A 57,114-nucleotide genomic window follows, 5' to 3' on the forward strand; every position below is an offset into this window, starting at 1 on the left:
GGGACCGCTGGACGTGGCCGCGTTGCGGGCGGGGCTGGTGGACGTCATCGAACGGCACGAAAGCCTGCGCACCACCTTCCCGGAGTCGCCGGAGGGGCCCTACCAGCTGATCCATCCGGCCGACGCGATCCCGCTGGCGCTCGACCCGATCGATGTCACCGCCGCCGACGTGGCGGAACTGGCGACCGAATACGCCGGATACGGCTTCGATCTGCGCAGCCAGGCCCCGATCCGGGTGGCGCTCTACCGCACCGGCCCGCAGCGGCACGTCTTCCTCGTCGTGCTGCATCACATCTGCGGTGACGGCTGGTCCATCACGCCGCTGGCCAAGGACCTGATGACGGCGGTGGCCGCGCGCGCGAACGGCGTGGAGCCGCAGTGGACGCAACTGCCGGTGCAATACGCCGACTTCGCCCTGTGGCAGCGCGAACTGCTCGGCGACGAGTCCGATCCGTCCAGCGCGCTCAGCCGCCAGCTCACCCACTGGCGCGCGGCGCTGGCCGGGCTCCCCGAGCAACTCGATCTGCCGCTGGACCGCCCGCGCCCGCTGCGCAGGTCGACCGTCGGCGGCCGGGTCGAGTTCACCATTCCGGCCGAGATCCGCCGCTCGGCCATCGAACTGGCGGCAAGCCGCGGCGTGAGCATGTTCATGGTGTTGCACGCGGCGCTGGCGACCCTGCTGTCGCGGCTGTGCGCGAGCGGTGACATCGCCATCGGCACCCCGATCGCGGGCCGTTCCGATCCGGCGCTCGACGATCTGGTCGGCATGTTCGTCAACACCCTCGTCCTGCGCACCGCGGTCGACCCGGCGGCCGGGTTCGACCGGATGCTCGATGTGGTGCGCGAGACCGACCTGAACGCCTTCGCCAACGCCGACGTTCCCTTCGAGCGGCTGGTCGAGGTGGTCAACCCGGAGCGTTCTCCGTCGCGGCACCCGCTGTTCCAGGTGATGCTGTCCTACGACCACGCGCCGGATCTGCGGATCGAGCTTCCCGGCGTCCGCGCCGCGGTGCTGCCGATCGCGTCCGACGTCGCCAAGTTCGACCTGCAGTTGGTCGTCCACGACGACTCGGGCGACGGACCGCTGTCGGCCGAATTCGGCTACACCACAGATGTTTTCGATCAGACCACGGTGCAATCGTTCGCCCGCAGGTTCGTCGCGGTGCTCGCGGGCGGCGTGGCCGCGCCCGAACTGCCGGTCGGCGACCTGCCGATCCTGGACCGCAGGGAGACCGAGAAACTGGTGCCCATCGCGGGCGCGCCCGCCGAGCCGTCGACCACCCTGGCCGGCTTGCTGTCCGGCACCGCGCGCAGGCTGCCGGACGCGGTTGCGGTCCGCTACCTCGGCGCCGCCACCACCTACCGTGAACTCGACGAGCGATCGAACGCGCTGGCGCGCGTCCTCATCGAGCACGGCGCCGGTCCCGAGACGGTCGTCGCGATCGCGCTGCCGCGCGGGCTGGACGCGATCACCGCGGTGTGGTCGGTCGCCAAGACCGGCGCGGCCTACGTGCCGATCGATCCGAACTACCCGGCGGAGCGGATCGCGCACATGATCGGGGACTCCGGCGCGATACTCGGCCTCACCGATCCCGAATCCCTCGCCGCCATGCCCGCTGTGCCCGCGACGCGGGGCAAGCACCGCAAGACCCAGGTCGACTGGCTGGTCATCGGCTCGGGCGAACTCACCGCGGAACTGGCAGGCCGGTCGACGGACCCGATCACCGACGACGAGCGGCACCACCCGATGCGGGTGAGCCACCCGGCGTACCTCATCTACACCTCCGGGTCCACCGGCACGCCGAAGGCGGTCGTGGTGACCCATGCCGGCATCGCCTCCCTGGCCAGTGAGCAGAACTACCTGTTCGGTATCTCGGACGCGGCGCGCACGCTGCACTTCTCCTCGCCCAGCTTCGACGCGTCGGTGCTCGAGCTGCTGCTCGGCTTCGCCGCTGGCGCCACGATGGTGATCGCTCCGCCGGGCATGTACGGCGGGGCCGAGCTGGCGGCGCTGCTGCGCGAGGAGCGGGTCACCCACGCCTTCGTGACACCGGCGGCGCTGGCGACCGTACCGAACGAGGGGCTCGACGAGCTGGAGACGGTCATCGTCGGCGGCGACGCCTGCTCGGAGGAACTCGTCGAGACCTGGACCGCCGGGCACCGCATGCACAATATGTACGGCCCGTCCGAGGCCACCGTCGCGGCGACCGCCAGCGGGCCGATGCGGCCGGGCGGTCCGGTGCCGCTCGGCTCGCCGGTGCGCGGCATGCGGCTGTTCGTGCTGGACAACCGCCTGCATCCGGTGCCGCCGGGCACGCCGGGCGAGTTGTATGTCTCCGGTCCCGGCGTCGCCCGCGGCTACCACGGCCGGTTCGGCCTGACCGCGGCACGGTTCGTGCCCAACCCGCACGGCAGGCGCGGCGAGCGGATGTACCGCACCGGCGACTTGGTCGTCATGGAGCGAACCGGACAGCTGCGGTTCCTCGGGCGCGCGGACGATCAGATCAAGATCCGCGGCTTCCGGATCGAACTGCGCGAGATCGACAACGTGCTGCGCTCGCATCCCGGCGTCCGCTTCGCCCTCACCGTGGTGCACACCGACGAACAGGGCCAGGTGCGGCTGGCGTCGTACGTGACGGCGGACCGTCCGGTCGAGGCGCGGGCCGTGCTGGAGACCGCGCGCCAGCGTCTGCCCGGCTACATGGTGCCCGCATCGGTGGCGGTGCTCGACGAGCTGCCGGTGACGCCCGCGGGCAAGCTGGATCGAAAGGCGTTGCCGGAGCCGGTATTCGCAGCCGCGGGGACATCGCGCCCGCCGAGCACCCCGCTGGAACTCGGCGTGGCGGGTGTGTTCGGCGGGGTGCTCGGCCGCCCGGTGACCGGAGCCGAGGACAGCTTCTTCGATCTCGGCGGCAACTCGCTGCTGGCCACCCGCCTCGCCGCCGCGCTGCACGCGGAGTTCGGGGTGGAGCTGCCGGTGCGATCGATCTTCGAGGCGCCGACGGTCGCCGCGGTCGCCGAACAACTGGATCGAACGCCCCGGACGCAGCGGCCTGCGCTGGCGGTGCGGACGCCGCGTCCGGGACGTATTCCATTGTCGCTGCCGCAGCAGCGTTTGTGGTTCATCAACCGATTCGCGCCCGAATCGAGCGCATACAACATCGCTTTCGTGATCCGGGTGGCAGGCGATCTGGACGTCCCGGCGCTGCGCGAGGCGATCACCGACGTGGTGCGGCGGCACGAAGTGCTGCGCACCGTCTTCCCGGAGGACGCCGAAGGCGCACAGCAGGTGGTGCTTCCGGTCGAGCGGGCGGTGCCGGAGGTGGCGGTCACCGACATCGACGACTCCGGCGCGAAGGCCGCGCTGGACGCGTTGGCGCACAGCGGTTTCGATCTGACCAGGCAACCGCCCCTGCGGCTGTCGCTGCTACGCACCGCGCCCGAGCGCTACCTGCTCGGGGTCGTGCTGCACCACATCGCCGCCGACGGCTGGTCGCTCGGTCCGCTGACCAGGGACTTGGCCGCCGCGTATGCGGCGAGGCACGAGGGCGCGGCGCCGTCCTGGACGCCGCTTCCGGTGCAGTACGCCGATTTCGGGCTCTGGCAGCGTGCCTGCCTCGGCTCGGAGAACGATCCCGACAGCGCGGCGGCGACCCAACTGGAGTACTGGCGCACCGCGCTGGCCGACATCCCCGACCAGTTGCCGCTGCCCTACGACCGGCCGCGGCCCGACGAACCGACACAGCAGGCCGGGACGGTGCGTTTCACCGTGCCGGAGCAGGTGCGCCGCGGGCTCGACGCGCTGGCCCGCGAGCGCGGCGTCAGCAAGTTCATGGTGCTGCGTTCGGCGTTCGCGGTGCTGTTGCGCTGCGTCACCGGCGGACGCGACATCGTGATCGGCACCCCGGTGGCCGGGCGTACCGACACCAAGCTCGACGAACTGGTTGGCATGTTCGTGAACACGCTGGTGCTGCGCTCCGACGTCGACCCGGACCGCGGCTTCACCGACCTGCTGCGCGCCGACCGGGACACCGAGCTGGCCGCGCTGGCGCACGCCGACATCCCGTTCGAGCGCATCGTGGACGAACTGGGCGCCGAGGCCCGCTCCACCGGCCGTCATCCGCTGTTCCAGGTGGCGCTGAGCCTGCAGGACGGCCCGGTGCCCGCCCTGGAGCTGCCCGGCCTCGCGTTGCGCGCGGAGCCGTTGGACATCGCGCTGGCGAAGTTCGATCTGGAGTTGCGGGTCGCCGACGACACCGCTGCCCCGGGACCTGACGCCGGCGCGGACAGCGTCTACGAATTCGTCTACGCGGCAGAGCTTTTCGACGCTACGACCATCGAGACGCTGGCGGACCGGTTCCTGCGCGTGCTCTCCGCCGTCACCGCGGACCCGCGCGTGCTCATCCGCGACATCGACGTGCGTACCGACCACGAGCGCCGCACACTCGCCCCGGCGCGCGGGCGGCATGCGGCCGAGCCGCGCACGCTGGCCGCGTACTTCACCGCCACCAGCCGACGGTTCCCGCACAACACGGCGCTGTGCGCGGGGACGACCGCACTGACCTACGCCGAACTCGACCGGCGTTCCAACCGCTTGGCCCGCGCGCTCATCGCGCGCGGACTCGGCCCGGGAACCCGGGTGGCGCTCGGGCTCACCCGCTCGATCGATTCGGTGGTGGCGCTGCTGGCGGCCGCGAAATCCGGCGCGACGTTCGTCCCGGTCGACCCGAAGTACCCGGCCGAGCGCATCCGCCACATGCTCGCCGACTCCGGTTGCGCGACCGGCGTCACGGTCACCGCGCACATCGAGCAGCTGCGCACGGGCGCTCCGGCCGACCGTGACATCGAGTGGCTGCTGCTGGACCGGCCCGAATTCGCCGCCGAACTCGACGGCCACGACGACGCGCCGATCCACGACCGCGAGCGCACGCGCGCCATCCAGGTGGCGGACCTGGCCTACCTGGTCTACACCTCCGGATCGACCGGAACGCCCAAGGGCGTCGCGGTGACCCACAGCGGCCTGTCCAATCTGGCCGACGAGGTCCGCGACCGCATCGGCGTCGACGAGCATTCCCGCACATTGCATTTCGCGACGCCGAGTTTCGACGCGGCGATCCTGGATCTGCTCATCGCGCTGGGCGCGGGCGCGGCGATGGTGATCTGCCCGACCGACATCTACGGCGGCGACGAGCTGGCCGCGCTGCTGGAACGCGAGCGGGTCTCGCACGGCTTCATGACCCCGGCCGCGCTGGCCACGATCGACCACAAACGCTGGCCGCTGCCGCACATGCGCGCGCTCATGGTCGGCGGCGAGGCGGTCGCGCCGGATCTGGTGGCGCGCTGGGCGCCGGGACGGGTGCTGTGCGACGTGTACGGGCCCACCGAGACCACGGTGGTCATCACGATCTCCGGTCCGATGCGCGCCGGTGCGCCGATCACCATCGGCAGCCTGGTGCGCGGGGCCAGGGCGTTGGTGCTCGACGAGCGGTTGCGCCCGGTGCCGGTCGGCGTTCCCGGCGAGCTGTATCTCGCCGGCCACGGCTTGGCGCGCGGGTACTTCGACCGGTTCGGGCTCACCGCGACCCGCTTCGTGGCCGATCCGTGTGGCCCGGCCGGCGCCAGGATGTACCGGACCGGTGACGTGGTGCGCTGGAACGCATCCGGCGAGCTGGTCTACCTCGGGCGCACCGACCACCAGGTGAAGCTGCGCGGTTTCCGGGTCGAGCTCGGCGAGATCACCGGCGTGCTCGGCGAACATCCGTCGGTGCGCTTCGCGCACACCGAGGTGCGCCGCATCGCGGGCGCCGACCGGATCGTCGCGTTCGTGCAGCCCGCCGACCGGACGGCCGGAGTGGACACCGATGCGGTGCGCGCCTTCGTCGCCCGCAGGCTGCCCGCGCACATGGTGCCCTCCGGCATCACCGTGCTGGACACCATCCCGCTGACCCCGGTCGGCAAACTGGACGTCGCCGCGCTGCCCGAACCGCGGCTGCACGCCGAGCAGGGCGGCCGTGCGCCGCGGACCGACGCGGAGCGCTTGGTGGCGTCGGTGATCGGTGAGCTGATCGGGGCCGACGGCGTCCGCGCCGACGACAGTTTCTTCGACATCGGCGGCAACTCGCTGCTGGCAACCCAGCTCGTCGCGCGGCTGGCCGCGGCGACGAACGTGCGCCTCGCCGTGCGCACCGTGTTCGCCACGCCGACCGTCGCCGAGCTGGCCGAGCTGCTGGAGGCGGGCGCGGCCTCCGACGCCGACCGCCCCGCGCTGGTGCGCAGGCAGCGTCCGGAGCGGATCCCGCTGTCGGCCGCCCAGCGGCGGCTGTGGTTCCTCAACCGGTTCAACGCCGGATCCCGCGACGGACAGTCGGCGGGCGCCTACAACGTCCCGCTCGTGCTGCGCATGTCCGGCCGCCTCGACGTCGAAGCGCTCGTCTCCGCCCTGCACGCGGTACAGGCCAGGCACGAGACCCTGCGCACGGTGTTCCCCGAGACCGACGGCGCGCCGGCGCAGGTCGTGCTCGACCCGGCCGAGGCGGCCGTCTCGCTGTCGCGGATGACGGCGCGCCCGCACGAGGTCGAGTCCGCCGTACGACGTTTCGCCGCACCGGGGTTCGATCTGGCCACCACCGTGCCGATCCGCGCGGCGCTGATCTCGGTGCCGGACGCGCAGACCCCGGAGCATGTGCTCGTCGTCGTGGTGCATCACATCGCGATGGACGGCTGGTCGCTCGAGCCGATGGCCGCGGACGTCGCCGTCGCCTATCGCGCGGCCTGCGGCGGCGGCCCGGCGCAGTGGGCGGAGCTCGAGGTCCAATACGCCGACTACACCCTGTGGCAGCAGGAGGTGCTCGGCAGCGAGGACGATCCGGACTCGGCGGTGAGCAGGCAGCTGGAGTACTGGCGGCACACCCTCGACGGCATCCCCGAGTTGCTGACCGTGCCCGCCGACCGGCCGCGTCCGCCGGCTCCGTCCTACCGGGGCGGCACCGTGGAATGCGCGGTGGACCCGGTCACCCACCGCGAGCTGCAGATGATCGCGGGCAGCAACAACGTCAGCCTGTTCATGGTCCTGCACGCCGCGCTGGCGGTGCTGCTGCACCGGATGACCGCCACCGACGACATCACCGTCGGCACCCCGATCGCGGGCCGCGGCCATCCCGCGCTGGACCGTCTGGTCGGCATGTTCGTCAACACGCTCGTGCTGCGCACGCGGATCGACCCCGGCGCCAGGTTCACCGACCTGCTGCACGCGGTGCGCGAAACCGACCTGGACGCCTTCGCCAACGCCGACCTGCCGTTCGAACGCCTGGTGGAGGTGCTCAACCCGGCCAGGTCGCAGTCGCACCATCCGATGTTCCAGGTGATGCTCTCGGTCCGCAACGAACCGGTCGGCGGCCTGGACCTGCCCGGCCTGCACATCGAGGCGGCCGACATCGACGCCGGGATCGCCAAGTTCGATCTCCAGTTCACCCTGACCGAAACGCAGACGCCGCAACGGCATCCGGCCGGCATCACGGTGGCGGTGAACTACGCGATGGACCTGTTCGACGAGCCGACCGCGCAGCGGCTCGGCAAGCGCCTGACCCGCTTGCTCGCCGCGATCGCCGCGAACCCCACCACCGCGGTGGGCGATCTGGAACTGCTCGATCCCGCCGAATGGTCGGGGCTGGCTCCGGTGCGCGGAGGCAAACCGGATCGGCCGATCACCTTCCCGGAAGTGTTCGAGCAGGCGGCGAGCGTCGACCGGGCCGGCGTCGCCCTGGTCGCCGACGGCACCGAGGTCACCTACGATGCCCTCGATCGCTGGACCAACCGGCTGGCGCGCGTGCTCATCGCCCGTGGCGTCGGCCCGGAAACGCTGGTGGCGCTCGGCATCCCGCGATCGATCGAGTCGGTGGCGACGGTACTCGCGGTGGCCAAGGCCGGAGCGGCGTTCGTGCCGGTCGACCCGCTGTACCCGCGGCAGCGCATCGCGCACATGCTGTCGGATTCCGGTGCGGCACTGGGCATCACGCTGGCGGACTACCGCGGCGAGCTGCCCGAGGACACGGAGTGGATCGTGCTGGACGACCCGGAGTTCCGCGGTCTGGTGCTCGACGCGCCGGACGTGCCGATCGCCGACGCGGAGCGTCTCGCTCCGCTGCGGATCGACAACCCCGCGTACGTGATCTACACCTCCGGCTCCACCGGCACGCCGAAGGGCGTGATGGTCACCCACGGCGGATTGTCGAACTTCGCCGCCGAGACCGCCCACCGGTTCGACGTCCAGCCCGGCTGCCGGGTGCTGCATTTCGCCACGCCGAGCTTCGACGCCGCGATGCTCGATCTGCTGCTGTCCCTCGGCGGCGCGGCGACTCTGGTGATCACGCCGAGCGGCGTGGTCGGCGGCGACGAACTGCGGCAGGTCTTCGCCGCGGAGGGAATCACCCACGCGTTCATCACCACCTCCGCGCTCGGCACGGTCGACCCCAAGGGCCTGCCCGAGCTGCAGCACGTGCTGGTCGGCGGTGAGGCGTTGCCGCCTGACCTGGTGACCCGGTGGGCGCCCGGCCGCAATCTGTACAACGTCTACGGTCCGACCGAGACCACCATCGTCACGGTGATCTCGCAGCCGATGTCGCCCGGCGAGCCGATCACCATCGGCGGACCAATCCGCGGCGTCAACGCGGCGATCCTCGACGCGCGGCTGCATCCGGCTCCGCTGGGGGTGACCGGCGAACTGCACCTGTCCGGTGACGCGCTGGCCCGCGGTTACCTGAACCGTCCCGGCCTGACCGCTCAGCGGTTCGTCGCCAACCCGTTCGGCAAACCGGGGGAGCGGATGTACCGCACCGGCGATCTGGTGCGCTGGTGGTCCGGTTCGCGGGAGCAGGGTTCGCCGGTGGACGCCGCGCCGGAGATCCAATACGTCGGCCGCACCGACCATCAGGTCAAGATCCGCGGTTTCCGTATCGAACTCGGTGAGATCGACGCCGCGCTCGCCCGCCACGGCGGGGTGGCGTTCTCCCTCACTATCGGGCATCGCACCCCGGCCGGCGCGACGGCGTTGGTGTCGTATGTGAAGGCGCGGGACGGAGTGTCGCTCACCGCGGCCGAGCTGACCGGGCACGTGGCCGGGCTGGTGCCGAATTACATGGTGCCGCAATCGATCATGCTGCTCGACGAGGTCCCGCTGAGCCCGGTGGGCAAGCTGGACCGGGCGAAGCTGCCGGAACCGGTGTTCACCGCGGGCGAGGGTTATCGGGCTCCGTCCACCCCGACGGAGGAGGCGCTGTGCGCGGCCTTCGCCGAGGTGCTCGGCGTGGAGTCGGTCGGCGTGGACGACGGCTTCTTCGAACTCGGCGGAAACTCGCTGCTGGCCACGAAGGTCGTCGCGCACGTACGGGAGAAAGGCATCGACCTGCCGGTGCAGTTGATGTTCGGCGACGCGACGCCCGCTGCCATCGCGGCGCGCCTGGACGGCTCGGGCGCGACCTCGGGCGCGGCGGTGGCCGCGATGCTGGCGCCGGTGCTGCCGATCCGGCCGGGCGCCGCTGCCGGCCGGGCGCCGCTGTTCTGCGTGCATCCGGCGATCGGTCTGGCGTGGTGCTACTCCGGGTTGCTCGCGCACCTTCCGGCGGATCGTCCGGTGTACGGGTTGCAGGCGCCGCACGTGGCGGGGCAGGAAAGCTACACGTCGATCGACGAGGCCGCGAGCCGCTATGTGGCCGAGATCAAGGAGATTCAGCCGGAAGGTCCCTACCACTTGCTCGGCTGGTCGCTCGGCGGACTCATCGCGCAGGAGATGGCGGTGCAGCTGCAAGAGGCGGGCGATGAGGTCGCCCTACTGTCGATGATGGACAGCTACCGGCTGTCGGACGACCTGCTCGACCAGGCGACACCGAGCGTCGCGGAGATCGTCGGCGAGTTCGGCAGCGCCGAACTCGCCGCGCAGATCGATCCCGGCATGAGCCTGCGGGAGGCGGCCGAACTGCTGCGCGCCCGGTCCGGACCGTTCGCGGCGCTGACCGTCGAGCATCTGGAGCGCCTCTACGCGGGCTACGAGAACGGCACCGTGCTCGCGCACACCTTCCGGCCCCGCCCGTTCGACGGTGACCTGCTGTTCTTCAGCGCGGGCGACGATCCGGTCAACCGGGCCGATCCCGACCGCAGCGCCGACGCGTGGGAGCCGTACGTCACCGGCGCCGTTCACGACCACGAGTTGCGCTGCGCGCACTCCGCGATGACCACCCCGGAGGCGCTGGCGGTGATCGGGCCGGTGCTGCGGAGGTGGCTGGAGACGAAGGAGACGCACAGGTGAGCTTCGCGGTGGAAGTGACCGGCCTGGTCAAGAGCTACGGCCGGGTCCGCGTGCTGGACGATGTCGATCTACGGATTCCCGCCGGCACCGTGATGGGGCTGCTCGGCCCGAACGGCGCGGGCAAGACGACGACCGTGCGGATCGTCACCACGCTGCTGAAGCCGTCCGCCGGGTCGGTGCGGGTGGCGGGCGTCGACGTGCTGCGCGATCCCGCGGCGGCGCGCAAACGGATCGGCCTGTCCGGCCAGTACGCTGCCGTCGACGCGAACCTGTCCGGGTACGAGAACCTGCGCATGGTGGCCCGGTTGTACGGGATGTCCCAGCGCCAGGCGACCGCGCGCGCCACCGAACTGCTCGGCGCCCTCGGGCTCGACCACGCCGCGCATCGCAGAGCGGGAACCTACTCCGGCGGCATGGCCCGGCGGCTGGATCTCGCGGGGGCGCTGGTCGCCCGGCCCGCCGTGGTCGTGCTGGACGAGCCGACCACCGGCTTGGACCCGCGCGGCAGGCTGGACATGTGGCGGGTGATCGGCGACCTCGTCGACGACGGAACCACCGTCCTGCTCACCACGCAGTATCTGGAAGAGGCCGACCTGCTGGCCGACCGCATCACCGTCATCGATCACGGGCGGGTCATCGCGCGCGGCTCGGCCGACGAACTGAAGACCTCGATCGGCGGCGACCGGCTCACCGTCACCCTCGCCGCCGGACAAGCCGCCGCGCCGGCGCTGGCCGTGCTGGCACAGGTGGGCGTCGGCGAGCCCGTCCACGAGGCGGGCACCGACGAGGTGTCGGTGGTGGTCGGCGACGGTTCGCGCACGATGGTGGAGGCGCTGCGCAGGCTCGATGACGCGGGCGTCTGCGTGGTCGACGCGAACGTGCACCGGCCGAGCCTCGACGATGTATTCCTTTCCCTCACCGGCAAGCCGGGCGGCGCGCACGTCACGGAACCGGAGACCGACGACGTACAAGAGGAGATCATGTCGTGAGCACGGCAATCGCCGGGGAGGCCGCCCCGAAGGCGGAGCCGAAGCCGGAAAAGGCCGCGGCGCATCGGGATACCGCTCCACGGCTGCGGTTGTTCCGGGACAGCGCCATCGTCGCGCACCGCAATCTGCTCACCATCCTGCGCGTGCCGACGCTGCTGGTGACGGCCACGATCCAACCGCTGATGTTCGTGTTCCTGTTCGCCTACATCTTCGGCGCGTCGCTGGGCGGCGGCCAGTACCGGGAATTCCTGCTCGCGGGCATCTTCACCCAGACGGTGGCGTTCAACGCCGCGTTCACCACGGTCGGCCTGGCGGGGGATCTGCAGAAGGGCATCATCGACCGGATGCGGGCGCTGCCGATGTCGCGGCTGGCCGTGCTGATGGGCCGCACGCTGTCGGACCTGGTGGTCAACATCCTCAGCCTGGCGGTGATGGTCGGGTGCGGGTACATCGTGGGCTGGCGCATCCACGGCAGCGTCTCCGACGCCGTGCTGGCGTTCGCGGTGATCCTGCTGTTCGCGTTCGCGATGTCCTGGGTGGGCGCGCTGACCGGCCTGATGTCGCCGACCGTCGAGGTGGCGCAGAGCGCCGGGTTGATCTGGCTTTTCCCGCTGACGTTCATCTCCTCGGCGTTCATCTCCGCCGAGACTCTGCCCGGCCCGCTGCGCACCATCGCGGAGTGGAATCCGATCACCGCGGTGTCGGCGGCGGGACGCAAATTGTTCGACAACGACTCGCCGCCCACCTTCGTCCCGCCCAGCGGATGGGCCGCCGATCACTGCGTCGAATACGCGGCGGCTTGCTCGGTGGCGATCCTCGTGGTGGCCGTGCCGCTGGCGCTGCTGCGCTACCGGAAGGTGGCCAGTCACTGACCCGCGCGCCCACGCGCACAGCGAACGGCCGCCGCATCCGGACGATGCGGCGGCCGTTTCGGTATTCGCGAACCGTCAGGCGCGGCGGCGGGTCTTGAGCAGCTCCAAGCGCTCCTTGAGCAGCTCCTCGAGCTCCTCCTTGCTGCGGCGTTCCAACAGCATGTCCCAGTGCGTGCGCGGCGGCTTGACCTTCTTGGTCTCCTGGGTGGTGCCTTCGACCAGCACCCCCTCCTGGCCGTTGCGGCACAGCCAGGTCGGCGGGATCTCGGCGTCGTCGGCGAAGGGGACGTCGAATTCCTCGCCGTTGTCGGTCCGGTACCGGGCGATCCGACGCGGAGCCAGGTCGTGGTCGCGATCGGTCTCGTAGCTCACCGCTCCGAGCCGACTGCCTCGGAGTACGCGATCTGCCATGGTGTGCCTCTCCCTGTGTGCTCGAGTCTTCGTGCGCTGCGACCGTGTCCGCGCGAGTGCGCGCAGCACCCGCCGGACCTGATGTACAACGATCGGGCCTGCGCCAATAGTTCCCGACGCGGCCGCGGTGAACCGTTCCATTGTAGTGCCAGCGTCGCATCGGCCCCGTCGCACCCGACGGCGGGTGATTCGCCGGGGGCGCTGAGCGGATCAGGAGTGGCGAGCGATTAGTGTTCTGCGTCATGTCGCGCCGCTTGTCCTGCCAGTGGTGTGGGCGGGAGATCGTGGAATCGGAGGCCGGCCGCCGTCGCCGGTACTGCCGCCAGTCCTGTCGCCAACGCGCCTACGAACACCGCAACAGCTTGAAGGGGACGGGAATTCCCGACGACGCGGTCGTGCTCAGCGCCCACGAGGCCGCCGACCTGGCCGATCGCTGGTTCGCCGCCCGCTGCGCCGCCGAGGACGTCGCCACCGCGATCGCGGAGGGGGCCACGCCCGATGAGCTGGCGGCGCTCGGCAAGACGCTGGTCGCGCTCACCCGTGACGCGGAACGTCTGCGCTGACCGGCTCCGGCGTGGTCTCGGGTGTTGCGCCGCGGTGGCGTAGATACACCGCGCCGAGCAGCACGACGACGGTCGCCACAAGTCCGGAGGCGGCGTACCAGGTGGCCGGGTCGGGATGGACCAGCGACTGGCCGCGCATCGCCTGCCAGAAGACCAGCGCCAGCAGGCCGGCGTAGCCCGCCGCCAGCACAGCGACGACGGCCGCGCGAGCGCGTTGCGGGCGCAGCCAGCGGTACCGCGGCGCGAGCCGGGCGAGTGCGATGGCCGCCAGCAGCAGGACCTGGATGCCGTGCAGCCCGACGAAGTGCGGCACGCGCAGGTCGCCGCCGATGGTGCTCCAGTGCGTGATCGGCATGCCGCCCATGGCGTCGCGCGGAGCGAGATCGCCGGAGTCGGGCGCGACCGTGTGCCCGGCGGCCAATTCGACGACTCGTCCGGCGCTGTCGCGGACGAGCTGCTTGCCGGTGAATCCCATCAGGTAGCCCAGCGCCATACCCACCACGGCCAGCGCCAGACCGGCATGGACGGCGCGTGCGGTCGGGCGGTCCGCCAATCGCTGCCAGGACAGGATCAGCACGATGAGCAGGTTGGCCAGGAACAGGCCGGGCACGCCGGAGGCGAAGACCACCTGCCCGATCGAGTTCACCGGGTCGGTCTCGGTGTTGAAGTGGCTGAACGTGCCGCGCGCGGCTTGCAGCACGATGAATCCCACATCGACGAATCCGGTCACCGCGAACACCGTGCCCAGCCACCAGGTGACCCGGCTTCCCTTGTGCGGCAACGACAACAGCCACGCCAGGGTGAGGCTGTAGACAGTGAACGCCAGGCCGAATTTCATCGGCTTGAGCCAGACGGATTCGCCGAGCAGCGTGCGGTCGTCGAGCAGCATCGCCGGGAGGGAGAACAGGACGAGCGCGGTCATCGCGGCGACCGTGCCGAGCAGTGGTCGATGCAGCCGCCCGCGCGTCGCCGTCCGCGTGCTCGCACGCGACCGCGACCCGCCTGCGGGTGCGGCGACGAAATGTGTTGTGGACATGGAGCGAACGTAGGAATCGCGGACCCCGGTGGACGTCCCGCCGGGGCGCTATTCGCGTCTAGTACCCCGGTACCGGGGGGCCACCCGCGGGCGGTACCGCGGACCCACATGTCCTCGCTTACGGCTGTGCCTTGGCGCGCCACGAAGCTGGTCCGGCGGAGGCCTCATAGGGATTGGATCCCGCGGCGGGATCGCGGGCGTCGCGCTCGATCCCGTTGCGCCGATCGGGCAGATGAAGCGGGCCGCGAACGCGTCGTTGCGTTCGCGGCCCGTAGCGGGCGACGGCGCTGTCGCCGGGTTCGTCCGCGAGCCCTCGTGTCCCGCGAGCCGGATCGGGGTCAGTCCTCCGGGGCGTACCCGACGTCGATGCCGCGTCCGGCCAGCCAGGGGTGCGGATCGATCGGGGTGCCGTCGGCCAGATGGACTTCGTAGTGCAGGTGCGGCCCGGTGGAATAGCCGCGGTTGCCCACCGTCGCGATGACGTCGCCCGCGCGGACCGGCTGGCCCACGGTGGCGAGGATGTCGTTCACGTGGCCGTAGACGCCGACGGTGCCGTCGTCCTGCTGGACCCGCACCCACAGGCCGAAGCCCGAGGCGGGACCGGCCTCGATCACGACGCCGTCGGTGACGGCGGCGATCGGCGCCCCGAGCGGATCGCCGAAATCCAGGCCGGCGTGCATCGCGCCCCAGCGCGTGCCGAAATTCGAGGTCAGTACGCCGGCGGCGGGCCGGACGGTCTTCGGGCGGGCGAAGTCCTGCGCGATGCGGTTGAGGTCCCAGGGCACAGGCGCCGGGGCGGCCTGCGGAGCCGGGCTCTGCGGTGGGGTGAAGACGGCGAATCGAGCCATGCCCTCGGCGGGGCGGATCTCACCCGAGGCGATCTTCCCCGCCACGAGGCGGGCGGAGTCGGTGTCCTCGTCCTGCTGCGCCGCGGCGAGCACGCCGAAGGACGCGGTGACGACCGCGGAGGCGACGACGACGCGGGCGGTGACGCCGTCGCGGCGCAACCGTGTCGCGGCGCGACGGATCGGTAACGGAAAGGTCACGGGCATGCGTCGAACGTACGGCAGCCGCCGCAGGCGTCCGCAATCCTGTGGCAACCATCACCGGGTGCAAAAGCCCAGCTCGATCATTGCGAAGAGGTGAAGAATCCTGCGCGATTCCTATGCGAGCTGGGACGACGAAGACTTGGCGGCGGTTGACCCGGGGAGTGCTGGATGCGCACACTGTGTGAGTGGCGACTAATGGAGTTCGTGCCCTCACGGCGCTGGCGGACCCGACCCGTCGCGCGATCTTCGAGGCCCTGCCGCAGGCCGCTCGCTCGGTCGGCGACTTGGCGGAGGAACTCGGTGTGACCAGTTCGGCGGTCTCGCAGCATCTGCGTGTGCTGCGCGAGGCGCGCTTGGTGATGATGCGGCCGGAGGGCAATCGCAGGTTGTATTCCCTCGACCCACGCGGCCTCGCCGACGCCCGCGACTACCTCGAACAGTTCTGGCCGAGCGCGATCGCCGCCTATTCCGCGGCGTTGCAGACCGCCGCGACAGCGAACGCGTGACCGCGGCGGTGTGCCCGCGTCCGTCTTCGGCGGCGGTCGGTGGCGGTCATCCCACCCGGCGATAGGCCGTCTTGGGACGGTCGGTACCCGTGCTGGGCCAATTGCGCTTGCTCAGCTGCTTGTCGACGGCGGTGATCACCTCGGCGACGTCGATCTGCAACAGGCCGGGGTCGGGGGCGGCGGCGTCGGCGTCGCCGACATGGCCGGCCCACAGCACGGCATGCCGGCCGAGCAGGTGCGCGGGCGGACCGGCCAACTGCGGCGGCGTCGGGCCGAACAGCAGGACGGTCCGGGTGCCGAACGCCGTGGCCAAGTGGGCCACGCCGGTGTCTCCGCAGATCACGAGGGCGGCCTCGGCGACGGTGGCGGACAGATCGATGAGGGTCTGCTGTCCGGCAAGCACCCGGCCGGCGGGCAGGCCCGCTCGTGCGGCGACGCCGAGCGCGAGTTGGCGTTCGTACTCGTCGCCGGTGAGCACCACCTCGCGTCCCAGGGCGAGCAGGTGCCGGATGACGGCGGCGAACCGGTCGGGTGGCCAGCGGCGCGCCGGTGCGCCCGCGCCGACGTGCACGACCACGCAGTCGCGGCGGCTGGTCGTCGACACCGGCGGAACCAGTCCCAGGTTGCGGCGATCCGCGCCGATGCCGTCGTACTCCAGCAGATGACACCAGCGGTCCACCTGGTGGGTGTCCGGCTCCCACGCCGGGCCGGACAACTCGGGAAACGCGGGGTTGCGGAAAGTGAGTATGCGCTCGGCCCCGGTCTTGGACAGGGCGACGATGCTCTCGGCGCCTGCGCCGTGCAGGTTGACCGCCAACTCGGGCGCGGGCGCGTCCCAACGGAGGCTGCCCGGATCGGGAGTGGGCAGCAGAGTGTCGACCGAGGCGATCAGATCGACGATCGGCTTGAGTCGCAGCGGCGCCGCCAAGACGATGCGATCGTGGGGTTTGGCTCGGCGCAGCGCACGAAGAGCCGGGATCGCGGTGAGTAGATCACCCAGCCCACGCGCCTGCAACACGAGCAGAACCGCCACCCTCTTCTCCTAGCCACCCGAGTCTCACCGAACCCCGACCCACCCGTTCAGCCCAGGGGCGCCGACGAAGAGTCACTGACGAATAACTACCCGGCCGGTCGGATGGCGAAACGTGAACGTGGGACAACGTCGTGACGTCGAAGGAAACCCTGGGCGCACGCTGCCTAGCAAATATGCAGGGAACATATGCATCGCAGCTATAACATCAGGGAATGACGACAAACAGCGTGGTAGAGGGTCCACTGAAGTCTCTTGCCCGCCGTGCGTGGCAAACGATCCTGCTCACCGGCGTCCTCGCGGTGATCCTCGGCATCCTGATCCTGGCCTGGCCCGACATCACGCTGGCGGCGGCGGGCATCATCTTCGGGGTCTACCTGGTGGTCACCGGCTTCCTGCAGCTGCTCGCGGCCTTCGGCGCGCCGGTCGGCACCGGCCTGCGCGTGCTGTCGTTCATCATCGGCGTGCTGTCCATCGTGGTCGGCGTCTTCTGCTTCCGCGACGAACTCGCCTCGTTGCTGCTGCTGGGGTTGTGGATCGGCATCGGCTGGCTGTTCCGCGGGATCGCGCTGCTGGTGGCCGCGATCTCCGAACCGGAACTGCCGGGGCGCTGGTGGCAGGTGCTCTTCGGCCTCGTCACCGCGGTCGCCGGTGTCGTGCTCATCGTCTGGCCGGTGCGGTCGGTGGCCACGTTGGCCGTCTTGGCCGGGGTGTGGCTGATCATCGTCGGCATCATGGAGATCATCGTGGCGTTCGGTGTGCGCAGGGAGATCGCCTGACCAGCACGGTTCCCTCCGGCTGGAACTCGTGACAGAATCACAGGCGCATTTTCACCAGACGTCGGCTTCGGGGTTGGTCGACATCGAAAAGAACTGGAGGCACGAATGATTCGTACTGCTGGGTTTGTCGGTGCGCTCGCCCTGGCGGGGGCCGCGGCCATGCTGTCGGCGGGGACGGCGCAGGCCGCGGTCGGCACGCTGTCGATCAACGGCGAACTGCACGCGGATCCGGTGGGCTGCCTGAACACCGACGGTACCTTCTACACCACGTTCCAGATCACCGTCGTCAACAGCACCGATCGTGCCGTCACGCTGTACTCCGGAAGGGACTGCACCGGTTCGGTGGTCGGCGAGCTGCCCGTGGAGAAGATCGGCTACCTGCCCAAGGGCGGCAGCGTCTCGGTCAGCTGAGCCGACCGTAGCGATCGCGGCCGAGGCGTCGCGTCACCCATCGCACGAGTTTCGTCGGTGTGGTGCGCGATCGCCTCGGCCGTTTCCGTGCTCGCCTCGCCCGCCCTGCCGTTTCACCCGCCGACGTCGGTGGGGATCCGTTCCGATGCCGACACGGTGTCGCGTGCCCACGCCGCGTGCGGCCGGGCGTAGCGCCCGCCGCGCCGCAGCGGCTCGGCATGGCTGCCGTCCTCGACGATCCGGCCCTCGTGGAACAGCAGCACCCGATCGGCGGTCTCGGCCGTGTGTATCCGATGCGCGATCGTCGGGGTGGTGCGGCCGCGGGTGAGGCGGGCCAGGGCGTGCTGCATCCGTGCGTCGGTGCCCGCGTCGCAACGCCGCGCAAGATGATCGTCACGATGCGCAGCAGCGAGACCGCCAGCACGAAGGCCGCTCCGGCCGCGGGGAAACGGCCCTCGGCGAAGCTCGCGACCACCATGTGCTCCGTACTCCATCCACGGCTTTCGCGGCGAGCGCCATGCAGCAGGCGTTCACCAGGCCGGAGGCGACCGCGGCGGCCCGGCGCCCGCCCGCACCCGCGCAGCATGATCGCCAGCCCGCTGCACAGGGTGCGGGGGTCCTGCCCGGCCTCGCTGTCCGCGGCCGCGGCGAGCAGTGCGCCCTTTCCGTAGCTCATGACCCCGGACACCGAGATGTCCGGGTTGTTCCCGTCGCCACCACGATTCCAACCGCCTGCACGCTCTAAAAAAGGAGGCCTTGGAACGCGCCCCGCAGCGATGGACTCGATCAGTGTGATCGGAACACGGCGGCACTACGGCCGCGAACGCCTGGGGCGACCGCGATGGGCGCTACCGCGCAGGTGAACTCGTTTCCAGTGAGCGGGCCGGACGCCGGGTGTCCTGTGTGCGCGGCCAGTCATTCGGGCTCGCCGCGGTGGACTCCGAGGTCGCCGCCGGCGGAACCGGCGGCACGCCGGCCGCGCGGCGGCGTCCCCGCGGATCCCATGCCATCGCCGACGCGGCCGCGCCCAGCAGAACGATCACGATCATGGTCACAACACACCAGACCAACATGGTCCTTGCCTCCCTGGCAAAACCATCCGGTTGACAGACTGCGTCGGCTTACCAAGGCGGACAGTTGTTTTCGAGTCGCCGACAGTATCCACCGACCGGAAGGCGGGCGCGAGTCCTCGGCGCGGGGCCGGGCATCCCGGTCTTGTCCGAAACCCGCTACCGATGCTGTCGCGGCCGGTGTACCAGCGCGAACACCGCCGGCTCCGGTGACAGGGGTTCCGGTGCTGCGATCGGAGGAGACGGGGATCACGGTCACGCCGCGGCCATACGGGTGTGGGTGCCGTCTCAGTCCGGCCGACTGCCGTTGCTTCGTCGCGCGCGGCGGCCGGCTGGGCCGCGCCGCGCTGTTTGTCTCGTTTGCGCCCGGGTAGCACGGTGGGGACGGAGGTCAACCCACAGCGAAAGGGCTGGTTCGGCGATGTCCAATTCCACATCCGGCGCGACAACGGATCGGCGGTCTCCGCTCCAGGTCGCCGCCATGGCGGTCGGGGCGACGTTCCTGCTGGTCGGCATCCTGGGGTTCATTCCAGGAATCACGACCGACTACGGCGAACTCGAGTGGGCGGGTCATCACTCCCAGGCCCAGTTGCTCGGTCTGTTCGGCGTTTCGGTGCTGCACAACGTGGTTCACCTGGCTTTCGGCATCGCCGGGGTGCTGGCCGCGCGCACCGCTGCGTCGGCGCGTGCGTTCCTGCTCGGCGGCGGTGTGCTGTATCTCGTGTTGTGGCTGTACGGACTGGTCGTGAACCCCGACAGCGACGCCAACTTCGTGCCGCTCGATACGGCTGACAATTGGCTGCACTTCGTACTCGGCGCGGGCATGATCGCCCTCGGTGTGGTCTTGGCGCGGCGGCCCGTGACCCAGGCGCCGGGAGCGGGCAGGCAGACCGGAATCCTGGAGTAGCCGACGCGCCACATCGGGGCCCATCCGAGTGCTGGCTACCGAAAGTTGCTGCGCGTCAAAGGTTCTCGGAGACGACCAGCTCCGCCGGGTGCCGCCGGGTCGCCGACGGTACGCTCGGTTCGGGCGACGCCGAAAAGCTGGTTGCCGAACGCCGAAGATGTTGACATCGACTGCTGTTGACAACATATGATGTCAATAACTTGCTCAGCCCGCAATCCGCGCCGTGACCGCGCGAGCTTGTGGGAGTGCAGGCGCTTCGACCACGTTGGCAACGATCGCGGCAAGGGAGTACCGATGAGGGCCAAACCACCCGCGCTGGGATATCTCCGCAAGGACGTCTCGGGTGTGTCCCAGGATTGGGACGAAGCGCAGATGCGGAGTTTGGCCAAGCGACTGGGTTACGAGCTGTGTAAGACGGTGACCTTCGGCGCCGGTACCGACGCACCGGTGGATCGCCTCGTCGACGTCGTCCGCACCTTCGGCGTCGACGCGGTGATCGCGCCCGGGCTGCACCACTTCGGCAACGCGGTACCGGCGGGACTCGTCGAGGTCTGCGACCTGATCACCGTGACGCCCCAGCAGACGTACTCCCGTTCGGCGCTGTCGCGGATCTGGGCCTGAATCGCTCCGCCGGACGAAGTCCGGCGCGGTTCAGCGCTGGCGCCAGCCCAGCGGACCCGGCAGGTCCACACTGTTCTTCTTGGTTCGGGAGTTCCACGACCAGGGGCCGATTTTGATGCTCCACGACGACAGCCCCGACTGGGTGAAGTTGAGTTTCAGCGGCCCGAACGATTTGCGCTGACGGTATCTGATTGGCATGAGCAGCCTCCCTGACTCGACCCCAGGATAACGGATCCGGTTATCCCACAGGGTTTTCGCTGGTCGGCGCACCCTTGGCCGGCATCCCGACAGGATTCGTGCCGTCGAGCGGGCGGCCCGGAAACGATGGGCGATCTACCGCTGACGTGCGCTCTACTGATGCCATGGACGGCACTGGAAGCCCTTGGGAGAATACGACGCACGACTGGGCGAGCACCGTGGACCTCGCTCATCTGGAACGGATTCGCCGCGAGCCGGAAGCGATGGCTCCCGGCGGTATCCGTCACCTGATCCTCGAAGTCGTCGCGTACGCGGCGGACGAAGCCGCATGTGGGAACGGCGGACGGTGCGTCGTGGTCTTGCACACCGATGGTTCGGTGTCGGTCTCCGACGATGGAAGAGGCACCGACACCCGCATCGACGCCAGCGGACGCCACGTCAAGAAGCCGATCATGGCGACGAAAGATCTGCGGTTCTTCGACTTCCCTGACGCGGAACGCCTGCCCGACGGTCATCCGCGCCGTGGCATGTCCGTCGTCGCGGCGCTGAGCCGATGGCTCGTGCATACCAATCGCAGGCGGCACGGAGCTTGGACGCAACGCTATGAGAACGGCGTCCCGGTCACCGATCTGCTGCCGGTCGCCGCGGACGGCACGACCGGTACGACGGTCCACTTCCTGTCGGGGCACGGCTCGCACGCGGCGACCGAGCCGACAGTGGACGAGTTGGTCCGGTTGACGTCGTCGTGGCGACAGCTGTCGGTCGCGGTGATCCGCGCCGGTGAACCGTCGCAGTAAGCCTCGACGGTCCCCGGCTTCGCATCGCCACGTTCACCGCACGAAGGCCCGTGTCAGCTGTCCGGGACCTCCACCCAGCCGATGACCGAATACACGCCACCGCCCGGCACGTGACAGCGGGACGCGAGTTGTGCCCGGCAGGAGGCTGACACGGCGTCGGCCGGGGCCGGTGCGGATAGGCTGGCGGCATGTCGGACTCGGTGGTTTCCAGCGGTTTGTCGGTAGCGCTCGTGCTGGGGGGAGGTGGTCCGGTCGGCCTGTCGTGGTTGGCCGGACTGGCGACCGGACTGCGGGACAACGGCATCGACTTGGCCCGGGCCGACCGATTCGTGGGGACCTCGGCGGGGGCGGTGGTCGGCGCGGTCCTGGCCGATGGCGGTGATCCGGCGCGATTGCTGCGGCCGCCGTCCACGTCGGCGGCGCCGGTGCGGGCGGATCCGACGCGCATGGCGGAGATCTTCGCCGTACTGCGCGCTCCGGGACAGGACCCGGCCCAGGCGCGCCGCCGGGCCGGGGAGTTGGCCTTGGCCGCGCAGGTCGGTGCTCCGGACGAGCACATCGCGCGCATCGGTGGGCTGGCCGGTGTAACGCGATGGCCCGCGCGCGATCTCGTCGTCACCGCGATCGACATCACCACCGGCGAATTGCGGGCATGGACCAGGGACGGCGCGGCGTCGTTGCCCGCGGCGCTGGCGTCGAGCACGGCGGTGCCGGGAGTCTTCCCGCCGATTCCGATCGACGGCAGCCACTACATCGACGGCGGCTTGCGCTCGCCGGTCAACGCGGACCTGGCCGCAGGCGCGGACGTCGTGGTGATCCTCGAACCGCTGGCGCACATGTTCCCGCGTGTTCCGAGCGATCGCGAACTCGGCTCGGCCACAGAGGTTTCCATTGTCCCCGACGACGAGGCCGTCGCCGTGATCGGACTCGACGTGTTCGACTCCGCGGCGCTGGCTCCCGCCCATGCGGCGGGCGTGCGCCAGGCGGCCGAGGCGGCGTCGCGACTGAAGGACGTCTGGCCGAACGGCTGACCGCTCACCGCCGTACTCCCTCGAGCGATGTCCTCGTCGCGCTCGACGTATTCGCCGTAGCAGCCGAAGCCCTCGGCGACCTTGTCGCGAAGCGCCGTTCCGGCTCGTGGTGAGCGCCGAGCCCCTGCGTCCGCACGGCTGCGCCGATTCGTGCTCGACGCTCCCCGCGCTGATCGGCTGCTGGTGCCCGCTCGTGCTCCCAGCGGCGAAGTCGTCATCGTGGCGGTCGAACCCGGCGTTCCCGGGGCGACCGTCACCGCGCGGCCGGTGGTCGACGCGACGCGCGATCTCGGGCGGGTCGGGGCCGGTGGCGTTGTGGCGTTTCCACGGCGACGGCGGGCGCGCACTCGGCGGCAGTGCGACCGGCCCGCGATCGCGACGGCCTGCGACAGTCTGGGGCTCAGCAGGGCCATGCCGGCGGCCACCGTCGGCTACGCCGGGGTGCGCGAACAGTTCGTCCGTCCGATCGGCTCCTGCCAGGCCGTCAAGCGCGCCTGCGCGGACCTGCTGGTGCGGATTGCGGTGGCCGGGCAGTTGGTGGCGGCCGCGGTGCGAGCCGAGGTCGCGTCCGGTCCGGACGCGGGCGGCGCGGCATCGAGGGCCAAGGCGTTCACCCCCGAGACGGCGGTGCGGGTGGCGGGGAAGGCCATGCAGTTGCACGGCCGCAGGGGTTACATGTGGGAGAGCGGGATTCACGCCTATCGCAAGCGAGCCACGCTCGATCGGGGTCATGTTCGGCACGCCCGCCGAACACCGGAGACGACTGGCCCGGCGATTCGCCCCGGCATAGCGAGCGCGGGGCGGATCGCCGGTCGGCGGCTTGGAGCCGACCGGGAACAAGCGGTCAGTCGTCCGGAGTCTCGGTGAAGCGCTGCAGATACAGCGGCTCGCCCAGTTTCTCCACCAGATCGAGTTCGGTTTCCAGGTAGTCGACGTGCTGCTCTTCGTCCTCGAGGATGTGCTCGAAGATGCGAGCGGAGGTCACGTCGCCGCGCGAACGCATCAGCTCGATGCCACGGCGCAGCCGTTCGACCGCTTCCAGCTCGATCTGCAGATCGGCCCGCAGTTGCTCGGGCACGCTCTGCCCGATGCGCAGGGGGTTGAGCTTCTGATAGTTCGGCAAACCCTCCAGGAAGAGGATCCGGTCGGTGAGCAGCTCGGCATGTTTCATCTCGTCGATTGACTCGTGCCGAGTGTGCCGGGCCAGCTTGGTAAAGCCCCAGTTCTCCTGCATCTTGGCGTGCAGGAAGTACTGATTGATCGCCGTGAGTTCGGCCGTCAGCTGCTCGTTGAGCAGCGCAACGATGTCCTTGTCGCCGTCCATAGCAGCGATCGTGGCACAAAATGCGCGCAGCGGCGGGCAGACCGCCTGGTGTGTCGGCTCAGGCGGCCGATGGCTGCGCTCCCGCGGAGGCCCGTGCGCGGCCGATCACCTCGGCCAGTCGCGTCGTGCAGCTGCCGCAACCCGGCTTCCATCCGCAGGCGTTCTTCACCTGGCGGATGCTGTCGGCGCCCGCCGAAACGCAGGTATGCACGTCACCTTCGGACACCGCGTTACAAATACAGACGTACATGAAGCCTCACAGCCAGGTCACCTTATCGCTGAGGTTAGCCTCGACTAACGAGGTAAGCCTCCCCTAATGTATAGCAGCTCGCTCCGGCGGTGTGAAGCCCGCGGCCCGCGCGAGCTCCGCTAGGGGGCGAGCCGCCGTACGGCCAGCTGCCGCGGCTCGCTCGACTCGATCTCGGCGCTGCCGGGGAGCGCGATGTCCTCTTCGGTGCGCAGCAGCACGTGCCGCGGCGCCTTGTAGCCGGCCAGCCGCTCGCGCAGGAAAGCGCAGTTCCGCGCCATCCACCGTCGCGCCCGGCCGCGGCGCCACGCACGAGACCACGGCTTCGCCGAGCGTCTCGTGCGGCACGCCGACGGTGCGCGCGACCTTGACGCCGGGGAACCGGAGCGGCCCCGCGCTGGACGGGCCGGTGATGCGAACCCGGTTGCCGACGAGGACGTGGCCGGCGGTTACGTGCTCGCCTGCATCCATGGCGTTCGGCCGCGGCGATCTCGGGCAGCGGGCCCGCTTCCAGCGGATCGCGGTCCCCTGCGGCTGCGGGCCGCCGGTTATCGGCCGTTCTCGACCTGGTTGAACGGGACGTCGCGATCGGCGGCGAACTCCCTGGGCATGCCGAGCACGCGCTCACTGATGACGTTGCGCGCCATCTCGGTGCTGCCGCCGGCCAGGCTCCACGCCGACCGGAACAGGTAATCGAGGCCCACCCTGGTCGTGTCGGCGGCGTCGCCCGGGCTGTGGGTGGCCGCGGTGGACCCGGCGATGCGTACCGCCATATCCGTTTGCAGCCAGGCGTTCTCCGCGGTGAACAACCGGGTGATGGCTCCGGCGGAGGGCGGCAGGTCACCGCTCGCGATGGCCAGCGAGACGTGCGCGATGAGCTGGTCGCGCACCACGTTCATGGCCCGCGCCTCGCCGATGTCCTCCCTGGTGCGCGGGTCGGCGCAGCGCCCGGTGGCGCGAGCCAGTTCGAGCAGCCGGTCGGCCTCGCCGCCCAGGTGCGGGCGCGCGCCGCTGGTGTACGGCGACGTGCCGCCCAGCGCGGCGCGCTCGTGGTGCAGCAGCAGGGACGCGGCGTCCCAGCCGCCGTCCACCCGGCCGAGCACCGCCTCCTCGGGCAGCGCGACGTCGTCGAAGAATTCCTGGCAGAACTCGGTCGAGCCGGTCACCTGTTTGATCCGCCGCACGGTGACGCCTTCGGCGCGCACCGGCACCAGGAACATCGTGAGCCCGCGGTGCTTGGCGACCTCCCAGTTGGTGCGGGCCAGGCACAGCCCGTAGTCGGCGGCGTAGGCGCCGGAGCTCCAGATCTTCGATCCGTTGAGGATCCACCGGTCGCCGTCGCGCTCGGCGCGGGTGGTGAGTCCGGCCAGATCCGACCCGCCGCGCGGCTCGGACAGGAACTGCGCCAGGATCTCTTCGCCGCGCAGCACGGCGGGCAGGTGCGCGCGCTTCTGCTGCTCGGTGCCGAGATCGAGCAGGCTCGCCGCGCAGATGGCCAGCGTCGGCACGTTCAGCAGCAGTGGCATCTCGTAGGGCAGCGATTCCTCGGTGAACGCCCGCTGGTGGGCCGGGGTGAGGCCGAGTCCGCCGTAGTCGGCCGGGAAGCAGATTCCGGCGAAGCCGCCCTCGTGCAGCATCCGTTGCAGCTGCCGGGCGCGGTCCCACGCCTCCTCGGTGTCGGACTTGTGGTCCGCGGCGGGGGCCGGGGGCAGGTTGCCCCGCAACCAGGTCCGCGCGCGGGCGCGGAAGTCCTCGACGGGCTCCAGATCCGTGGTCATAACGCGGTCCTTCCTGGCGGGCTCGATCCGGTTCACGCGGCTGCCGTGTCGAGCAGATCGGTGATGTGGCGCCGGTGCTCCTCTGGCGTGCCGTACATGGCGCGGCCGAGGGTGATCCGGCGTAGGTACAGATGCAGGTCGTGCTCCCAGGTGACGCCGATGCCGCCGTGCAGCTGTACGCAGTCCTGGGCGATCACCGGGGCTTTCGCTCCCACATACGATTTCGCGATGCTGATCGCCTCGCCCGCGCAGGCCGGGTCGTCGTCCCACGCCGCCGCGGCGGCGGTCGCGGTGGCTCGGCACGCTTCCAGCCAGGTCTTGTTGTCGGCCATCCGGTGCTTGAGCGCCTGGTAGGAGGCCAGCTGCCTGCCGAAGGTGTAGCGATCGAACAACCAGGACAAGGTCGCGGCGAGCGCGGCGTCGGCGGCGCCGACCAGCTCGGCGGCGGTCAGCACGGCCGCGGTGCGCGCCTGCGCTCGCAGCGCGGCCACGGCGGCGCCGCCGGTGTGCGCCACGGCGTCCGCCGATACCGCGACATTCTCGAACGTCACGCGCGCGGTGCGGCGGACCAGGTCCAGGGTCCAGGCCGGGGTGACGGTCACGCCGGGGGCGTCGGCGCGCACCAGCAGCTGCACCGGGCCGTCGGCGCTCTGGGCGGTCACCAGGAACAGATCCGCCTGGTCGCCCGCTTCCACGCGGTCCTTGACGCCGTTGAGCCGGTATCCGTCGCCCTGGGGTTCGGCGCTGGTCCTGAGGGCCTGTCCGGGGGACAGGACGGTGAAGTCCCGGCCGGGTTCGTAGACCGCCCACGTCACGATCGTTTCGCCAGCGGCGACGGCGGTGACGACCTCGCCGAGAGGGCGTGCGTCCGAGGCCAGTCCCGCCAGGACGGCATTCGTCGTGATGAACGGACCGGGCGCGCAGGCGCGGCCCAGCTCTTCGGCCACCGCGGCGAGTTCGGTCATCGGCCTTCCGGAAACCGTTCCGCCGCCGAGGCTTTCGGGAACCAGCATGGCCGTCCAGCCCAATTCCGCCGCGCGCCGCCACCAGGTCCGATCGAATCCCGTCCCGGCTTCGCCGAGCGCGCGCACGGTGCTCACCGGGACGGTTTCCGCCAGGAATTCGCGGGTGGTCGACTGGAACAACCGCTGATCCGCGGTGGGGTCGTTGGTCATGATGCCTGTCCTTCGGTTGACGCGCCGCCCTGTTTGTGGAAATCTCATACTCACAGATGAGAGGCATATTCTCAATCACGGAAGTCACCCGGCGAACTCGGCCTATGAGCGGCCTCCGCCGGGGTGTCGAAGGGACCCTCGAGTGGTGAAAAACTTCCAGGAGCTGGACTTCTTCCTCGGGCAGGAGCTCGTCGCCGATCCGTATCCGTACTTCGACGCGCTGCGCGAGCAGTGCCCGGTGACGCGCGAGAAGCACCACGACGTGATGATGGTGACCGGCTACGACGAGGCGCTCGAGGTCTACAACGACGTCGAACGGTTCTCCTCCTGCATCTCCGTCACCGGCCCGTTCCCCGGCTTCCCGGTGCCCCTGGCCGGGGCGGAGGATGTCGACGCCCTCATCGCCGAGCACCGGGACAAGCTGCCGATGAGCGACCAGCTGCCCACGCTCGACCCTCCGGTGCACACCGATCACCGTGCACTGCTCATGCGGTTGATCACGCCGAAACGACTCAAGGAGAACGAGGAGGCGATGTGGGCCATCGCCGACCGGATGCTGGACCGGTACCTGGCCAAGGGCAAGGGCGACTGCATGCGGGAATTCGCCGGCCCCTTCACGCTGTACGTGATCGCCGACCTGCTCGGAGTCCCCGACGACGATCAAGAGGAGTTTCTGCACGCCTTGCAACGCGATCCGCACCGCGAGGGCGCGAGTGTCGGCAGCACCGACGGGGAGGGCATGTCGCACAACCCCATCGAATTCCTCTACGCCAAATTCTCCGAGTACGTCGAGGACCGCAGGAAGAACCCGCGCGGTGACGTGCTGACCAGCATGGCGACCGCGACCTTCCCCGGCGGGCGCGAACCCGAGGTCCTCGATGTGGTCCGGGTGGCGGCGAACCTCTTCTCGGCGGGCCAGGAGACGACCGTCCGGCTGCTCAGTTCGGCGCTGAAGATCCTGGCCGAGCGCCAGGACATCCAGCGGGATCTGCGCGAGGACCGCGGCCGCGTCCAGCACTTCATCGAGGAGTGCCTGCGGATGGAGAGCCCGGTCAAGGGCGACTTCCGGCTGGCCAAGGTCGCCACCGAGGTCGGCGGCACCCAGGTGCCCGCGGGCGCCGTCCTTATGGTGGTCAACGGCGCGGCGAATCGCGACCCGCGCCGGTTCGAGGATCCGACCACGTTCGCGGTGGGACGCTCGAACGCGCGCTCGCACTTGGCATTCGGGCGCGGGGTGCACACCTGCCCCGGCGCGCCGCTCGCGCGGGCCGAAGCCAGGGTGGCCATCGAGCGGCTGCTCGAGCGCACCACCGGATTCCGGATAGACGAGAGCGTGCACGGCCCCGAGGGCGCGCGCGACTACCGCTACCTGCCCACGTTCATCCTGCGCGGACTCACCGCCCTGCACTTGGAGTTCGACGTGGCCGAGGGTGGGGCGCGATGAAGGTCGGCGTCGACGCGGATCGTTGCCGGGGCCACGGCGTCTGTCTCGGCCTGTGCCCCGAAGTGTTCTCCTTGACCGACGACGGCTACGCCGAAGCCGTCGTCACCGAGGTGCCCGGTCACCTCGAGGCGCAGGTGCGCGAGGCGGTGCAGTCCTGCCCCGAGAGCGCGATCGTCATCGAGTGAGCGACAGGGCGGGCACCGGGATCACCGCCGCGAGCGGGTCGAATCGGACGTCCTGGTGCCGCGACCGCTCCACCTAGGATGCGCGAGTCTTCTGCACGCGGGTGTTGCCGGTGCCGAGGGCGGTGCCGTCGGAACCGGTCGGGGCGATTTCCGGCACGGGGATGCCGTGTTCGTCCACGAGGATGGAATGCGCCTCGCCGGGGTCGAAGGCGTGGCGCTCTCCCCACTGCCGCAGCGTGAGGACGACGGGGAAGAGGTCGCGGCCCGCATCGGTGAGCACGTACTCCTGGCGGCGGCCCGACGGTGCGGTGCGCTGAGTGAGGACCCCGTGAGCGGTGAGCTTGCGCAGCCGGTCGGTGAGGATATTGCGCGCGATGCCGGTGCGTCGCTGGAACTCGGTGAACGATCGTGCCCCGTCCATCGCGTCGCGGATGACGAGAAAACTCCACCGGTCGCCGACCAGGTCGAGGGTGCGGGCGACGGGGCAGTCCGGGTCGGTCCAGTCGGGGTTCGCGGTGCGCGGCATGACACCTCCCAATGAGTTGCAGATTGAAACCATTATGTCGTACCGTCCAATTGGTTGCAATCTGCTACTGATTGGGAGCCTGATGAACGGGTGGCGGCGGTTGCTGCTGGCGGTGGTGTGCGGTGTCGCGGTGGCGACCATCTATGCGGCACAGCCGATTCTGGAGCCGATGGGACGTGATCTCGGTGTGACGGCCGAACGCGCGGGGTGGATCGTCGCCACCGCTCAGGTCGGCTATCTGGTGGGCCTGGTGCTGCTGGTGCCGCTCGGCGATGTGGTGTCCGACAGGCGCCGGCTCATCGCAGCGCACCTGGCGCTCACCGCGGTGGGCATGATCCTGACGGCCTCGGCGCAGGCCACCTGGGTGGCGTTCGCCGGGCTCGCGGCGACCGGATTGTTCGCGGTGGTGGTACAGACCACGGTGGCCTACGCCGCATCGGTGTCCCCGCCCGCCGAACGCGGACGGAGCATCGGAGTTGTGACCTCGGGCGTCATGATCGGCATCCTGGGCGCGCGGATCGTCACCGGCATGGTCGCGCAGATCGGGGGCTGGCGGAGTGTGTATGCGGCCTGCGCGGGCCTGGCGCTCGGGCTCGCGGCCTTGGTCCTGCTCGTCCTGCCGCCGGAGCAACGACCCGGCCGGCCGTCGGGGTATCGGCGGGCCCTCGTCGCACTCGGCGGCCTGTTCGGGCAGCGCCACTTCCTGACGCGCGGGCTCATCGCGTTCTTCCTGTTCGCCTCGTTCGCGACCCTGTGGAACGGGCTGTCGCTCGCGCTGGCGGGCGCGCCGTGGCAGCTGAGCGAAAGCCGGATCGGGCTGTTCGGACTCGCCGGACTCGCCGGCGCGCTCGGCGCAGTCCGGGCTGGACGGTGGGCCGACGCCGGGCATGCGGCCCCGGTCACCGGGCTCGCGCTCACCCTGCTCATCCTGTCGTGGTCGGCGATCGCGCAGCTGCCGAGGTCACTGTGGCTGCTCGCCATCGGCATCGTGGTTCTCGACTTCGCGGTCCAAGCCGTGCACGTCAGCAACCAGAACCTGCTCACCGCAGCGCAGCCCGACCGCGTCAGCGGCGTTGTCGGCGGCTACATGGTCTTCTACTCGCTCGGCTCCGCCGTCGGCGCGGCCGCGACCACCGCCGTCTGCACTGCCGACGGCTGGGTCGGCTCCTGTCTGCTCGGAGCCGGATTCGCGTCGTGCGCCTTGACGGTCTGGGCGCTCGGCGAGCGGCTACCGCTCGAACGCGCGACTATTCGAGCCGGGAAGTCGGGCGCGCACCAGGCGCGGGCCGCAATGGACTGACCGCGCTGGACGGGCTTTACGCGCCGCGTATCGGACGGTCAACTCCGCTCGGCCGGATGAATGCCCGCATCGATGGCGGCGTCCAGGATCCCCAGATCAGCGCCCAGTTCGGCGACCAGCGCGCGGGCCACCGTCACGTCCTTGCGGAGGAATTCGCTCACCGAAGCGCGGAAGACCTCGACCGCTCCCTTCCCGGCCACGCTGGTGACGGCGCGACCGCTGCTGCTGGCGTGCGGCAGGGCCGCCAGCAAGGTGGCCTCGTCCACTCCGAGTTGGTTTCCCAGCCGCACCGCGTCGGCGACCAATCCGATCTGCGCGGCGAACAGGGCGTTGTTGACGAGTTTCACCCGCTGGCCCGCGCCGAGTGGCCCTACGTGCAGGACGGGATCGGCATATGCCCGTAAGACGACTTGTGCGCGCTCGGCCGCCTCGTCGGCGCCGCCGAGGAGGACGGTGAGCCGGCCCGCGGCGATGTCGTGCGGTCCGCCGCTCACCGGCGCGTCCACCACCCCGACATCAGGGGACGCCGCCGCGATAGCGGCCACCGTCGCGGGACTCCCGGTGGTGTGCACGATCAGCACGGCCCCGCGGCGCACGGCGCGCAGCAGCGGGCCGCCGAGGCACACTTCGCGCACCTGGTCATCGGTGAGCACGCAGACCACGACGGCTTCCGCGTCATGGGCGGCCGCGGTGACGGTTTCGACGGCTCGCGCTCCGGTCTCGGCGATCGCCGCCCGCGCCGCCGCCGAGCGCCCCACCGCGCGGACGGTGTGACCCGCCCGCACCAAGCGCTGGATCATCGGGCGGCCCATCCGCCCCGCGCCCACGAATCCGATGCGCAAGCCCGGTCCTTTCAGCGCTGCCGATTCATCAAGGCGAGCGTCGCGTCGGCCGCGCCGAGCACGACCCCGGGAGCGATCCCGGCCGCCTCGGCCAATCTCGCCACCAAGCCGACGTCTTTGCGGAGCAGATCACCGGCGTGCTCGGCCAGCCGGTCCACAGTGCCGCCCGCGGAGACGATCCGCCCCAGCGCGAAACTGTTCGCGGTGCCGTGGGTGATCACTTCGCCCAGGCGGTCCGGGCTGATGCCGAGACCCTGGCCGAGGGCGAGAGTCCCTGCCGCCGTGGCGATATTCGCGGTGAACAACAGGTTGTTCAGCAGTTTGGCGGCCTGTCCTGAGCCGACGCCGCCGAGATGGACGATCGGATCCGCGTAGGTCGCGAACACCGGGCGGCTGCGTTCGACGGCCTCGGTGTCGCCGCCGGCCATCACCAGCAGCCTGCCCGCGGCGGCGGCGGGGCCACCTCCGCTGACCGGAGCGTCGATCACCGTGACCTGTCGCGCCGCGGCGAGTTCCGCCAGCTCCCGGCAGGTGTCCGGATGCACGGTGGAGTGCACGGCGATGATCGAACCCACTGCGAGACCGGCCAATACGCCACGGTCCCCGGTCACGACCTCGCGCACGTCGGCGTCACCGACCACGCACAGGCACACCAGGTCGCTGCGCGCGGCCAGCTCGGCGGGTGATCCGGCCGTCGCGGCCGCGGTGTCGGCGAACGGCTCGAGCGAGGCGGGCCGCCGCGCCCACAGAGTGGTCGGGTAGCCGCCCTCGACGATGCGGCGCGCCATCGGCGCGCCCTGACTGCCCAACCCGATGAACCCGACGCGCATCAGTGCACCTCCTCGTCGGTCGGTTCCGGCGTGGCGCCCGGGGCCGGGGCGGGCCGATAGAAGACTGCCAGCAGTCCGGCCGTAGCGGCCACGGCCAGGCCGAGCACGATGCCGCCACCGGCCCAACCGGTGATCGCGATGCCCGCGGCATGATCCAGCGACAGCCACCCCGGCCCGAGCAGGCCCAGCGCGAGCGCGACCACGGCCAGCACGAGCACGTATTCGTAGCCCTCATCGAAGACGAAGAAGCCGTTCGCGCGGTGCGCAAGCAATCCGGCGACCAGCATGACCGAGACGACCGCCGCGGCGGCGAAGGGGGTGAGCAGGCCGAGCACCAGCAATGCCCCCGCACCGATCTCGGTGACCACGCTCAGCCAGGCCTGCAGCACTCCGTTGCGCAGCCCCAGCCCGCTGAACCACCGCGCCGTCCCGGCGATCTTGCCGCCGCCGAGCCAATGATTGACGCCGTGCGCGATCATGGTGACCCCCACGACCAGGCGCAACAGCAACAGCGCGACATCGGTGACCTCCATGGCCTCACCTTCCTGGCCGCGCGTGTGCGCCGCCGTCCACTTGGATTGCCGGACCGCTGAACTCACCGGTGGCGGCCGCGACGACGCACTCTTCTGCGAAGGCGAGGACCTGCAGGTGGTACGCCGCCGCGGTGTAGCCCAGGCTGGCGTTGTGCCCGGTGTTGGGTTGCAGGTTCAGCACCACCCGCGGCGCCGACCGGAACAGCGCGCCGATGGCCGTCAGCTCCTCGATGTCGTTGCGCCACACCGATTCGTGATCGCCCGCGGTGAACCGCACCGGAATCCGCACGCGAGCGGCCATGCGCGGGAATTCCTCGCCGGCCCAGTCGGTGACGACGGCGGCCTCCACCCGCGGACCCGGTACCGCGATCGCCGCACCACCCACGAGTTCGGGTGGATACAACCGCGACGGTCGCCACAGCAGTCCGCCGAGAGCGGGCCGGGTGCCCTCCGGACGCGGACCCCACAGCACTTCCTGCGCTTCGGGATGGTGAATCCGGCCGGTGCCGGCCAGCTCCACGCCGAGCAGTTCACCGCCGCGGTCGTCACCGGCCATGCGCATCGCGAGTTCACATCCCGCCGAGTGCGCCAGCAGGAAGACGCCCGCGCCGCGCGGACGGCCCGCGAGGTGGGCCTCGACCGCGCCGTACATGAGATCGACGCGCCGCCGCGGCGCCGTGAGCTGGTCGCCGAACGGCCCGGAAGCGCCATAACCTGGCCGGTCCAGCGCCAGGACGGTGTAACCCAGGCGCTGCGCGATCCGGAGCAGCGAGAGTTCAGGATGCCCTGGGCAATCGAAGTACGCGGAGGTGGTGGCGCCGCCGTGCAGGGCGACGAGCACCGCGCGGGGCGCGGGCGCCTCGGCCAGCAGTCCCGACACCGGGATGCCGTCGACATCGGCCACCACCCGTGGCGGCGCCGCGTCCGCCAGCGGGGTGAGATCGGATTCGGTGAGTGTCATCGCATGCCCGTCGATGTCGCGCCGTCAGGAATCGGAGCGCAGCAGCATCGCCCCGCCGGGGGTGAGCCCGCCGCTGGAGACGACCGCGACCCGTGCGCCGGTGACCTGCCGATCCCCGCCCGCGCCGCGCAGCTGCACCACGGCCTCGCGCAACAGGCCCATGCCGTGCGTGCGGCCGTGAGAGAGCTGGCCGCCGTGCGTGTTGACCGGGATCGTGCCGTCGCGGGCGATGCTCTTGCCGCCGTCGAGGAAGTCCTTGGCCTCGCCGATGCCGCAGAAACCGAGCGCCTCGATCCAGGACAGACAGTTGAAGGTGAACCCGTCGTACAGCTCGGCGACGTCCACGTCCCGCGGCCGCAGGGTGGTGCGCGTCCACAGGTGCGCGGCCGGGCCGAGCACCTGCGGTTCGTGGGTGAGCGTGCTCTGGTCCCACTCGACGCGTTCGACGATCTGCGTGCCGACCGCCTCCACCAGCACCGGCGGGACGGTCAGATCGCGGGCGGCCTCGATCGCCGAGACGATCACCGCCACCGCGCCGTCGCAGGGCACGTCGCAGTCGTAGAGCCCGAACGGGGTGGTGATCGGCCGGGCCGACAGGTAGTCGTCCATGGTCATCGGGTCGCGGTAGACCGCGGTCGGCTCGAGTTCGGCGTTGGCGCGCTGGTTGAGCGCGATCCAGCCCAGCGTCTCGCGCGTGGTGCCGTAGCGATGGAAGTGCCGCTGAGCGTTCTGCGCCAGGGTGTGGGCGGCGGAGATCGCGCCGAACGGCGTCATCCAGCTCGTGGTGCGGCCGCCGGACGGCGGGATGCGGCCCGCCTTCACCAGTTCGTTGAAGGTCGACTCCCACACGGTGCGGAAGCACAGCACGTGCCGGGCCAGTCCGGCGGCCACCGCGGTCATCGCCGCGACCACCGAACCGCCCGGCCCGAAGGTCTCGATACCGCCGTTGTGCCAGCTGGGGCGCAAGCCCAGCGCCGCTTCCAGCGCGGTCACCCCGCCTTCGCCGAAGCCGCCGAGATTGCCGCCGCCCGGGTAGGAGGAAAGACCGTCGATGTCGTCGAGAGTCAGGCCCGCGTCGGCGACCGCGCGCTCGCACGCCTCGATCGTCAGCTCCAGCGGTGGCACCATGAGCCTGCGCCCGATCCGGGACATCCCGATCCCGGTGAGCGCAACCTTGTCCTCGAACTTGTCCTGCCGCAGCATCGGCCGCACGTGCTCGGCGAACCGGTGCGGCTCGATGTCGTCCACCGGCAGCGGGGCGGGACGGGGTTGCTCGGCGGCGGGCCGGAACAGCGGCAGCCAGACGTCGGCATCCTGCTGGAAGGTCACCTCCACCCGCATGCCGAGCACCAGATCGCCCGGATCGGCCTCGACGATGTTGGTGGTCAAGCGGACCCGCGGATCTTCCACCAGCGCCACCTGCGCCACCACGTACGGCGGCGGCAGGCCGGGCACGGCGAAGCGATGGTTCACCGTGAAGCTCGCCAAGATGGCCGCGCCGGAGACCTCCCGAATCCCCAGGTCGTGGCCGCGGCAGTACCTGCACACCGGCTGCGGCGGGTGGATGAGCGCCGCGCAGGACCGGCACTGCTGGACGCGCAGCTTGCCGTCGGCGCCGGAGGTCCAGAAGAACTCGGTGTCCAGGCCCAGCAGCGGCAGCGGCCGTCCCGACGGCTCGGCCGTCGTCGCCGGGGTCTGCTTCGCGTCTGCCACAGCGCCTCCTTGTCGTCGCAGCCGGTAGCCGCGTGCGGCCTTGCGGCGGCCACACGCGGCTGAGGTGTTCTCAGATCTGCGCCGCGCCTCTGCGCACGGTCACCGGCTCGGCGAGCCGCTGATCGTCGCAGACCCGCTGCAGCTTCGCCAAGGTCTCGTCGAGACCCGCGCCGAGCCGGGGACCGGGGGTGAACTCGGCGGGCAGGTGGCGCATGCCCTGGATGACCGCGATCGTGTCGTAGTGCGCGGTCTCCTCCGGGATGCACCGGAAGTCCGGCATCCGGTCCAGCACCGCCATCAGCATTCGCTTGAACACCGTGCGGGCGACGTTGGAGCCGATGCAGCGGTGGATGCCTAGCCCGAAGCTGTAGTGCCGGTTGCCTTTCCGGTCCAGGATCAGCGTTTCCGGATCCTCGAACACCGCCGGGTCCCGGTTGGCCATCGCCCACGACAGCCAGACCCGGTCGCCCTCTTTGAAGGAGGCCCCCGCCACCTCGCAGTCCTGCGCGATGGTGCGCGCGTCGCCCGGAGCGGGGGTGTAGTAGCGCAGGAACTCCTCGGTGGCCGAGTCGAGCAGCAGATCCCGTTCCCGGCTCAGGGTTTCGCGCTCGTCGGGATGCTGGGACAGCCATTCGAGCGCATGGGCGGTGAGCGCGGTGGTGGTGTCGAACCCGCCGCCGATGAGCAGGCTGAGCATGCCCAGGATCTCCAGGTCCGGCAGCGGCTCCCCGCTGACCCGCGCCGCAGCGACCGCGTGGATGAGCCCGGGGCGGGGGTTGTCCCTGATCTCGGCGAGATTGGTCAGCAGGTCCAGGCCCATGGTGCGGTGCATCTCCGCGACGCGCGGGTAGTCCGGCGAGTCCGGCGGCGTGTACACCGCGGCGTGCACCGGTTCGTTGTAGATGGTCCACTTGCGCAACGGGATACCGAGCATGCCGAGCGTCAGCACGGCCGGCACGACGTTCGCCAGGTCGTCGACGAAGTCGATGCGGCCGCTGTCGATCTTCTCGTCGATGGCCGCGCGCACCACCTCGTCCACGAACGGAATCCAGCGTTCGACGGCGGCGGGGGACAGGTACGGGTTGAGCGCCGAACGCAGTTCCCGGTGCTCGGGCTCGTCCATCTCCAGGATGCCGCCACGGATGCCGCGGGCGCGCGGAGCCGGGGGAATGGAGATGCCGCGGTACCCCTTGCGGACTCCCTGTGGATCGTGATCATTCGACAGGTGCGGGCAGCGCGCGAGTTCGAACACCTCCTTGTTGCCCGCGGCCACCCAGTGACCGTCGTAGGTGTCGGTCCAAGCGAGCGGGCACTCGCTCTGCATCGTCGCGGTGATCGCTTGGAAGTTCTCCCGGTACTCCGGTGCGTAGCGGTCGAAATGGAATCGCGGTTGCTTGCGCTCGGCGTCGGCGCCGTTGTCCACGGTCATGCGGCGGCCTCACTCGGCGATCGAGATCGCGCGTTCCGGGCAGGAGTGCACGGCCTCGCGGACCTGATCCTGCTGGTCGGCGGGAACGGATTCGCCGACCGGGGAGGAATGGCCGTCGATCTCGCTGAGTTCGAACGATTGCGGGGCGATCATCGCGCACAGCGTGTGCCCTTGGCAGCGCTGCTGATCGACTCGGACCTTCACGGTGTCTCTTCCTCTCAGACGTGGTAGTCGTACCACTTCAGGTAGCCGCCCGCGTCGACGCGCAACTGCGTTCCGGTGATGTAGCGCGCCTCGTCGGAGGCCAGGAACAGCACCGCGTCGCTGATGTCCTGCGGCTCGACGTAGGGGATCGGCATGGCCTGCTGCACATGGAAGGCGGGCTCGGCGTCCGCGCGGGTGGGATGTTCCAGGTCCGGGCGGAAGGATCGGTACATCGGTTCGCTCTGCAGCATCGGCGTGTTGCAGTTGGTGGGGTGGATGACGTTGGCGCGGATGTTCTGCGGCGCGATGTGCAGGGCGAGCGCGTGCACATACTGCGCGAGGCCGCGTTTGGCGACCACGTAGGCGATGCCGCCGGGGTCCTTGCCGGGCTGGTCCACCTTGGAGACGTCCATCAGAGCGGCCACCGAGCCGGTGGCGATGATCGAGGCGCCCGCGCGCAGATGCGGCAGCGCGGCCTGGATGGTGTTGATGACGCCGACGAGATTGGTGTCGATGACATCCGACCAGGCCTGCCACTGCGGCGTGCCCTTCATGCCCGCGATCCCGGCCTGGGCGATGACGATGTCCAGCCGCCCGAATTCCGCGAGGCCGCGGTCGAGTGCGGCGCGCACCTGTCCGGCCTCACGCACGTCGGCCTGTTCGGCGACGATGCGGCGACCGGTCTTCTCGACCAGTCGCGCGGTTTCGTCCAGGTCTTCCCGGCGCGACAGCGGATAGCCGATCGTGTCGATGTCGTGGCAGATGTCCACCGCGATGATGTCGGAACCTTCTTCCGCCAGCCGTACCGCATGGCTGCGGCCTTGGCCACGAGCGGCTCCGGTGACGAAGGCGACCTTGCCCTCTACGCGTCCCACGGGCCTTCCTTTCACTCTTGCTCTGTCGTACTGCTCAGCGGCACAGCGGGTCTCAGGTGTTGCGTCCGCCGTTGACGCCGATGATCTGGCCGGTGATGTATCCGGCTTCCTCGGAGATGAGGAACGCGCAGGCGGCGGCGATGTCCTCGGGTGTGCCGACCCGGCGGACCGGCGTCCGCTGGATGTGGTCCTCGACGCTGCCGCCGAGCCGGCGTGCCTCCTCGTTCTTGCGCAGCATCGGGGTGTCGATGAACCCGGGGGGCACCGCGTTCACGGTGATGCCCGACGGGCCCAGTTCCAGCGCCAGCGCTTTGGTCAGGCCGTTGACCGCCGACTTGGCCGAGACGTAGTGCGTCATGAACGGCTGGCCCGAATGCGTGCTCGAGGAGGAGATGTTGACGATGCGCCCCCAGCCCGCCGCCAGCATGTCCGGCAGCACCGCCTGGACACAGTGGAAGACACCGTTGAGGTTGACGTCGATCACCCGCTGCCACTCGGCGAAGGAGATGTTCTGGAAACGCTTGAATCCGTCGACCCCCGCGGCGTTCACCAGCACGGTGACCGGGCCGAGCTTGGCGCGGACGGCGGTGAGCGCCTCGGTGATCTGCTCCGGTTCGGTGACGTCGGCCCGGTAGGCGAAGTCGTCGTCGGCGGGTGGGTTGAGATCCAGGGACGCGACATGGAACCCATCGCTGCGCAACCGCCGTGCGATCCCCAGCCCGATTCCGGACGCACCTCCGGTGACCACTGCCGTCTTCACGCGCGCGACCCCTCTCCGGAATCCGGGGCGGCCTGCGACCGGTACTCGGACGGCTCCATCGCGCCCGGGATGCCTGTTGTGTGAACCACAAGAATCTCCCTTCCGAATGTGAGAACAGTACTCTCGCAACCATGGGATGCGCAAGAGTCGCGCTGGGGTGTCGTCGGACCGGGTCGGTGGCGCCCGCGATGATGCCCGGCGCCGTGCCGGGTTGGCGATTGTCGCCGCGCTCCGTCAATGCGAGTGTTAAATTCTCCGTTATAGAGAATCGTATTTCCATATCCGGCGAGGAGACAGGATGTCAACGCAGGAACAAGCGAGAGCGGTGGCGCGGCGGCTGCTGATCGACGGGCAGCTGGTCGAGACCGGGCGCACGCTCGTATCGCTCGATCCCGCCACCGGTGCGGTGTACGGCTACGCGCCCGAAGCCGGTGTGGCCGAGGTGGATACGGCGGTCGCGGCGGCGCGGCGGGCCTTCGACACCACCGACTGGGCGACGAACCACCAGTTCCGGGCGCACTGTCTGAACCAGCTCTACCAGGCGCTGCGTGCCAACGTGGAGGAGCTGCGCGAGCTGACCATCGCCGAGGTCGGCGCCACACGCACGCTCACCCATGGCAACCAGCTCGAGGCGCCGTTCGACATCGTGCGCTACTACGCCGGACTGCTGGCGGACTACGCGTGGAGCGAAGACCTCGGCGTGGTCGAGATCCGCGGTCAGCGGCACCGGCGCTGGGTGGAGTTGGAGGCCGCGGGTGTGGTGGCCGCCATCGCCGCCTACAACTACCCGCACCAGTTGGCGCTGGCCAAGCTGGCGCCCTCGCTCGCCGCCGGGTGCACCGTGGTGCTCAAGGGCGCTCCGGACACCCCGCTGGCCACTTTGGCGCTGGGAGAGATCGTCGCCCGGCACACCGACATCCCTCCGGGGGTCGTGAACGTGCTGGCCTCCTCCGATGTCGAGGTGGGCAAGCGGATGAGCACCCACCCGGACGTCGACGTGGTCACCTTCACCGGGTCCACGCCGGTGGGCCGCCAGATCATGGCCGCCGCCAGCGGCACGCTGAAGCGGGTCTTCCTGGAGCTGGGCGGCAAGTCGGCGATGATCCTGCTCGATGACGCCGACTACACCAAAGCCGCCGTGTTCGCGGCGTTCAGCGTGGTCACCCACGCCGGGCAGGGCTGCGCGCTGACCACCCGCGTGCTCGTGCCGCGACAGGACCACGACAAGGTGGCCGAACTGATCGCGGGGAATTTCGCCCACGTCAAGTGGGGCGATCCGGGCGACCCGCAAACCTATATGGGGCCGCTGATCAGCGAGCGCCAGCGCGACAAGGTGCACGGTTTGGTGCGGCGGGCGGTCGAGGCGGGCGCCACGCTCGTCACCGGCGGCGAGAAGGTGGGGCCGGGTTACTTCTACAAGCCCACCCTGCTGGCGAACGTCGACCCGGACAGCGAGATCGCGCAGGAGGAGGTGTTCGGGCCGGTGCTGGCGCTCATTCCCTACACCGACGAGGACGACGCCGTGCGCATCGCGAACAACTCCATCTACGGCCTGTCCGGTGCGGTGTTCAGCGCCGACTCGGAGCGGGCGAAAGCGGTGGCGCGGCGCGTGCGCACCGGCACGCTGAGCATCAACGGCGGCAACTACTTCCACCCCGACGCGCCATTCGGCGGCTACAAGCAGTCGGGCATCGGCCGAGAGATGGGCCGCGTCGGCCTGGAGGAGTTCCTGGAGCGCAAGACCCTGGCGGAGGTGGTCGCGTGATCGAGTGCGGACCAGCCGACCGAGGACGGGCCGCGCGATCGGGCCGGAGGACGTCGAGCGAGCGGGAGGTGCGGCCGTGAGCAAGCCGCTGGAGGGCATCCGGGTGCTCGAGGTCGCGATGTACGGATTCGTGCCTTCGGCCGGCGCCGTGCTCGCCGATTGGGGCGCCGACGTCGTCAAGGTCGAGCACGCCGTCACCGGCGATCCGCAGCGCGGGCTGCGGCAGGTGGGGGTGTTCGAGGTCGAAGGCGACCCGAATCCCAATGTGGAACACGCCAATCGGGGCAAGCGCAGCATCGGCGTCGACATGTCCGTGGCCGAGGGCCGCGAGGTGATCTACGACCTGGCCCGCCGCGCGGACGTGTTCCTGACCAGTTTCCTGCCGCAGGCGCGGACGAAGTTCGGCATCGATGTGGACGACATCCGCGCGGTGAACCCGGACATCGTCTACGCCCGCGGCAGCGCGCTGGGACCGCGCGGCGTCGAATCCGATCGGGGCGGTTACGACATGACGGCGTTCTGGTGCCGCGGCGGCATCGCGGCCACCATCACCCCGCCCGGCACCGAGGGCATGATCCAGCCGCCCGGCCCGGCGTTCGGCGACACCATCTCCGGGACCAATCTCGCCGGAGGCATCGCCGCCGCGCTGCTGAAACGCGAACGGACGGGGGAGACTTCGGTGGTCGACGTCTCACTGCTGGGTAGCGGATTGTGGGCTATGGGCCACACCGTCGCGCTGTCGGCCAGCCAGGCCAGACCGCTGGTGGCGCCGGTGCCCGGCGCCCACGGCGCGCCGACCAATCCGCTTTCGGGGCTCTACGCGACCGCCGACGACCGCTATCTGTCGTTCGTGATGCTGCAGCCGGCCAAATTCTGGGCCGACGTCTGCCGCCACATCGACCGCCCGGAACTGGCCGAGGACCCGCGCTTCGCCGACGCCGCGCAGATCGCCGCGCACACCGCCGAGGCGGTGCGGATCCTGCGCGAGGTGATCAAGGGACGCACCTTGGCCGAATGGAGCGAGCGCTTCGCCACCCTGGCCGGGCCGTGGGCTCCGGTGCAGGACTCCTGGCAGGTGACCCAGGACGCGCAGATCAGGGCGAACGAATACCTGCTTCCCGCAGGCGAATTGGAGCTGGTCTCCAGTCCGGTTCAGTTCGACGTCGGTGCACCGGAACTGCGGCCTGGTCCCGGATTCGCCGCCCAGACCGAGGAGATCCTGCTCGAACTCGGCCTGGATTGGGATCGCATCATCGCGCTGAAGACCGCGGGCGCGGTCGCTTAGCCGCCGAAGAGAGGGACCGATGCCCTACATCGCATCGCTGGGCACGTATCTGCCCTGCTGGGGTAGCCAGCGCAGCCGGGTTCCCGGCGACGACGAAGACGCCGTCACCTTGGCGGTGGAGGCGGGCCGCTGCGCCGTCGCCGGCGAACCGGTGGAACGCGTGGTGCTGGTCAGCCGTGATCTGCCGCTGGTGGAGAGCAGCAATGCCGCGGTGTTGCTGGCCGGTCTCGGACTCGACCCCGAGTTGGAGGTCATCGAACGGCTCGGCGGCGCCCCTGCCGCGCTGGACGCGCTGAGCTCGGCGCGCCCGCGCACCCTGGTCATCGGCGCCGACCTGGAACCGGCGGGCGCGGCGGCGGCCTGGGTGTCCGACCGCGACGGCCTGCAGGTGCGCACCGCGGCGCGGGTCACCCGCAGCCTGCCGGTGCGCACCCGCAACGCTCTCGGCGCGGTGCACGACTACGGCGATCCCCGCTTGCTGCACGAACGGGGGCTGGTCGCCTCGCTGTCGGCGGCGTGGCTGGACACCCCGGTCGCGGTGGCGGGCGTCGAGCACAAGCAGGCGGCGGCGCTGTGCCTCGGCAGCCCGCCGCGGCTGCCGACGCTGGGCGCGAGCGCCGGGCTGTTCGCGCTCGCGGCGATGGCCGACTGGGCGGCGGCGGGACTGCTGGTCGGCGTGGAACAGGCCAATCTGTCCGGGATCATGGTCGTGCCCGGCGCGGTTCGGGTGCGGCGTACCGAACCGCCCGCGCGGGCGGTGCCCGAGGTCGTTTCGCTGCCCGGCGCGGACCTGCCGATCTCACTGGCGGCCTACGAGCGCGCGTTCGAGGCCAAGGTCCGCTGGGAAGCGGGCAGGCACGGCGACGGCGCGGAGCTGGACTTCCCGCCCCGCTACCGGGTGGGCCGGGACGGCACGCTCAGCACCGGCTACACCTTGGTGCCGCTGCCGAGGACCGGCAGCGTCTACGCGGAGACGACCGTCCGCATTCCCGTGCCGGGCCTGAAGAGCCCGTACTCGCTGGTGATCGTGGAACTCGACGACGTCGGCGTCCGTGCGCTGGCCAAGGTCACCGGCGCCGACCCGGGCACGGTGTCCATCGGCGACCGCGGGCGCATGGTCCTGCGCCGGGTGGCGGTGCGCTCCGGCGTGCCGGACTACGGATACGCGTTCGAACCGGAACCGGAGGCGGCATGAGGAACGTGGCCATCGTCGGCGCGGGAATGACGCCCTTCGCCGAGCACTTCGCCCTCGGCATCCAAGACCTGCTGCTCATGGCGTTCGCCGAATGCGCGGCCTCGGTCGACAAAGGACTGCGCACGACCGACCTGCGAGCCGCGTGGTTCGGCGCGGTCGGCGCCACCGGCGGATTCCCGGCCGGTGTGCTGGCCGACGCGCTGGATCTGCCGGACCTGCCCGTCACCCACATCGACAACTCCTGCGCCACCGGCAACGACGCGGTCCGCAACGCGCTGTTCGCCATCGCCTCCGGGGCCGTCGACGTCGCGCTCGTGATCGGCGCGGACAAACTGCGCGAGACGGCGCAGAAGGACCTTCTTCGCGAGTGGGAGTCGCTGACCAGGGACAACGCCTGGGATTATCAGCTCGGCCTGTTCGCCCCCGCCGGTTTCGCGTTGCATGTCAACCGCTACCTCTACGAGTCCTCGGCGACGCGGGAACACCTGGCGATGGTCGCGGTGAAGAACCATCGGCACGGCGCGCGCAACCCCAAGGCGCGCCTGCGCTTCGAGATCACCGTGGAGCAGGCGCTGGCCGCGCCGATCGTGGCCGACCCGTTCGGTGTGTACGACTGCGTCCCGCAGAGCGACGGCGCCGCGGCCTTGGTGCTCGCCGCCGAGGACGTGGTGAGCCGATACACCGACAGCCCGGTGTGGATCCGCGGCGTCGGTCTCGGCCTGGACTCGGTGATGCACCAGCACAAGCGGGACATGACGACGTTTCCGGCGACGGTGCGGGCGGCGCGCGCGGCGTACGCGATGGCCGGTCTCGGCCCGGCCGACGTCGACGTCGCCGAGGTGCACGACTTCTTCACCGGCATCGAGCTGATCAGTTACGAGGACCTCGGTTTCGCCGAGCGCTTCGAGGCGCACAAGCTGGTGGAAGCGGGCGCAACGGCCGTCGGCGGTGTGCTGCCGGTCAATCCGAGCGGCGGGCTGAAGACGAAGGGGCATCCGCCCGGCGCCACCGGCGTCGCGCAGTGCGTGGAGCTGTTCGAGCAGCTGCGCGGTACCGCGGTGAACCAGGTGGACGGTGCGCGAATCGGTGTGGCGCACAACCTCGGCGGGCCGACCGCGGTGTCGGCGGTGACGATTCTGGAAGGGCCGCGCTGAGGCGCGTCGCAGCGGACAGCCCCGGCGCCTGACGGTCTGCAACCGTCGGCGCCGGGGCTGTCGCCGTTCAGATCTGTTCCCAGACGGTGATCCTGGTCCGGGCCGGATCGGCGGCCGCGGTGACCGCCATGCGTCCGTCGGCCGCTCGCTCACCGAGTTCTCTCAGCACGGTGTGCGCGTCGTCGATGTCGTGGACGGCGAGGTAGCGCGCCTCACCGTCGCCGCCACGGACCAATCGGTGGCGGGTACACGACAGCACGCCGGGGACGGCGAGCATCTCGGGGATGTGCGTCCCGGTGTACCACTCGTTGTATTCGGCGTCCATTCCCTCTCGCGGCGTGGAGAAGACCAGCAGGCGCACGACGCGGGCCTCAGCTCGCGCGGGCGGCGTAGGCGGCGGCGTACTCCTTGCGCGACCTGGTCGAAGTATCGACGTCGGTCGCTTTCGCGCGCAGCGCCCCTACGGTCGCCTGTTCCTTCGGGATGTGCGCGAACGGATCCCAGTCGAAGTGGCGGGTGGCGTTCTGCCAGGTGATCTTGTGGATGTCCGTGTCGTCGGCGCCGGCGGCCTGTAGCTCGCCCAGCACGAACTCGGGGGCGTCGGGCCAGATCGAGTCCGAGTGCGGGTAGTCGCACTCCCACGCGATGTTGTCGATGCCGATCTCGTGGCGGAACTTCAGCGCGGTCTTGTCGGTGACGTAGCAGGCGAGCACGTGCTCGCGGAACACCTCGCTGGGCAGCTTGCCGCCGAAGTCGCGGCGCAGCCAGCGCTGGTTGGTGTAGTGCCGGTCGGAGCGGTCCAGGAAGAACGGAATCCAGCCGACGCCGCCTTCGGACAGCGCGACCTTCAGCTTCGGGTAGGTGCGCAACGCCGGACCCCACAACAGATCCTGGGCTGCGATCAGCGAGATGCTCGGCGCCAGCACCATCAGGTTGTCGATGGGGGCGTCCTGTGCCAGGCGCAGCACGCCGAAGCCTTGGCCGATGTGCAGGTTCATCACCGTCTCGTGGTCCGAGAGGGCCTGGAACACCGGCGCCCAGTAATCGAGATCGTGGTAGCTGGGCAGGCCGTCGATGTGCGGCAACTCCGGCATGGTGACCGAATGGCAGCCCTTTTCGGCCAGCCGCTCGATCTCGGCGACCGCCAGCGCCGGATCCCACATCGGCAGGATCCCGATCGGGATGAACCGGCCCGGATAGGCGCCCGCCCAGTCCTCGATGTGCCAGTCGTTGTACGCCGAGATCATCGCGACGGTGATCTCGTCCTGGCCGCCGCGGCTGAGGTGGCCCGCGCTGAAGCCGGTGAACGTCGGGAAGCACATGGAGGCGAGCACGCCGTTGGCGTCCATGTCGCGGACGCGGTCGTGCACGTCGTAGACGGCGGGCCGCATCTCGGCGTATCCGGCCGGGTCCCTGCCCCATTCCTCGGCGGGCCAGGTGACGACGGCGTTGAGACCAGCGACGCCGGTGGGCCGGTCCCGGTACACCCACCGATCGACGCCGTTCTCGTCGACGACGACCTTCGGGGCGAGATCGGCCCATTTCTTCGGAACGTGGCCGTCGAACATGTCGAGCGGCTCGACCACATGGTCGTCGATGCTCACCAGGATCATGTCGTCGATGTTCACGTCGCTCCTCGCTGTTCCTGCGCTGCGCCGGGGTTCCTACCAGCAATCGAGACGATGAATCTTCTTAGAAGAGAATGTCACTCTCGTCGCTGCATTAGACGATACACCGGGGCGGGGCAGGGGTCGATACTGCCGCGTCCGCGATGGGCGGTGTGGTCGGCCGTCTCACCGCCTCGGCGCAGCCGGGCGCTGCGGTGCTCGCTGCGGCTGCGGGGGCATGCCGAAACCCCAGTCGAAGCAGCGGATCCGTGGAATCGGCGAGGGGCCTACGGTCCCGTTGGACCGGAAGAATCAGCCGATCGCCACATGCACCGGTGTGCCGTCCACCACCGTGGCCGCCACCAGCTCCCGGTCCGGAACGGTGACGTCGCGCGGCGGTACGTGGAGCAGGGTGAGATCGGCGGGTTCACCCGGGGCGATGGTGCGTGACACGGTCGGCCGGTCGGCACGCCCGGTGAACAGGGCGACAGCGGCGGGCAGCGATATCCGTTCCCGCAGGCTTTCGCGCTCGACGGCCGCGCGGATCACCCGCCACGGGTCGGCGGAGCCGAACGGGGCGTCGGTTCCCGCCGCGACATCGACCCCGGCGGCCAGCAGTGAGCCGAGCCGCCACAGATCGCGGTGCTCTTCGGCCGCCACCTCGCGGGCGTACTGCTCGGCCCGCTCGACCGGGAAATGGGGTTGGGTCACCACCGGAACCCGGCTGCGGCGCAACCACTCCATGAGGTCGTCCGCCACCATGGCGCCGTGCTCGATCCGGTCGCCTGCGAGTATCCCCGCTTCGTCGAGGGCGGCCGTGGTCAGGATCAGCTGGACGTGGGTCACGCAGTGCACCGCTACGGGCCGGTCCGCCGCGTGTGTCGCCCGGATTCGGGCGACGAACTCGGGCAACGCGGGGAGCACGGTGTCGTCGAGCAGAATTTTGGTGGGACCCAGAGTGAATCGTGGCTGCCCTGGATCGGTCACCCCGGGCGGGGCCATGCAGTGCACGCGCTGCCGGATCGTCCCGTCGGCCACCGCTCGGGCCATGGCCTCGATCTCGTTCTGCGCCAGCCCGGGGGTGGCGTCGGTGTAACCGGTGACGCCCGCGGCCGCTGCCAGGGCGCTGATCGGCGCCGGGTCGGCCGCAGCCGGCGGCACCCGTGTGCCGAGCCAGGAGTCCAGCCGCCACAGGCGTCCGTTCGCCTCGCCGTGCGGGTCGCGCTCCACCCCCGGCACCATGCAGTCGTTCGACAGGATCTCCTGGCAGGCGCGGGAATTCAGGATCCACAGCGCGCCGGACCGGTGCTGGACCCGCACCGGCCGGTCCCGGATCAGGCGATCGAGCGCCATGCGGTCCAGCGGACCGGCGACGCTGTCGTGGTAGCCGATGCCGCGAAGCCATTGTCCGGCAGGCAGTTCGGCATCCGCCCGGCGCAGTGCCGCGGCGAACGCGGCGAAGTCCCGCACGTGGGGCGGCCCGAGCGGCACGGACGCGGCCTGCGCGGCGAGTGACCGCAGATGGATGTGATGATCGTGCAGTCCGGGTAGCAACCAGCCGCCGCGCGCGTCCAGATCGTCCTCCCCGGGCAACGGGCGCAATCCCGTGGTGCACTCGGTGATCCGCCCGCCGCGCCAGCGCACGTCGGTGTGCGGGCTGCCTGCCACCGCGGCGTTGCGGATCAGCATATGCCCGTCAGGCCAGGTACCGGACCACGTGCTCGGCGACGCAGGCCGGCTTGTCCGCGCCTTCGGCGGTGATCGTCACGGTGCGCTCGACCTGCACCCCGCCGGGCACATCGGTGACCGCGGTGATCGTGACGGTGCCGCGCACCCGGCTGCCGACCCGCACCGGGCTGATGAAGCGAACCTTGTTCAAGCCGTAGTTGATCGCCATCCTGGCCGAGGTCACAGAGGTCAGCTGCTGGCTGATCGGGGCGAGCAGGGCGAGGGTGAGGAACCCGTGCGCGATGGTGGCGCCGTACGGGCCGTCCGCTGCGCGCTCGGCGTCCACGTGGATCCACTGGTGATCGCCGGTCGCCTCGGCGAACAGGTCGATGCGCCGCTGATCGATCTCGAGCCACTCACCGGGCCCGAGCACCGTGCCCACCGCGGCGCGCAGGGCGTCGAAATCACGGAACTCGGTCATGGCGCAATCCTTCCTGCGGGCGACGTGTGCACGATAGCCCGCGCGCGAACGCGCTACCGCAGTTGGTCCTTCATCACCTTGCCGGTCGCGTTGAGCGGCAAGGCGCGCAGGAAACGCACCGAGCGCGGAACCTTGTATCCTGCCATCCGGTCCCGGCTCCACGCGATCAGCTCGTCTTCGGTGACGGGGCGCTCGGTCACCACGAAGGCCCGGCCGACCTGCCCGAGCCGTTCGTCCGGCACACCGATGACCGCGGCCTGCGCGACCGCGGGATGCTCCAGGAGGAGTCCCTCGATCTCGGCGGGATAGGCGTTGAACCCGCCGACGATGAACATGTCCTTCTTGCGGCCGACGATGCGCAATCTGCCTTCCGGGTCGAGGCTGCCGAGGTCGCCGGTGCGCAGCCACCCCTCGGCGTCGATCGCCTCGGCCGTGGCTCGCGGATCGTCCAGATAGCCCTGCATCACGCTGTAGCCGCGAATCAGGACCTCGCCGTCATCGGCGATCCGCACCTCGACGCCGTCGCAGGGTGTTCCGACGGTCGTCGCGATCTGCTCGAAAGTGTCCCCGGGCCGGGACGCGGTGGCGGTGCCCGCCTCGGTCAGTCCGTATCCGGTCATGATCGATCGGAACGGAAGTTCCTCGCGCACCCGGCGGATGAGCTCGACCGGGATATCGGCCGCCCCGGTCACCGCGGCCCGCAGCGAGGACAGATCGTGCTCGCCCGCGGCCGCCAGCAGCGAGTGGTAGAGCGTCGGCGGGCCGGGCAGCATCGTGATCCGTTCCCGCGCGACGATCTGCAGCACCCGGCCGACGTCGAACACCGGGACCGGCAGGATCGTGGCGCCCCGGATGAGCGACGCGATCAGACCCGCTTTGTAGCCGAACGTGTGGAAGAACGGGTTGACGATCAGATAGCGGTCGCCTTCCCGGAGATCCGCGAGATCGCACCACTCCGCGTAGAGCCGCAGCGTCTGCCCGTGATTCATCATCACGCCTTTGGGCCGCCCGGTGGTGCCGGAGGTGTAGACGATATCGGCGATGTCGGTGCTGGCCACGTCGCGCTCGAACGGCGCGCCGCTGTTCAGGAAGTCCGACTTCAGATCGATCACCGGCACATCGGCGGCGCCACGGTAGTCCGCGCCGAGGAATCCCCGCTGGACGAGCACCGCTTTCGCGCCGCTGCGGCGGATGACGTCGCGTGCCTCATCGGCCTTGAAGCGGGTGTTCACCGGCACGAGCACGCCACCGGCGGTGAGCAGGCCGAAGGCGGCGACGATCCACTCCGCCGAGTTCGGCGCCCAGAGCGCCGCCCGGTCGCCCGGCTCGATCCCCGCCGCGGCGAACGCCCCCGCGGCCCGGCGCACCCGGTCGGCGAGTTCGGTGAAGCTCCACCGCAGGTCCCCGTCGACGACCGCTTCGGCGTCGCCGAAGCGGTCCGCCGCGCTCGCGACCAGCTGCGGGATGGTCGCCCAGCTCATACCTTCAGCAACCGCGCCAGGTTGCCGCCCATGATCTTCGCCTGGTTCTCCAGCGGCATGTCCTTGATCTCGTGGATGTAGCGCGCGGGCTCGGCCAGGCCCTCCGGATGCGGCCAGTCGGAGCCGAACAGCACGTGATCGGCGCCCATCACCTCCGACAGCCGCTGCAGATCCTCCTCCCAGAACGGGCTGACGTAGAGACTCTGCTTGATGGCCTCGATCGGGTCGCGGAAGCCGAAGCCCTCCGGCGCCTTCTTGTACACGTCGGACAGCTGCTGCAGCAACGGTTCCAGCCAGGCGGAGCCGTTCTCGATGACGGCGATCTTCAACTCGGGGAAGCGGTTCAAGGCGCCGTGGCACACCCACGACGCCACCGCGTCGGTGACCGGCCGCCACTGGTTGGTCATGGCGAAGGTGTTGGTCTGGAACGGCAGCATCTCCAGGCTGTTGCCATCCCACTCGGCGTCGAAGCGCGAGTAGCCGCTGTCGGAGGAATGCATGGTGACCAGCACGTCGAGTTCGACGACACGCTTCCAGAACGGATCGAACTCGGGCAGAGCGAACGACCGCATCCCCTTGAAGCCTGGCACCGGCGCCGGGCGCACCAGGATGGCTTTGGCGCCGTGTTCCACGACGGCCCAGTTCAGCTCGGCGATGGCACGTTCCACGATCGGCAGGGTGATCACCGGAACAGTGAAGATGCGGCCGGAGTGCACGAAACCGCCGTCCTGACCCCAGTCGTCGAGCATCCAGCGGTTCAGCGACTCGATCACCGCGTGGATCAGCTCGGGATGGTGCCGCATGCGCTCCTCGACCAGGCTGGCCAGGGTCGGGAACATGAGCGCGCGCTGCAGTTGCAGGTCGTCCATGACCTTCAGCCGCGCCTCGGGATTGCGGAAGGCCTCGATCGCCTTCATCGACTTGCCGAAGATCTCCCGTCGGCTCTTGCCCTCGGGGTTGCCGTGCTTGAAATACTCCTCCATCGCGCCGGGACGGGCGACGACCTCGAAGGTGGGGTTCGGGATGTACTCGCTGATCTGGCCGAGCACCGCGATCTTGGTGCGGCCGTTGATCTCGACGTACTGGATCGCCCCCTCGTATTCCTTCGGCAGGTGCCGGGTGAGGGCTTCCTTCGTCTCGTAGAGGTGGTTGTCGGCGTCGAAAAGCTGGTAAGGCAGGTCGACTTTGCTCATGGAATCCTCCTTGTCCAATTATGAGAATGCTATTCTCTTCACGGTTGTACCGCAATGCCGTCCGCGCGTGAGGCCGCCAGCGAGCCGCGGACCAGGAATTTTTGGATCTTGCCGCTCGCGGTTCTGGGAAAGTCGTCGACGGCGTGCACTTCCTCCGGCCACTTCTGCTTGGCCAGTCCTGCGGCGCGGAAGTGCGCGCGCACCTCGTCCAGGTCAGGCGCGGCACGGCCCGGCCGCAGCCGCAGCACCGCGGCGGTGTGCTCGCCCAGGCGGGCGTCGGGCACGGCGACCGCCACCGCCTCGCTCACGCCGGGCAGGCTCAGCAGCACTTCTTCGACCTCGAGCGCGCTGATGTTCTCGCCGCCGCGGATGATCATGTCCGACTTGCGGTCGGTGATCGTGAGGTAGCCGTCCGCGTCCAGGACGCCGATGTCGCCGGTGCGGTACCAGCCGTCATCGTCGAAGGCGGCCGCGGTCAGCTCCGGATCGGTGTAACCGAGGCACAGATCCGGTCCGCGGCTGAGGATCTCGCCGTCCTCGGCGAGGCGCAGTTCCACGCCGGGCAGCGCGGCGCCGTCGGTGAACAGCCGCTTGGCCTCCGGCGCGGTGTGGTGCGATCCGGTGATCGAAGGGTGCTCGGTACTGCCGTAGGACCGGTACACGGTGATCCCGGCCTCGGCCAACCGCGTGGTGACCGCCGCGGGCACCGCCGCACCGCCCAGCCCGGCATAGCGCAGATGGGGCAGATGCTCCGGCGTGTAATCCGGGTGGTCGAGCAGGCTGGTGACGTAGTACGGCACGCCGCCGCCGACGGTGAGGTCCTCGGCGAGCGTCAACGCGAGCACCCGGCCCGGATCCCAGACGTCGACGAGATCGATCGGCCTCCGGTCGAGCACCGGGATCAAGAAGGCGTTCACCATGCCGATGAAGTGGCCGACCGGCGCTCCGGTGAGCTGGTCGCCGCGGTCGGCAGGGTATATGCCGGCCAGTTGCCGAGTCTCGTGACCGAGCGTCTGATGGCTGTGCACCACGCCTTTCGGCGCGCGGGTGGTGCCGGAGGTGAACGCGATCAGCGCGGGGCCGGCGGGATCGGCAGGCAGGGTGCCCGGCATGGGCCGCGCGTCGAGCAGTTCCTCGAAATCGTCGCCGACCACGCCGACGATCGGCACGGCCGCACGCAGGCCGGGGGCGTAGTCGTTGCCGCCGAAACGGTCGGTGGTCACGAAGACCTTCGGCCGGATCTCGGTGAGGATGTATCCCACTTCCTTGTGCCCGTAGAAATGCACGATCGGCACGACCGTCGCCCCGAGGAAGGCCGATGCCCAGAACGCCGCGGCCGCCTCCATCCAATTCGGCAACTGGAAGGCGATCACGTCGCCGGGACCGACGCCGCGGCGGCGCAACCCGGCGGCCAATCTGCGCGCGACGTGCTCGACCTCGCCGACCGTGCCCGTCCAGGGGCGCGTGGTGGAGTGGACGCGGAACGCGGTGCCGGACGCATCGGCCAGCCCGGCGGCCAACAGCTCACCGATCGTCTCGGAGGTCCACCAGCCCTCCTCCCGGTAGCGACGAACCAGGTCGAGGGGGACCTTGCGCATGGTCGAACTCCCATCTCGCACCGCGTACGTATAGTGTTCTCATCGTAAGAGAATCACATTTTCTAACGGGAGAACAAGTCATGGTCGACCTGGAGATGGACGCGGGATTGGCGGTCGTAACCATCAATCGCCCCCATGCCCGCAATGCCATCGCGCCCGCCACGATGGACCAACTGGAGAAAGCGATCGATGCCGCCGCCGAGGCGCGGGCGCTGGTCGTCACCGGGGCGGGGGATCGCGCTTTCGTCTCCGGCGGAGACCTCGAGGAGCTGGCCGCCCTGCGCACCGAGGAACAGGCGGCGGAGATGGCCCGGCGGATGCGCGGCATCTGCGACCGTCTCGCCGCGTTCCCCGGTCCGGTGATCGCCGCGCTCAACGGGCACGCCCTCGGCGGCGGGGCCGAGGTCGCGGTGGCCGCGGATATCCGGATCGCGGCCGAGGACATCAGGATCGGGTTCAATCAGGTGTCGCTGGCGATCATGCCCGCGTGGGGCGGCGCCGAGCGGCTCGCCCGGCTGGTCGGGCCGGGGCGGGCGCTGATGCTCGCGGGCGCGGGGACGGTCATCGACGCGCCGTCCGCCGAGCGGATCGGGCTGGTGGACAAGGTCTTCCCCCGCGGCGAATTCGACAAGGGCTGGCGCGCCGTCGCCCGGTCGCTGGCGTCCGCGCCCGCGGGGGCGATCAAGCGCGTGGTCGGCGGTGTCGAGCCGGAAGAGGCCATCGCCGCGTTCGCGCGGCTCTGGGTGACCGATGAGCACTGGCGAGCCGCCGACCGAGTGATGAACCGCGCCAAGTGATTCGGGAGGTAGCCAGGTGGGTCGGGGGTGTGAGGCGGGCGTCCGTGAGATCTTTATGTGATGTAGATCACATAGGCGAGATTCGTAAGCTAGGTATCGCAGATGCGAGAACCAACTTACGGTGTGATCGGTAGGTTTCCGGCGGACCGGTGCGGTCCTTCGTCGCAGGCCCTGGCATACCGCGGGCTCCCCGGATCGACCCTCTCGGCTCGGCGCGCGGCCGCCGTCGAGCCGACGGCCTCGGCGATCCCGGTGTCGCGCGGGTGGCAGGTGCCCGTGTGCCGAAATCGGGTCGGGCCTGCCTTTCTGCACGTTCGATAGCGGGATGAGTGACCATGGCCAGACGATCCGTCGATTCCGTTGACCGAGGTGTTCGGGAATTTCAATCCGTCACGCGCTGGCGAGCCCACGCGCGACGGCATCCGCTGCGCTACCGGCTGGCGATCGTGGCACCCAGCGCGGTCGAAGTGATCCGCCACGCCGGTGGGTGGCTGTTCGACCGGACGACCGCGGGGTGGGAGGTGACGGTGCTGGTCGCCGACCATGCCGATGTGCGCCCGCTGCGGATCCTCGGGGCCACCGTGCTCGATCTGGAGCAGTCGCTGACCGCGCCGGTGCACGACACCTGGCCGACGGCCGTGGCCGTCGCCGCGGAGATCTACCGCGGCGACGCTCGCGTGCGCGGCGGGGTGCTCGACTGCCTCGACCGCGGGCTCACCGAGGTCGCGCTGTGGGGAGCGGATCTGCCGGCCGAGCTCGATCATCGGGTGTTCCCGGCGCATCATCGGATGAGTTCAGCCGCAAGGGCTTTCAAGTCCTGCGCGCTCACCGCGGCGGGTCTGCCCGCCGAGGTGGGCGGAGCGAGGGAGGCGTTCCGGACCGGCGGACTGCGACCGTCGACCTACCGGTGCGAGGTGGACCTGGTTCCGGCCTGACCGGCGGCCACCGGTCAGGCGGTGCCCGCTGCGGCCTCGCCGCGCTCGCCCTCTAGCCGATCGATCTCCCGCTCGACCAAGGCGAACGCTTCGGCGTGCCCACCGGACATGCCCAGCTCCCGCTCCAGCACGACGACTCGGGAGACGCTGGTCATCAGCACCGCCATGGCCGCGGGCGGAAAGCGCGCGGTGTCGAATTCGTATTCGTTCAGAATTCGTCGCAGGACGTCCGTTTGAATGGCGCGGAACCGCTCGGCGTAGTCCGCCACCGCCTCCCGTATCGCGGGCCGGTGATTGGACAGGCCGACGAATTCCATGGTGAAACGCACCGCGGCCGGATCGGTGCTGAAATCCCACAGCGCGCGCAGCGGCTTGTCCGTTTTCATCATCTCCGCCTGGAGCTCGAGTCCCTGCTCGGCGCGGCGGGTGAATATCTCCAGCAGCAGTTCGTCCATGGACCGGAAGTAATAGTGCACCAGTTGCGGCTTGAGTCCGGCGCGATCGGCCACCCTGCGGGAGGTCACCGCGGCCCATCCCTCCTCCAGCAGAAGCTGCTCGGCGGCGTCGATCAAGACGCCGCGATTCCTGGCGTCGGGTGCTCCGATCCTGCGCGGCGATGGCATCCGCCGGCCTCCTTCGGGAAATTGGTCATGGGATCCACGCATTATCGTAGTACGGGGGGTTATCACTGTTGACGCGTGCTCCTTGCGCATGCTATGCATGTGCACAGCATCTTGCTGAGCACTCGCTCGGCATGTGGTATCGGCGCTGTTCAGCCGGTATCGGTGGAGAGATGCCGCGACGAGCACGACAGGTGGTCACGATTCCGCGAAGGGTCGCGGTAATGCTTGGCATATTCCGTTGCGAGCGTGGAATTCCACGCAGCGGGCTGATCGCACAATCGAGAACGCGTGTTCCCGGGTAGCGATTCGGGAACGCGCCGCAACGTCGAAGATTCGAGTGGCGGGAAATGTCCTGCCGCTCCATTTGTGCTGTCCTTTCGCCCGCTCCCGGCGTTGTGTCAATGCTTTTCCTCCGCTATTGACTCGTGATGTGGCGGCGCGCACAATAGCGATGTGACGCTTCGTTGCCGGAGCGGGCACTCGGGGCGAGATTCGAGTCGGGTAGGCGGGCCGACGTCTCGGGGCGCATATCCGATCCTTCGGAAGCGCGGCAGTCACTGAACCGTTTCACTGTTCGGCCATTCCTCCGACACGCGCAATTCGTGCGGAACGCAATTATTCCAGATTGTTCCGCCGCGGCGGCCGATGGATTGCCGGACCCGTAGAGTTTCGAGATCGACGATGATTCACCGAGCAGGCCACGCGCGGGAGAACGCGCGCGTCGTCGCGGGCGGCGGCGCGTCGTCGCAGCGGTGGGCCACCCGGGAGATCACCGCGTGGTGGCGCGGCTATCTGCGCCGGCATCCGATCACGGCCCTGGAAACCGTCGGCGGCCAGTTCGTTCTGGGTGTGCGCGCGGTGCAGTACCTGTGCGTGGACGTGGTCACCGGACGGTTCGCGTTCGCGGAGTTCGTCCGGCAGGCGGCGTTCATGGCCTCGGCGGCCGTGCTGCCGACCATCTTCGTGTCGCTGCCGATCGGGGTGACGCTGTCGATCCAATTCGGCCTGCTGGCCGGGCAGGTCGGCGCGACCTCGCTGGCGGGCGCCGCGAGCGGTTTGGCGGTCATCCGCCAAGGCGCGCCGATGGTGGCCGCGCTGCTCATGGCCGCGGCGGTCGGCTCGGCGATCTGCGCAGACCTCGGCTCCCGCAAGATCAGGGACGAACTGGACGCGATGGAGGTGATGGGCGTCTCGGTGGTGCGGCGGCTGGTCGTGCCGCGCCTGGCCGCCGCGGTGGTGGTGGGCGTGTCGCTGACCGGCGTCGTGTGCTTCGTCGGCTTCCTGGCCGGATACCTGTTCAACGTCTTCGTGCAGAGCGGTGCCCCCGGTAGTTTCGTGACCACCTTCGCGTCGTTCGCGACGGTGAGCGATCTGGTGCTCACGCTGTTCAAGGCCGTGGTGTACGGCGCCATCGTGGCCGTGGTCGCGTGTGAGAAGGGCTTGTCCACCAAGGGCGGCCCCGCGGGGGTCGCCAACTCGGTCAACTCGACCGTCGTGGCGTCGATCCTGCTGCTGATGACGGTGAACGTCGCCGTCACGCAGCTGTCGCTGCTCCTGCTGCCGCGGCAGGGACTGTGATGGCCGCGCCCTACCGCCCACCGGGGACGCGCCTGGCGCTGCGCGGATTCACCCAGCTGGCCACGGCGGTCATGCGCCTCGGGCACATGATGACGTTCTTCCTGCGCGCGTCGTTCTCGATCCCGGTCATGGTGCGCCACTATCGAACCGAGTTCGTGCGCATCCTGTCCGATGTCACGTGGGGCAACGGTTCGATCGTCGTCGGTGGCGGGACCGCGGGCGTCATCATCGTGCTCGGCGCCGCGGGCGGGGCGATCGTGGGCCTGGAAGGCTACAACGCCTTGCATCTGCTCGGCATGGAGCCGACCGTCGGGCTGATCGCCTCCACCGCGTCCACCCGTGAGCTGGCTCCGATCATGGCCTCGCTGGCGTTCGCGGCCCAGGCGGGCTGCCGTTTCACCGCGCAATTGGGCGCCATGGGCATCGCCGAGGAGATCGAGGCGATGGAATCGATGGGTATCCGCTCCATCCCTTACCTGGTCAGTACCCGGATACTGGCCTCGGTACTGGCGATGATCCCGCTGTACGTGGTGTGCCTGGCGGTGAACTACCTGGCGGTGCGCGTGGTGGTCGGCCTGTCCGGCGGGCTGTCCGCGGGCACCTACGAGCACTACTTCCAACTGGTGCTCAACGGGCCGGACATCGTCTACTCGCTGCTCAAGGCGGTGGTCTTCGTCGTGCTCACCTCGACGGTCCAGTGCTACTACGGCTTCTACGCCGCCGGCGGCCCGCAAGGCGTCGGCATCGCCGCCGGACGGGCGATGCGCGCGGCGATCTCGCTGATGATCATCGTCAATCTGCTGCTCACCGTGGCGCTGTGGGGCATCGGCGCCAGTGCCAGGCTCGGAGGCTGACCGTGTCGATCCTGTTCGAGAAAGACGGGCGTGGCCCCTCGGCGCTCGCGCTGTTCGTGCGCGGACTGGTGCTCGTCGTGCTCACGGTGGCGGTGGTATCGGCGCTGTTGCTGAAGTCCACCGGCCGCTTCGACGACAAGGTGGAGGTCACCGCGCTGCTGGAACAACTCGGCGACGGGTTGCCCGCCCGATCGGACGTGAAGT

53 protein-coding genes (2 of these 53 only partly in view) are annotated in these 57,114 nt (G+C 70.0%); 24 read left to right on the forward strand and 29 right to left on the reverse strand.

The genetic code is table 11. From position 1 onward, the window contains the following. The 3 genes from U3653_RS15090 to U3653_RS15100 all read left to right on the forward strand — a co-directional run. Positions 1–10,300: the 3' portion of a non-ribosomal peptide synthetase gene (locus tag U3653_RS15090; RefSeq protein WP_195079983.1), read on the forward strand. Its footprint begins 3,335 nt before the window's first position; the window shows 10,300 of its 13,635 coding nt (coding positions 3,336–13,635); the start codon falls outside the window, past its left edge; its stop codon occupies positions 10,298–10,300. Then, positions 10,297–11,289, forward strand: coding sequence for an ATP-binding cassette domain-containing protein (locus U3653_RS15095; RefSeq protein ID WP_195079982.1), 993 nt, complete (start codon positions 10,297–10,299; stop codon positions 11,287–11,289). Before U3653_RS15090 ends, U3653_RS15095 begins: the two co-directional genes overlap by 4 nt. 89 nt (positions 11,290–11,378) lie before the next feature. Further along, on the forward strand, positions 11,379–12,161 hold the full coding sequence (locus U3653_RS15100; protein WP_195080290.1) for an ABC transporter permease: 783 nt from the start codon (positions 11,379–11,381) through the stop codon (positions 12,159–12,161). A gap of 75 nt (positions 12,162–12,236) precedes the next feature. Here U3653_RS15100 and U3653_RS15105 read toward each other — a convergent pair whose 3' ends face one another. After that, positions 12,237–12,572, reverse strand: coding sequence for an RNA polymerase-binding protein RbpA (locus tag U3653_RS15105; protein WP_039801823.1), 336 nt, complete (start codon positions 12,570–12,572; stop codon positions 12,237–12,239). Between the two features lie 242 nt (positions 12,573–12,814). Here U3653_RS15105 and U3653_RS15110 point away from each other — a divergent pair, with 242 nt between their 5' ends. Continuing rightward, the gene (locus tag U3653_RS15110) at positions 12,815–13,135 is read left to right on the forward strand and encodes a hypothetical protein (protein WP_195079981.1); all 321 of its coding nucleotides are present in this window, start codon (positions 12,815–12,817) and stop codon (positions 13,133–13,135) included. Here the strand turns inward: U3653_RS15110 and U3653_RS15115 are convergent. Continuing rightward, positions 13,107–14,171 (reverse strand): hypothetical protein, encoded by a 1,065-nt coding sequence (locus U3653_RS15115; protein WP_195079980.1) that lies wholly within the window; start codon positions 14,169–14,171, stop codon positions 13,107–13,109. The two genes, U3653_RS15110 and U3653_RS15115, sit on opposite strands and share 29 nt — an antisense overlap. A 338-nt stretch (positions 14,172–14,509) precedes the next feature. Next, a complete protein-coding gene (locus U3653_RS15120; protein ID WP_195079979.1) occupies positions 14,510–15,223 on the reverse strand; it encodes a M23 family metallopeptidase in 714 nt (237 codons plus the stop codon). Between the two features lie 182 nt (positions 15,224–15,405). Between U3653_RS15120 and U3653_RS15125 the strand changes: the two genes are divergently transcribed. Beyond that, positions 15,406–15,726: an ArsR/SmtB family transcription factor gene (locus U3653_RS15125; RefSeq protein ID WP_195079978.1), complete on the forward strand. Its 321-nt coding sequence runs from the start codon at positions 15,406–15,408 to the stop codon at positions 15,724–15,726. A 46-nt stretch (positions 15,727–15,772) separates the two neighbouring features. On the opposite strand, the gene U3653_RS15130 is transcribed toward U3653_RS15125, so the two are convergent. Next, a complete protein-coding gene (locus tag U3653_RS15130; protein ID WP_195079977.1) occupies positions 15,773–16,759 on the reverse strand; it encodes a glycosyltransferase family 9 protein in 987 nt (328 codons plus the stop codon). Between the two features lie 212 nt (positions 16,760–16,971). Between U3653_RS15130 and U3653_RS15135 the strand changes: the two genes are divergently transcribed. Together U3653_RS15135 and U3653_RS15140 are read left to right on the forward strand one after the other, a co-directional pair. Beyond that, on the forward strand, positions 16,972–17,535 hold the full coding sequence (locus tag U3653_RS15135; RefSeq protein WP_195079976.1) for an HdeD family acid-resistance protein: 564 nt from the start codon (positions 16,972–16,974) through the stop codon (positions 17,533–17,535). A 105-nt stretch (positions 17,536–17,640) separates the two neighbouring features. Further along, positions 17,641–17,946: a hypothetical protein gene (locus U3653_RS15140; protein ID WP_040871783.1), complete on the forward strand. Its 306-nt coding sequence runs from the start codon at positions 17,641–17,643 to the stop codon at positions 17,944–17,946. 113 nt (positions 17,947–18,059) lie between these two features. On the opposite strand, the gene U3653_RS15145 is transcribed toward U3653_RS15140, so the two are convergent. Continuing rightward, the gene (locus tag U3653_RS15145; protein ID WP_195079975.1) at positions 18,060–18,296 is read right to left on the reverse strand and encodes an ABC transporter ATP-binding protein; all 237 of its coding nucleotides are present in this window, start codon (positions 18,294–18,296) and stop codon (positions 18,060–18,062) included. A 1,141-nt stretch (positions 18,297–19,437) separates the two neighbouring features. Between U3653_RS15145 and U3653_RS15150 the strand changes: the two genes are divergently transcribed. Further along, on the forward strand, positions 19,438–19,923 hold the full coding sequence (locus U3653_RS15150; RefSeq protein ID WP_195079974.1) for a DUF4383 domain-containing protein: 486 nt from the start codon (positions 19,438–19,440) through the stop codon (positions 19,921–19,923). 294 nt (positions 19,924–20,217) lie between these two features. Further along, on the forward strand, positions 20,218–20,544 hold the full coding sequence (locus tag U3653_RS15155) for a hypothetical protein (protein WP_195079973.1): 327 nt from the start codon (positions 20,218–20,220) through the stop codon (positions 20,542–20,544). 30 nt (positions 20,545–20,574) lie between these two features. Here the strand turns inward: U3653_RS15155 and U3653_RS15160 are convergent, their stop codons facing one another. Further along, a complete protein-coding gene (locus U3653_RS15160; protein WP_083880898.1) occupies positions 20,575–20,742 on the reverse strand; it encodes a DUF4236 domain-containing protein in 168 nt (55 codons plus the stop codon). 164 nt (positions 20,743–20,906) lie between these two features. Between U3653_RS15160 and U3653_RS15165 the strand changes: the two genes are divergently transcribed. The 3 genes from U3653_RS15165 (at position 20,907) to U3653_RS15175 (ending at position 23,437) form a co-directional block, all read left to right on the forward strand. After that, on the forward strand, positions 20,907–21,539 hold the full coding sequence (locus U3653_RS15165; protein WP_323124008.1) for a hypothetical protein: 633 nt from the start codon (positions 20,907–20,909) through the stop codon (positions 21,537–21,539). Positions 21,540–21,727: 188 nt separating this feature from the next. Next, a complete protein-coding gene (locus U3653_RS15170) occupies positions 21,728–22,570 on the forward strand; it encodes a patatin-like phospholipase family protein (RefSeq protein WP_195079972.1) in 843 nt (280 codons plus the stop codon). 150 nt (positions 22,571–22,720) lie between these two features. Then, positions 22,721–23,437 carry an acyl-CoA dehydrogenase family protein gene (locus tag U3653_RS15175; RefSeq protein WP_323124009.1) on the forward strand — a complete coding sequence of 239 codons (717 nt, stop codon included), beginning with the start codon at positions 22,721–22,723 and terminating at the stop codon, positions 23,435–23,437. On the opposite strand, the gene bfr is transcribed toward U3653_RS15175, so the two are convergent. From bfr to U3653_RS15200, 5 genes are all read right to left on the reverse strand, one after another. Beyond that, complete coding sequence (gene bfr, locus U3653_RS15180) at positions 23,415–23,894, reverse strand: bacterioferritin (protein ID WP_067807548.1); 480 nt, start codon at positions 23,892–23,894, stop codon at positions 23,415–23,417. The genes U3653_RS15175 and bfr overlap by 23 nt on opposite strands. 58 nt (positions 23,895–23,952) lie before the next feature. After that, positions 23,953–24,144, reverse strand: a complete 192-nt coding sequence (locus U3653_RS15185) for a (2Fe-2S)-binding protein (RefSeq protein WP_195079971.1) — start codon at positions 24,142–24,144, stop codon at positions 23,953–23,955. A gap of 119 nt (positions 24,145–24,263) precedes the next feature. After that, a complete protein-coding gene (locus U3653_RS15190) occupies positions 24,264–24,422 on the reverse strand; it encodes a hypothetical protein (protein WP_195079970.1) in 159 nt (52 codons plus the stop codon). A gap of 267 nt (positions 24,423–24,689) precedes the next feature. Then, a complete protein-coding gene (locus U3653_RS15195; protein WP_195079969.1) occupies positions 24,690–25,919 on the reverse strand; it encodes an acyl-CoA dehydrogenase family protein in 1,230 nt (409 codons plus the stop codon). A gap of 32 nt (positions 25,920–25,951) precedes the next feature. Beyond that, positions 25,952–27,094, reverse strand: a complete 1,143-nt coding sequence (locus U3653_RS15200) for an acyl-CoA dehydrogenase family protein (RefSeq protein WP_195079968.1) — start codon at positions 27,092–27,094, stop codon at positions 25,952–25,954. Between the two features lie 142 nt (positions 27,095–27,236). On the opposite strand from U3653_RS15200, the gene U3653_RS15205 reads away from it, so the two are divergent. Both U3653_RS15205 and U3653_RS15210 read left to right on the forward strand, forming a co-directional pair. Then, positions 27,237–28,538 (forward strand): cytochrome P450, encoded by a 1,302-nt coding sequence (locus tag U3653_RS15205; RefSeq protein ID WP_323124010.1) that lies wholly within the window; start codon positions 27,237–27,239, stop codon positions 28,536–28,538. Further along, a complete protein-coding gene (locus U3653_RS15210; RefSeq protein WP_195079967.1) occupies positions 28,535–28,723 on the forward strand; it encodes a ferredoxin in 189 nt (62 codons plus the stop codon). Before U3653_RS15205 ends, U3653_RS15210 begins: the two co-directional genes overlap by 4 nt. A 73-nt stretch (positions 28,724–28,796) precedes the next feature. Here U3653_RS15210 and U3653_RS15215 read toward each other — a convergent pair whose 3' ends face one another. Next, positions 28,797–29,249: a winged helix-turn-helix transcriptional regulator gene (locus U3653_RS15215; RefSeq protein ID WP_195079966.1), complete on the reverse strand. Its 453-nt coding sequence runs from the start codon at positions 29,247–29,249 to the stop codon at positions 28,797–28,799. Between U3653_RS15215 and U3653_RS15220 the strand changes: the two genes are divergently transcribed. After that, positions 29,248–30,549 carry an MFS transporter gene (locus U3653_RS15220; protein ID WP_324722383.1) on the forward strand — a complete coding sequence of 434 codons (1,302 nt, stop codon included), beginning with the start codon at positions 29,248–29,250 and terminating at the stop codon, positions 30,547–30,549. The two genes, U3653_RS15215 and U3653_RS15220, sit on opposite strands and share 2 nt — an antisense overlap. A 38-nt stretch (positions 30,550–30,587) precedes the next feature. On the opposite strand, the gene U3653_RS15225 is transcribed toward U3653_RS15220, so the two are convergent. From U3653_RS15225 to U3653_RS15265, 9 genes are all read right to left on the reverse strand, one after another. Continuing rightward, complete coding sequence (locus U3653_RS15225; RefSeq protein WP_195079964.1) at positions 30,588–31,391, reverse strand: NAD(P)-dependent oxidoreductase; 804 nt, start codon at positions 31,389–31,391, stop codon at positions 30,588–30,590. An 11-nt stretch (positions 31,392–31,402) separates the two neighbouring features. Then, positions 31,403–32,221, reverse strand: coding sequence for an NAD(P)-dependent oxidoreductase (locus U3653_RS15230; protein ID WP_195079963.1), 819 nt, complete (start codon positions 32,219–32,221; stop codon positions 31,403–31,405). After that, positions 32,221–32,754, reverse strand: coding sequence for a DoxX family protein (locus U3653_RS15235; protein ID WP_195079962.1), 534 nt, complete (start codon positions 32,752–32,754; stop codon positions 32,221–32,223). The genes U3653_RS15230 and U3653_RS15235 overlap by 1 nt, the downstream gene beginning before the upstream one ends. A 4-nt stretch (positions 32,755–32,758) precedes the next feature. Next, positions 32,759–33,715 (reverse strand): alpha/beta hydrolase, encoded by a 957-nt coding sequence (locus U3653_RS15240; protein WP_195079961.1) that lies wholly within the window; start codon positions 33,713–33,715, stop codon positions 32,759–32,761. 24 nt (positions 33,716–33,739) lie between these two features. Beyond that, entirely contained in the window at positions 33,740–35,428 is a 1,689-nt protein-coding gene (locus tag U3653_RS15245; RefSeq protein WP_195079960.1) for a thiolase C-terminal domain-containing protein, read from the reverse strand. Positions 35,429–35,498: 70 nt separating this feature from the next. Beyond that, a complete protein-coding gene (locus U3653_RS15250) occupies positions 35,499–36,857 on the reverse strand; it encodes a cytochrome P450 (protein WP_195079959.1) in 1,359 nt (452 codons plus the stop codon). A gap of 9 nt (positions 36,858–36,866) precedes the next feature. Next, positions 36,867–37,061: a ferredoxin gene (locus U3653_RS15255; RefSeq protein WP_195079958.1), complete on the reverse strand. Its 195-nt coding sequence runs from the start codon at positions 37,059–37,061 to the stop codon at positions 36,867–36,869. 14 nt (positions 37,062–37,075) lie between these two features. After that, positions 37,076–37,936, reverse strand: a complete 861-nt coding sequence (locus U3653_RS15260) for a mycofactocin-coupled SDR family oxidoreductase (protein WP_195079957.1) — start codon at positions 37,934–37,936, stop codon at positions 37,076–37,078. A gap of 52 nt (positions 37,937–37,988) precedes the next feature. After that, positions 37,989–38,696 (reverse strand): SDR family NAD(P)-dependent oxidoreductase, encoded by a 708-nt coding sequence (locus U3653_RS15265; RefSeq protein WP_195079956.1) that lies wholly within the window; start codon positions 38,694–38,696, stop codon positions 37,989–37,991. Positions 38,697–38,994: 298 nt separating this feature from the next. On the opposite strand from U3653_RS15265, the gene U3653_RS15270 reads away from it, so the two are divergent. The 4 genes from U3653_RS15270 to U3653_RS15285 all read left to right on the forward strand — a co-directional run bounded on the left by U3653_RS15270 (position 38,995) and on the right by U3653_RS15285 (position 44,095). Then, a complete protein-coding gene (locus U3653_RS15270) occupies positions 38,995–40,461 on the forward strand; it encodes an aldehyde dehydrogenase family protein (protein WP_195079955.1) in 1,467 nt (488 codons plus the stop codon). 76 nt (positions 40,462–40,537) lie between these two features. Continuing rightward, positions 40,538–41,746 carry a CaiB/BaiF CoA transferase family protein gene (locus tag U3653_RS15275; protein ID WP_195079954.1) on the forward strand — a complete coding sequence of 403 codons (1,209 nt, stop codon included), beginning with the start codon at positions 40,538–40,540 and terminating at the stop codon, positions 41,744–41,746. 19 nt (positions 41,747–41,765) lie between these two features. Then, positions 41,766–42,941 carry an OB-fold domain-containing protein gene (locus U3653_RS15280; RefSeq protein WP_195079953.1) on the forward strand — a complete coding sequence of 392 codons (1,176 nt, stop codon included), beginning with the start codon at positions 41,766–41,768 and terminating at the stop codon, positions 42,939–42,941. Then, a complete protein-coding gene (locus U3653_RS15285; RefSeq protein ID WP_195079952.1) occupies positions 42,938–44,095 on the forward strand; it encodes a thiolase C-terminal domain-containing protein in 1,158 nt (385 codons plus the stop codon). The genes U3653_RS15280 and U3653_RS15285 overlap by 4 nt, the downstream gene beginning before the upstream one ends. A gap of 67 nt (positions 44,096–44,162) precedes the next feature. Here the strand turns inward: U3653_RS15285 and U3653_RS15290 are convergent, their stop codons facing one another. From U3653_RS15290 to U3653_RS15320, 7 genes are all read right to left on the reverse strand, one after another. Beyond that, positions 44,163–44,456, reverse strand: coding sequence for a DUF4286 family protein (locus U3653_RS15290; protein ID WP_195079951.1), 294 nt, complete (start codon positions 44,454–44,456; stop codon positions 44,163–44,165). 10 nt (positions 44,457–44,466) lie between these two features. Further along, positions 44,467–45,723: an amidohydrolase family protein gene (locus U3653_RS15295; protein WP_195079950.1), complete on the reverse strand. Its 1,257-nt coding sequence runs from the start codon at positions 45,721–45,723 to the stop codon at positions 44,467–44,469. A 291-nt stretch (positions 45,724–46,014) separates the two neighbouring features. Continuing rightward, complete coding sequence (locus tag U3653_RS15300; RefSeq protein ID WP_195079949.1) at positions 46,015–47,391, reverse strand: amidohydrolase family protein; 1,377 nt, start codon at positions 47,389–47,391, stop codon at positions 46,015–46,017. 7 nt (positions 47,392–47,398) lie between these two features. Further along, a complete protein-coding gene (locus U3653_RS15305) occupies positions 47,399–47,851 on the reverse strand; it encodes a MaoC family dehydratase (RefSeq protein ID WP_195079948.1) in 453 nt (150 codons plus the stop codon). A gap of 53 nt (positions 47,852–47,904) precedes the next feature. Continuing rightward, a complete protein-coding gene (locus U3653_RS15310; RefSeq protein ID WP_195079947.1) occupies positions 47,905–49,332 on the reverse strand; it encodes a FadD3 family acyl-CoA ligase in 1,428 nt (475 codons plus the stop codon). Next, positions 49,329–50,525, reverse strand: coding sequence for an amidohydrolase family protein (locus tag U3653_RS15315; RefSeq protein WP_195079946.1), 1,197 nt, complete (start codon positions 50,523–50,525; stop codon positions 49,329–49,331). Before U3653_RS15315 ends, U3653_RS15310 begins: the two co-directional genes overlap by 4 nt. A 38-nt stretch (positions 50,526–50,563) precedes the next feature. Beyond that, positions 50,564–52,123 carry an AMP-binding protein gene (locus U3653_RS15320; protein WP_195079945.1) on the reverse strand — a complete coding sequence of 520 codons (1,560 nt, stop codon included), beginning with the start codon at positions 52,121–52,123 and terminating at the stop codon, positions 50,564–50,566. A gap of 80 nt (positions 52,124–52,203) precedes the next feature. On the opposite strand from U3653_RS15320, the gene U3653_RS15325 reads away from it, so the two are divergent. Together U3653_RS15325 and U3653_RS15330 are read left to right on the forward strand one after the other, a co-directional pair. Further along, entirely contained in the window at positions 52,204–52,920 is a 717-nt protein-coding gene (locus tag U3653_RS15325) for an enoyl-CoA hydratase/isomerase family protein (RefSeq protein WP_195079944.1), read from the forward strand. Positions 52,921–53,345: 425 nt separating this feature from the next. Continuing rightward, on the forward strand, positions 53,346–53,855 hold the full coding sequence (locus tag U3653_RS15330; protein ID WP_195080288.1) for a hypothetical protein: 510 nt from the start codon (positions 53,346–53,348) through the stop codon (positions 53,853–53,855). Positions 53,856–53,869: 14 nt separating this feature from the next. On the opposite strand, the gene U3653_RS15335 is transcribed toward U3653_RS15330, so the two are convergent. Continuing rightward, positions 53,870–54,478, reverse strand: a complete 609-nt coding sequence (locus U3653_RS15335) for a TetR/AcrR family transcriptional regulator (protein ID WP_195079943.1) — start codon at positions 54,476–54,478, stop codon at positions 53,870–53,872. Between the two features lie 681 nt (positions 54,479–55,159). Here U3653_RS15335 and U3653_RS15340 point away from each other — a divergent pair. The 3 genes in view from U3653_RS15340 to U3653_RS15350 are tightly spaced (at most 2 nt apart) and all read left to right on the forward strand, a layout consistent with a single transcriptional unit that may run on beyond the window. Next, positions 55,160–56,056 (forward strand): MlaE family ABC transporter permease, encoded by an 897-nt coding sequence (locus U3653_RS15340; RefSeq protein ID WP_195079942.1) that lies wholly within the window; start codon positions 55,160–55,162, stop codon positions 56,054–56,056. Beyond that, the gene (locus U3653_RS15345; protein WP_195079941.1) at positions 56,056–56,910 is read left to right on the forward strand and encodes an ABC transporter permease; all 855 of its coding nucleotides are present in this window, start codon (positions 56,056–56,058) and stop codon (positions 56,908–56,910) included. Before U3653_RS15340 ends, U3653_RS15345 begins: the two co-directional genes overlap by 1 nt. A gap of 2 nt (positions 56,911–56,912) precedes the next feature. Next, on the forward strand, positions 56,913–57,114 hold the 5' end (the start) of the coding sequence (locus U3653_RS15350; RefSeq protein WP_195079940.1) for an MlaD family protein. The gene runs 1,058 nt beyond the window's last position; 202 of the gene's 1,260 nt are visible here — the first part of the coding sequence; it begins with the start codon at positions 56,913–56,915; the stop codon falls past the right edge of the window.

Source organism: Nocardia implantans, assembly GCF_035544775.1.
GTDB lineage: Bacteria > Actinomycetota > Actinomycetes > Mycobacteriales > Mycobacteriaceae > Nocardia > Nocardia implantans.

Excerpts from the sequence above, each read along its gene's own strand:
- U3653_RS15285 (WP_195079952.1), top strand. The coding sequence starts at position 42,938 with ATGAGGAACGTGGCCATCGTCGGCGCGGGAATGACGCCCTTCGCCGAG.
- U3653_RS15170 (WP_195079972.1), top strand. The coding sequence starts at position 21,728 with ATGTCGGACTCGGTGGTTTCCAGCGGTTTGTCGGTAGCGCTCGTGCTG.
- U3653_RS15200 (WP_195079968.1), bottom strand. The coding sequence starts at position 27,094 with ATGACCAACGACCCCACCGCGGATCAGCGGTTGTTCCAGTCGACCACC.
- U3653_RS15185 (WP_195079971.1), bottom strand. The coding sequence starts at position 24,144 with ATGTACGTCTGTATTTGTAACGCGGTGTCCGAAGGTGACGTGCATACC.
- U3653_RS15250 (WP_195079959.1), bottom strand. The coding sequence starts at position 36,857 with ATGACCGTGGACAACGGCGCCGACGCCGAGCGCAAGCAACCGCGATTC.
- U3653_RS15215 (WP_195079966.1), bottom strand. The coding sequence starts at position 29,249 with ATGCCGCGCACCGCGAACCCCGACTGGACCGACCCGGACTGCCCCGTC.
- U3653_RS15145 (WP_195079975.1), bottom strand. The coding sequence starts at position 18,296 with ATGCAGCACGCCCTGGCCCGCCTCACCCGCGGCCGCACCACCCCGACG.
- U3653_RS15345 (WP_195079941.1), top strand. The coding sequence starts at position 56,056 with ATGGCCGCGCCCTACCGCCCACCGGGGACGCGCCTGGCGCTGCGCGGA.
- U3653_RS15140 (WP_040871783.1), top strand. The coding sequence starts at position 17,641 with ATGATTCGTACTGCTGGGTTTGTCGGTGCGCTCGCCCTGGCGGGGGCC.
- U3653_RS15315 (WP_195079946.1), bottom strand. The coding sequence starts at position 50,525 with ATGAGCAAAGTCGACCTGCCTTACCAGCTTTTCGACGCCGACAACCAC.
- U3653_RS15280 (WP_195079953.1), top strand. The coding sequence starts at position 41,766 with ATGCCCTACATCGCATCGCTGGGCACGTATCTGCCCTGCTGGGGTAGC.
- U3653_RS15135 (WP_195079976.1), top strand. The coding sequence starts at position 16,972 with ATGACGACAAACAGCGTGGTAGAGGGTCCACTGAAGTCTCTTGCCCGC.
- U3653_RS15300 (WP_195079949.1), bottom strand. The coding sequence starts at position 47,391 with ATGCTGATCCGCAACGCCGCGGTGGCAGGCAGCCCGCACACCGACGTG.
- bfr (WP_067807548.1), bottom strand. The coding sequence starts at position 23,894 with ATGGACGGCGACAAGGACATCGTTGCGCTGCTCAACGAGCAGCTGACG.
- U3653_RS15190 (WP_195079970.1), bottom strand. The coding sequence starts at position 24,422 with ATGGCGCGGAACTGCGCTTTCCTGCGCGAGCGGCTGGCCGGCTACAAG.
- U3653_RS15240 (WP_195079961.1), bottom strand. The coding sequence starts at position 33,715 with ATGACACTCACCGAATCCGATCTCACCCCGCTGGCGGACGCGGCGCCG.
- U3653_RS15110 (WP_195079981.1), top strand. The coding sequence starts at position 12,815 with ATGTCGCGCCGCTTGTCCTGCCAGTGGTGTGGGCGGGAGATCGTGGAA.
- U3653_RS15305 (WP_195079948.1), bottom strand. The coding sequence starts at position 47,851 with ATGACCGAGTTCCGTGATTTCGACGCCCTGCGCGCCGCGGTGGGCACG.
- U3653_RS15325 (WP_195079944.1), top strand. The coding sequence starts at position 52,204 with ATGGTCGACCTGGAGATGGACGCGGGATTGGCGGTCGTAACCATCAAT.
- U3653_RS15120 (WP_195079979.1), bottom strand. The coding sequence starts at position 15,223 with ATGCCCGTGACCTTTCCGTTACCGATCCGTCGCGCCGCGACACGGTTG.
- U3653_RS15210 (WP_195079967.1), top strand. The coding sequence starts at position 28,535 with ATGAAGGTCGGCGTCGACGCGGATCGTTGCCGGGGCCACGGCGTCTGT.
- U3653_RS15150 (WP_195079974.1), top strand. The coding sequence starts at position 19,438 with ATGTCCAATTCCACATCCGGCGCGACAACGGATCGGCGGTCTCCGCTC.
- U3653_RS15340 (WP_195079942.1), top strand. The coding sequence starts at position 55,160 with ATGATTCACCGAGCAGGCCACGCGCGGGAGAACGCGCGCGTCGTCGCG.
- U3653_RS15165 (WP_323124008.1), top strand. The coding sequence starts at position 20,907 with ATGGACGGCACTGGAAGCCCTTGGGAGAATACGACGCACGACTGGGCG.
- U3653_RS15310 (WP_195079947.1), bottom strand. The coding sequence starts at position 49,332 with ATGAGCTGGGCGACCATCCCGCAGCTGGTCGCGAGCGCGGCGGACCGC.
- U3653_RS15220 (WP_324722383.1), top strand. The coding sequence starts at position 29,248 with ATGACACCTCCCAATGAGTTGCAGATTGAAACCATTATGTCGTACCGT.
- U3653_RS15105 (WP_039801823.1), bottom strand. The coding sequence starts at position 12,572 with ATGGCAGATCGCGTACTCCGAGGCAGTCGGCTCGGAGCGGTGAGCTAC.
- U3653_RS15230 (WP_195079963.1), bottom strand. The coding sequence starts at position 32,221 with ATGCGCGTCGGGTTCATCGGGTTGGGCAGTCAGGGCGCGCCGATGGCG.
- U3653_RS15115 (WP_195079980.1), bottom strand. The coding sequence starts at position 14,171 with ATGTCCACAACACATTTCGTCGCCGCACCCGCAGGCGGGTCGCGGTCG.
- U3653_RS15320 (WP_195079945.1), bottom strand. The coding sequence starts at position 52,123 with ATGCGCAAGGTCCCCCTCGACCTGGTTCGTCGCTACCGGGAGGAGGGC.
- U3653_RS15155 (WP_195079973.1), top strand. The coding sequence starts at position 20,218 with ATGAGGGCCAAACCACCCGCGCTGGGATATCTCCGCAAGGACGTCTCG.
- U3653_RS15335 (WP_195079943.1), bottom strand. The coding sequence starts at position 54,478 with ATGCCATCGCCGCGCAGGATCGGAGCACCCGACGCCAGGAATCGCGGC.
- U3653_RS15195 (WP_195079969.1), bottom strand. The coding sequence starts at position 25,919 with ATGACCACGGATCTGGAGCCCGTCGAGGACTTCCGCGCCCGCGCGCGG.
- U3653_RS15235 (WP_195079962.1), bottom strand. The coding sequence starts at position 32,754 with ATGGAGGTCACCGATGTCGCGCTGTTGCTGTTGCGCCTGGTCGTGGGG.
- U3653_RS15270 (WP_195079955.1), top strand. The coding sequence starts at position 38,995 with ATGTCAACGCAGGAACAAGCGAGAGCGGTGGCGCGGCGGCTGCTGATC.
- U3653_RS15160 (WP_083880898.1), bottom strand. The coding sequence starts at position 20,742 with ATGCCAATCAGATACCGTCAGCGCAAATCGTTCGGGCCGCTGAAACTC.